Here is a 53,836-nt window from a genome sequence, read left to right on the forward strand (position 1 = left end):
TACTCGCAGAACACGACATGAGAGCCAGACCGAGGGGTTCTCGGTACCCGGCCGCCATCAAGATCTACCGGAGTACTGGTCGCCCCGCCGTCTGGCCCGCGTCACGCCGGGCGGCTGCTCGCCGCCCGGCGTACGGGATTGCCGGCTGATCCCACCGGTGGGGTCCTCGGTGGACCTCCGCGGCTACCGCGTCGGCCGCATGGCGCGGGGCGGGACGAACGTGGTGAACACCGGTGGCATGGCCGCGTCGGTGAAGGTCCGTCCGAGGTCCAGCACCAGTTGGTACGGCTCACCGAGAGCGCCCGCCGTCTCGTTCATCGTCCGTGGTCCGGTGTCCGGCCAGCGGCCGGTCTCGATCCGGGTGAACAGGGTGCGCAGCATGGTGATCTCCTCGGCCGCGCTGAACGAGCAGTGCCCACCCCGGTCGACGTAGAGCTGCCGCAGCTTGCCGGGGTCGCCGGCGCGCCGGACCTGGTCGGCGTACCAGCGTTCCTGGTGGGGCGGCGCGCCACCGTCGCCCATCGTGTGCATGGTGACCACCGGCACCGGGGTCCGCCCGGACGGCACGCCGACGCGGAGCAGGTAGTCGACCGCGGCCGGGTCGGCGGCGATCCGCGGGGCGCCGGCGAGCCGGTCCAGGTCGGACCGCAGGTCGAGCCCCGCCGCTTGGTAGGCCTGCCGCACCTGAGGGTGCTGTGCCGACCGGACGAGCTGCTGGCGGTAGTCCACCCCGACGTTCGAGGACGGATTGCCCGCGGCGCGGCGCTCGAGGTCCAGCCGTCCCGGCGGGCCGAACCCCAGGCTGTACGCGTACTGCAGCCACTCGGCCTGGTTGCCGATCCGCTCGGCGGGGTCGGTGGGGCGGGGCTCGTGTGCCGAGTACCAGCCGGTGACGTTGTTCAGCGCGGCGGCCAGCGCGATCCTGGCCCGGCCCTGCTCGGTGCCGAGCGCCTCCTGGATGGCGTCGGTGAGGGCCTGCGCGTCGGCCGCCGGGTCGTCGGGGCGTACCAGGTCGATGTCCTGGCCGGGCGCGAGCAGGGTACGGACCGCGAACAGCACGTCCAGCCCGGTGTTGAAGAGGGCCTGGGTGTCGTACGCGCCGCACATCGCCGCCACGCCGGCGAACCGCTGCGGGTGCCGCTCGGCGAGCTGGACGGCGATCCCCGCGCCCATCGACTGCCCGGTGGCGATCGTACGCCCGGGCACCCCGACGTGGTCCTCGAACCAGTCCAGCAACGCGATCTGGTCACGCAACCCGCGCTCCACCGCGTAGCCGAAGCCGCCGTCCGCGAACTGGGACGCGGCCATGGCGTAGCCGTGGTCGAGCAGCCAGGCCTCGGTCTCGGACCGGTCCGACGGCCGGTTGGTCAGGCCGATGCCGAAGGACGGGAAGCCCTCCGGAAGGTACCCGTGGCTGTACAGCAGCAGGGTGCCGTTCCAGCGGTGCGGCAGTTCGATCCGGAAGTCGGCGCCGCCGATGGTGCCGGTGATGGTGCGCCGGCCGGGTTCCGTGATGGCTGCCGCGGTGGCGACCGCCGGGGGCGCGGCCACGCCCACCGCAGCCACCAGGGCGGCGGTCAAAGTCAGTCGTCTCGTCACGCGGGTCATCGCACGCATGGCCTGCTCCACTCCCCTCGTCCTGGCTCAGCCGTAGAGCGGGGCGCCGGTCTCCAGCAGGGACTTCAGGTCGCTGAGGATCTCCGCCCAGCCACCGCCGGCACCCTCGACGTCGCCGTTGACCTGCGCCATGGTCTGCGGCGCGCCGGCGAGTTCGTGGATCACGGTGAGACAGGTGACCCCGTCGTGCCGCTCAGCGATCTCGTACGTCAACCGGGTGGCCGGCTCGTCGAGCCAGGTGGGCCGCCAGGTCTGCACCAGCCGGACCGGCGGGTCCACCTCGATCACCTCACCCTCGACCGGCACCTCGGGCATGCCGGCCTGCTGGTGCTCCTTGATGGCGAAGGCACGGTAGCGGCCGCCGGGCCGCAGGTCGTAGTCGGCGATGCCCTGGTAGCCGTACCGCCGGGTCCATTCGGGCTTGGTGATGGCGTCCCAGACGGCCTGCGGCGTGGCCTTGATGTACACCCGGTAGACCTTGGTGGTCCCGGTCGTCGTCGTGGTGGTCATGTCCTGTCCTCCGGTTCGTCGCGTTCGAGCTCGGCCTTGAGGTCCAGCAGCGCCCTGGTGTGGCCTTCCGTGTACTTGTCGATCCACCGGTCGTGGATCAGCCGGATCGGCACCGGGTTGAGGAAGTGCAGCTTCTCCCGGCCCTGCCGCCTGGTGACCACGAGGCCGGCGTCCTCCAGCAGGCGCAGGTGCTTCATGACCCCGAAGCGGGTCATCTCCAGCTCGGACTCCAACTGCGTCAGCGTCTGGCCGTCGCGTACGAAGAGGGAGTCGAGCAGGGCTCGTCGGGTCGGATCGGCGAGCGCCTTGAACACCAGGTCCTCGTCGTTCACGAGAATCAGGATAGGTGACCGAATGGTCACATGTCAACGCCCGCCACTTGAGACGATTGCCGCCCAGGCGGAACGGGGGATGATCATGACGCTCTTGCCGGACGGCTCGGACATGTCGTATGCCACCCGGATGGTCAGGTACGGCACGGTGTCGACCGCGCTCGCGCTACTGAGCGACCGGCGGCTGCGCCGGCTCGTGGACGAGGCCCCGGTCGTCGGCTCCGGCATCGGCGGCACCTCCGCGCTGCTGAACCTCGACGGCGTGCCGGTGTTCGTGAAGCGGATCCCGCTCACCGACCGGGAACGCCGGCCGGACGCTGTCATGTCCACGGCGAACCTGTTCGACCTCCCCGCCTTCTGCCAGTACGGGGTGGGCAGCCCCGGCTTCGGCGCGTGGCGGGAACTGGTCGCGAACACCATGACGACGAACTGGGTGCTCACCGGGCGGACCGAAGCCTTCCCGCTGATGTATCACTGGCGGGTGCTGCCCGGCGCGCCGCCGGTCGCCGAGGAGCACGCGGACGTCGACCGGGCGGTCGCCTACTGGGGTGGCTCGCCGGCCGTACGGCACCGACTCGACGCGCTCGCGCGCGCGTCGGCGAGCATCGTGCTCTTCCTCGAGCACGTACCGCAGAACCTGCAGGACTGGCTGGCCACGCAACCGGTCGGCGTCGAGGGGACCGACGCGTACTCGATGGTGGAACGGGGCCTGCGCGCCGGCACCGCCTTCATGCACGGCAACGGCGTGCTGCACTTCGACGCCCACTTCCGCAACATCCTCACCGACGGTCGGCGCCTCTACTTCGCCGACCTCGGCCTCGCGACCTCGCCCCGGTTCGACCTGTCCGCCGACGAGTCGGCGTTCCTCCGCCACCACCTGAGCCACGACGCGTGTTACGTGGTGACGCAACTGGTCAACTGGCTGGTGACGAACGTCTGCGGGGTCGCCGTCCCCGACACCGGCGGGCCGGCCGAACGCGACGAGTACGTCCGGCGGTGCGCCGCGGGCGGCACGCCGGCTGACGTGCCGCCCGCCGCGGCGGCGATCATCACCCGGTACGCCCCGGTCGCCGCGATCATGAACGCCTTCTACTGGGATCTGTTCGGCACGGACCGGGCCACCCCGTATCCCGCCGAACGGTTGCGTACGCCCTTCGCGTCCGTGCTGGCCGCCGGCCCCGAGGCGGGGTAAGGCCGGTCCGGCGCCGGCACCCGGAGACGCTCAGTGGGTGGACGCCGGCTGCCCGGAGTCGGCCACCCAGGTCGGGTGGGCCTGGACGAACGCCGCAACGGTGTCGTCCCGGAACGCGTGCAGCAGTTGCATGCTGGTCGGGCTGAGGATCTCGGCGCTGCCGACCCCCGGGACGGTACGGCTGTTGAAGGTGCCGTTGTTGGTCTTGATCGTGGTGATCGCGTCGGGGCGGACACTCCGCATGGCGAAGGCCCAGTCCTCCAGCGGGATGCCACCGTCATCGACGGTCATGGCCTTGCCGACCGCCGACAGCAGCCCGGGCAGCTTGGTCGGTGAGTTCAGGCCCTTGGTGATGACCTGCTGCAGCACCGCCTTGACGAACTGCTGCTGGTGGCGCTGCCGGCCGTAGTCGAAGTCGTGGTTGGCCAGCAGGTCCCGCTGCCGGACGAAGTCGAGCGCCTGGGACGGGTTCAGGCAGTGGTTGCCCTTCGGGTAGACGTTCGGGGTGACCCCGGGGATGCGGTGGTTGACCGTGCCGTCGGGATTGATCTTGTACGGCGCCGCCGTCTTCCCGGTCGCGTCGTCCTTCCCCAGGTGGATCGAGGTGGTGGTCTCGTCGACGTACATGCAGACCTGGCCGAGCGTCTGGACGATGTCCTTGAACCCCTGGAAGTCGATGATGGCGCCGGCGTCCGGGGTGATGCCGGTGACGTCACGCACGGTCAGCGCGAGCAGCTCGAAGCCGTGCGACAGCGCGGGCGCGCCGGTGAGTCCCCGGCCGCCGAACGCGAAGGCCGCGTTGATCTTGTTCTGCCCGCCGGCGTACGACGTCGCGCCGTTGTCGTAGGCGGGGATGGTCACCAGCGAGTCGCGCGGCAGCGAGACCATGTACGCCTGACTGTGATCGGCCGGGATGTGCATCAGGATGATCGAGTCGGCGCGGGTGAGCTGGCTGGGATCCTGGTTCGGGCGGGCGTCGACGCCCACGAGCAGGATGTTCTTCGCTCCGGTGATGTTCTGGTGCTGGCGCGGTGCCGCGGCGGCGCCGAGCAGGTTCTGCTGGGTGATCTTGCTGGTCGCGGTGTGCAGCAGGAAGAGGCTGCCGCCCAGCGCCACGCCGCTGAGCGTCATCAGGGTCGCGCCGACCGCCACGCACCAGCGGGCCCAGCGCGGCCAACACCGACGGGCCGGAGCCGCGGGCGGGACCGGCTCCACGGGTGTGCGATTGTCGGAACGCGCGGCGGCGTGCGGCACGAGTGCCTCCTCCGGACGGGGGCCAAACCGGACCAAATGTAGGCGCCCGATGAACGCAGCGTCACCCTCCGCGGCTGTGAATCGCCTGGGAAGTCCACGAGAAGGGCGGCCGACGGGCCGGCACCGGGGTAGTACGGCGTGGCCGACCGGTCACCCGGCCAGCCAGGCGCGGATCTCGGCGTCGTGCTCGCCGGGGCCGGGCGGCGGGAGGTCGTAGCGCGGCGGGGTCGCGGAGAAACCGATCGGATGGCGGACGCCGGGTACGCCGTCGACGGTGACCACCGGGTCGAGCCCGAGTTGCCGGGCCAGGGCGACGCCGCCATCGATCGTGTTGATCGGCGTGCACGGCACGCCCGCCGAGCGCAGGTCCTGGAACCACTCGTCGCTGGTCCGCTGGAGCAGCCGGGCGACCAGCAGGGGGCGCAGCACGGCGCGGTGGGCGGTGCGGTCCTGGTTACGCCGGAAGCGGGGGTCGTCGGGCAGGTCGGGCAGGTCGAGGACCTGGCACAGGGTCCGGAACTGGCCGTCGTTGCCGGCGATCACGACGAGTTCGCCGTCGGCGGTCGGCAGCGGCTCGTACGGGAAGATGCTCGGGTGGGCGTTTCCCATCCGGGACGGCACGACGCCGGCGGCGACCTGGGCGCTGGCGTGGTTGACCAGGCCGGACAGCGCGGAGGAGAGCAGGTTCACCTCGACGTGCTGCCCGGCCCCGGCCTGCTGCCGGTGGTGCAGGGCGGCGAGGATCCCGACGGCCGCGTGCAGGCCGGCGATCACGTCGAACACTGCCACCCCGGCCTTGTAGGGCGGACCGTCCGGCTCTCCGGTGAGGCTCATCAGCCCGGACGCCGCCTGCACCATCAGGTCGTACCCGGGCAGGTCGGCGCCGGCTCCCGCGCCGAAGCCGCTGATCGAGGCGTAGACGATCCGGTCGTTGGCGGCCGCGACGCTGTCGTAGTCGAGGTCGAAGCGGAGCAGCGCGCCGGGCCGGAAGTTCTGGATCATGACGTCGGCGCGGTGGGCCAGTCGCCGGGCGAGCGCCAGGTCCTCGGGGTCGGTGAAATCGAGGGTGATGGCGCGCTTGTTGCGGTTGACGCCGAGGTAGTAGGTGGAGATGCCCTCGCGGACCGGCGGCATCCAGGTCCGGGTGTCGTCACCGCCGGGTCCCTCGACCTTGACCACGTCGGCACCGAGGTCGGCGAGGAGCATGGTCGCGTACGGCCCGGCGAGGATCCGCGAAAAGTCCGCGACGAGTACGCCGCGTAGCGGCCCGGTCCGCTCCTCCCCCATCGCGTCCGCCTCTCCTCCGTCCCGACCCGTGTCGGGGCACCCGCACCAGGAGGACAACGATGGCACATGATCGACGAGCGTGCCCGAACCGGACCGGCCGTCGGGGCCCGAGCCGTCGGGGTGCTGGCCGTCGGCGGGCGGGCTACGCGGTCGCCGGGGGCTCGGGAACCAGGTGGGCACCGCCGACGACTATCTGTACATGGCGTGTGAGCAGTGGCGGGAGATCCTGTCGGCACAGCTGGACGGTGAGGCGTCGGCGGCCGAGACCGCAGCGGCCGAGGGGCACCTGGAGTCCTGCGCCGGCTGCCGGGGGTGGTTCGAGGCGGCGGTGGCGGTGACCCGGCGCGCGCGTACGCACGTGGTGCCGCAGGTCCCCGACCTGGTTGACGCGGTGCTCGCGGCCGCTCCCCCCGCGCCGGCCCGGTCCGGCTGGCCGGAGCGCGTGGCGCTCGGGCTGTGGGCCGTGCTGGGGCTGCTGGGGGCGGTGCAGCTGGTGCTCGGGATGGCGCAGGTCGGCCGGGACGCCGCGGTCAGCCACGTGCACACCTCCGGCCAGCACCTGTGGCACGAGTCCGCGGCGTGGAACGTGGCGGTGGGCGCCGGATTCCTCTATGTGGCGCTGCGCCGGTCCGCGCCGGCCGGGCTGCTGCCGATGCTCAGCGCCTTCGTCGCCACGCTGGTGCTGCTGTCGGTGAACGATCTGATCACCGGCCAGGTGGCGGTGCAGCGGCTGATCAGCCACGGGTTCCTGCTCGTCGGCTGGGTGGTCATGATGCTGCTGTCCCGGCCCCGTTGGCGCCCAGGCGGCACGCCGCCGCGGCAGGGCCGGTCGTCGGGCTCGCAGTGGTCGCTACGGCTGGAGGAACAGCCGGAGATGGCGCCGCTGCGGCTGCTGCCGCCGTACTCGGCGCAGGCCCGCGACCGCCGGGCGGCCTGACCGGCTGCGGTGGACCGGGGCGCTACGGCGCCGCGCCTGGGCCCGGCGGTGGCGCGCGCCCGGCCGGCAGATCTCGGCCGCTCAGACCACGCGGCTGCCCTGGGCGTCACCCCGCCAGGCGGCGACCAGGTCCTCGCGGGCCCGGGCGACCCGGGACCGGATGGTGCCGACCGGGCAGCCGCACACCTGGGCGGCTTCTGCGTAGGACAGGCCGACCAGCTGGGTGGCGACGAACGCCTCCCGCCGCTCGGGCGTCAGGGCGGCGATGAGCCGCCGCAGAGCCACGGCGTCGTCGCCGCCGGAGGTGACCGCCCCGGCCGCCTCGGCGGCCCGCTCCCAGTCGGTCATTGCGGACACCCGCGGGCGGGTCGCAGCGGCCCGTACGTGGTCCACGGCGACCCGGCGGGCGATGGTGAACAGCCAGGTCCGGGCCGAGGACCGGCCGGCGAAACCGGGCAGGCTGCGCAGCGCGCGCAGGAACGTCTCCTGAGCCAGGTCGTCGGCCTCGGCCGGGCCGGCCAGGTGCGCGAGGAACCGCCACACCGGGACCTGCAGGGCCCGGACGAACGCGGCGGCGGCCTGCTGGTCACCCCGGCCGGCCTGGTGCGCCCACCGGGTGACCTGCGCGTCGTCGGCGTCGGCGCTCATCCGTGGCCGGCCGGCCGGTCCGCCGTCGTCCTGATCGACGGTACGGGAGCTGGCCTCACTCGGTTCATACCTGCCATCCTCCTCCGACCGCACGGCCGACCGGTCACGGACCCGGCCGGGTCGCGCGCCCTGTATTGGTCGCTCCGTGGCGGCGAGAAGTTCCCGGGACGGCGCCGCTTCTTCGTCACGGCCCGGCCCCGGCCCACTCACGAGGCGGTAGCGGTGCACGGGCGAGGCCAGCAGTTGGCCGATCCGTGGCATGAGGACGAGTCCAGGAACCCGCAACTCTTCCAAATCAGCCCCTTCTAGGAAGAAAAGGACCGGCTACTCCCCGCCTCGTGTCCGTCACCTGCAGCAGCCGTTGTACGAGGTGTGACGGCGCAACGGTCAGTCATCGCCCCCAGGTCCGCCGCGAAACCGTCCCGCAGGCAGGTGCCGTGGGCGCAACGCGAGAAGGACCGGCGGCGGCGCGCGTACGACGCCGAGGTCGAGGCCTGGCGCCGACGCGAGGAGCAGCTGGTGCGGCTGGGCATCGAGGCCGCCGGCTTCCTCGGATGCACCCAGCCCCGTACCGGCCTTCCGGTGGAGCTCGACGACGACGAGGTCCTCTACCGTGTACTGCCGAACGCGGAGCTGGTCGAGGCGGAGGCGCGGCACATCGCCGGACTGCCGGCACCCGCCCTGACGGTCGGGGCAACCCCTGTCGGGGCGACCGCCGTGCAGCCGTCCGGCCCCGTGCTGCCGAAGGGGCTGCGCGTGGTGGACGCCGGGATGGCGGTCGTGACCGACCGCCGGATCGCCTTCGGCGGGCGTACCGGCCGGCGCGAGTGGACGTACCGCGACCTGCTGGGCCCCGGCCACCATCCGGAGGCCCCGGTCACCCTCCTGCACGTCGCGGACGGGCACCGGCCGGCCGGCCTGCAGGTGCCCACCGCCGCAGCGGTGAACTTCCGCTTCTACCTCACCCTCGCCTTCGCCGCCGCCACCGGGCAGCGGGCTGCCGTGGCCCCGCAGCTCGACGCCCTGCTGGCCGCCCACCGCGCCGCGCGCCCGCTGCCCCCGCCACCGGTGGCGCCCCAGGGCGCGCCCACGGCCCTGCTGCCGCCGGAACGGATGGCGGCCGCCGCCGCTGTCGTCGTCGCGATGGCGTTCGCGGCGCTGACCAACGGCACGGCAACCCCGGGCACGACCGACCTGCCGTACCGGGCGGCGCCGGGTGCGAGCGCCGGCACCGGCGACCAACCCGAGGGCATCGGTGACATCTTCCCGAGTCCGTCCGCCCGCCAGGGGGCGCCCGGGGGTCGCCCGGTGCCCTCGCCGGCGGCCGTGTCCGTGGCCCTGGCCACCGACGCGACGCCAGCGGCGAGCCGCCCCGGCCCGCAGGCCACCGTGGGGCGGCGGTCGAAGCCGCCCGCGGCCCCGGTCAGCAGAACCCCACCGGCCGGCCAACCGGCGCCGCCCACCGCCGCACCACCAGCCGAACCACCGGCCAGGCCCCCGGCCACGACGCCGCCGTCGAGCGCCGCCCCCGCGCCCGCCCGGAGCAGCGCGGCGCCGTCCGCCGACCCGGCGGTGGTGCGGGTCTGCCTGGATCCCCTCCGGCTGCCGGTGGTGGACTCGCTGCTGTGCCCACCGACCGGCGACTGAGCGACCGGCACGGCGCCATATCGCTCAGCGAGCGCCCCGGGTCGCGAGGTCAGGAACTCGGCGGGGTGAGCAGGTAGTCGTCCGCCTCCGGGCTCCACCGCAGCTCGACGACCCCGCTGGTGGCCGCCGCCTTGCCGAACTGCAGGAAGCTGCGGTAGCCGAGCTTCTTCTCGCTGAAGTCCGGCCGGGCCCGGCGGAGCTGGTTCTTCAGACCGGACAGCGCCACCGCCCCGTCGGCGCCGGCCAGGTCCGCGACGACCGAGCGCAGCAGCGCGAAGGCCGCCTCCCGGTCGCCACGCTCGGGCAGCGCCACCTCGGGATCACCCTTGGCGGGCCCCTCGGACAGCTCGATCACGTTGTGCTCGGCCAGGTAACGCAGGAGTTCGCCGAAGGTGCGGAAGCCGTAGTCGGACTCGCTGAACGTCGGATCCTTGCGCAGCAGGGTCCGCTTCAGCCCGGAGGCGGTCACCTCGCCGCTGGAGCTGCCCTGGAGCCCCGCCACGGTCTGGGCCACGAGGACCGCGAGCCGGTCGACGTCGCGCGCGGGTTCCTCCGCCGGCTGCGGCTCGGGCTGCGGCTCCACCGGCGGCCGTGCCTCCGGGCCGGGCGTCCGCCCGGGTCGGCCACGCCGCTCGGCGGGCGGGGGAAGGTCGACCCCTTCGAGGCGCTCGTAGTAGAGGAACTCGTCGCACGCGGGTGGCAGCAGCGCCGACGTGGAATTCTCCACCCCGACCCCGATCACCCGCTTGTTGAGCTCGCGCAGCTTGTGCACGAGCGGTGTGAAGTCGCTGTCCCCGGTGCAGATCACGAACGTGGAGATGTAGTCGCGTTCGAAGGCGAGCTCCACCGCGTCGACGGCCATCTTGATGTCGGCGGCATTCTTCCGCGAGGCGCCCATCCGCTGGGGTATCTCGATGAGTTCGACGTGGGAACGGGTGAGCATCCGGCGGTCCTCGTCGAAGTACGACCAGTCGGCGTACGCCCGGCGCACCACCACTCGGCCCCGTTCGGCGAGCGCGTCGGCGATGGGCCGGAAGTCGAACATCCGGCCGCGGTGATGGTCGCGTACGCCCAGCGCCAGGTTCTCGTAGTCGAGGAACAGCGCGATGCGGTCTTCCTGATCCACACCGGCCAGCGTACGCGCGGTGGGAGGCTGCCCCCGGTCGGCACGGCGAAGCCGCTCGGGTCGGTGCGCGGCCGCATCGGGGCCCACCGGACACGGGTCCGGCCGCTACGATCGCGGATGCATGCCGGGGAGCGCAGGAGGTCGCCATGGCGGACGTCAGGTCGGGAGTCAACCCCGCTTCGGAGGAGTCCGCAGCGTCGACGCGGATCGACCCGTCGGTGCCTCATCCCGCCCGCCGCTACGACTACTGGCTGGGCGGCAAGGACAACTTCGCGGCGGACCGGCAGTCCGGTGACGCCGTCGCGGCCGCCTACCCGGCGATCCGGACCACGGTCATCGAGAACCGGCGGTTCATGCAGCGGGCCACCCGCTACCTGGCCGACACCGCCGGGGTCCGGCAGTTCCTCGACATTGGCACGGGGATCCCGACCAGCCCGAACCTGCACGAGATCGCCCAAGGCGTCGCCCCGGAGTCGCGGGTGGTCTACGTGGACAACGACCCGATCGTGCTCACGCACGCGCGCGCCCTGCTGACCAGCGCGCCCGAGGGCGCCACCGCGTACGTGGACGCCGACCTGCGCGACCCGGAGCGGATCCTGGGCCACCCCGACGTGCGCGCCGCCCTCGACTTCGACCGGCCGCTGGCGCTGATGCTGGTGGCCATCCTGCACTTCCTCACCGACGCCGACGACCCGTACGCGATCACCCGGGGGCTGGTCGACGCGCTGCCCTCGGGCAGCTATCTGGTGGTCTCGCACGCCACCACCGATCTGGTGCCGCGGGACGTCGCCGCCACCGCGGCACCGGTCACTACGACCAGCATGATCGACATGGCGTTCCGGAGCCGGGACCAGTTCGCCTCGTTCTTCGCCGGCCTCGAACTCGTACCGCCGGGCATCACCCCGGTCACCGAGTGGCAGCCGGACGATCCGGCGGAGGTGCGCGCCGCGGCCGCCCAGGCGTCCATGTACGCGGCGGTGGCCCGCAAGCCCTGAGCCGGCGTGGGCCCCTACCCGGCCGCGACCGGGCGCCCGGAGAAGACCCGCCGGGTCGGTGGGGTCAGAACGTCCGGCGGCTGAAGATCGGAATCAGCACCGCGGCGACCGCGACGTGCATCGATCCAAAGACAACCTTGGTCGCGCCGCTCGCCCCGACGGCGAACAGCGGCAGGAACGACGCCAGCAACACGACGACGGCGAGCGCCGTCCAGACAGCGGCCGCATGGCGGGTCAACCGGTCCAGCACCGAACGGGTGGCCCAACCGAGCAACGCCGCCACGAGTGTGAAGACCGTGACGATCGGCAGGCCGATGACGCCGGGCGGTTGGCCGTTGCGGGGATCGATGTGCAACTCGACGTCGATGAGCTGGGCGACGGCCCAGACCAGTGCGGCGGCGACGAGGGAACCGCCGACGGCGAGGGCGCCGGCGCGCAGCCGAGTGGTTCTCGAGGACACGGAGGTGGCGGTCATTGCTGGCTCCTTCGTGGACTGAGGCTGATCCTTGCCGGCCCGGCCGCCGGCAGCGCCGAGCCCGAAAAGCACGGTACCGGTGAATTGTGAATTCACATGGCTGGCACAAATCGACATCTATGGCGACAGGCGAGGGTCGGACGCTGGTCAGTTACGGCGGGCGAAGGGATTCCGGCCCGTGGCCGTCAGGTAGAGCGGGAAGAACACCAGCCAGATGAGCAGACAACCCACGAACCACGCCTCCGGGCTTTCCAGCCGGGAGGGCCCCAGCGACACGGAGACCGGGTTCCCGCACCGCAGCCGTTCCTTCGCGTCCGCGTAGACCCACACGTCGGTGGCGAGCACCACGAGCAGGACGAGAATCGACACCAGTACGGCAGCGGGCAGCCCGTTCATTCCGGCCGATCTCCTGGTCACGCGGTTGCGCCGTCATCGTACCCGGGCCGGCCTGCCGGTCACCTCCGCCGGCCACGCCGGCCACGAAGCGCGCTTGCGGGCACGCCGTAGCGTCGACGGCATGAAGGCGCTGGTGGTTTCTCTCGTCGTGGTCGCGGTGGCTCTCATCGTGCTGTTCGTCTTCGTCGACTGGCGCGACCGGAAGCGCCTCTCGTCGCCGGAGGATGCGGAAGCGGCCCGTGACGCCAGGTCGACCCAGGAGCGGTACGCGGCGGAGCGCCACGGTGTCCAGGGCGAGGTCTGGCGGCGCGGCCAGGGTTCCTCCGGCATGTGAGCGGGCCCGGGCGGGACGTGTCGCCGGACGGGTCACCCTAGGCGCTGGCGCCGGAGTAGGAGTGCAGCGAGCGGCGCCAGGCGAGGGTGGCCACGACGACCGCGCCGACCGCCACCGCCGGCGCGATCACCAGCAGGTACGGGTCGAGCCGGCCCAGCAGGGCCGCCGCGGGGTACGTGGTGAGGAACGCCACCGGCACCACGGTGAGGACCGCCTGCACGGGATTGCGGTACAGCTCCACCGGAAAGCGGGACAGCTCGACGAAGGCGTACGAGACCCGGCCGAGCTCCTCGGCGGCCACCAGCACCACGGCGAGCGCCATGAGCAGCACGGTCAGGGCGTACAGCAGCAGCACGGCGCAGCCCAGCAGCAGCCCGAACGCGGCCAGCGCGACCACCGACACGCCGCGGCCGGACAGGACCACCCCGACGGTGGTCAGGGCCAGGCCCAGCACCGGGTCCAGCAGGTTGTTGACCCGCACTTGCCGCAGGCTCACCAGCAGTTGCGCGTCGAACGGCTTGGTGAGCAGGAAGTCGAGGGTGCCCAGGCGTACGTAGTCGGTCATCCGCTCCAGGTTGGGCTGCAACAGCGCCTGGCGCAGGCCGTTGAGGGTGAAGAACAGGCCGATCACGACGAGCACCTCGGCCTGCGTCCAACCGGCCACCGTCCCGGTGAAGCGGAAGTAGACCGACGCGCCGGCGGCCGCCCACACCATCCAGAAGGCGCTGAGCGCGACGTTCGAGAAGAAGTTGAGCCGGTACTCCACCTCGCCGGCCACCGCAGCCCGCCAGCAGATCGCGAGGACCCGGGCGTGCCGGGACCAGCCGCTCACCCGGCCACCGCCTGGTAGCGGCGGACGCCGTGCCGCCAGATGACCCGGTACAGCACGGCGAAGGCGGCGAGCCAGCCGAGCCCGACGGCGAAGCCGTACGCGGTCTCCCGCGCGTCGAGGCGGCCCATCAACAGCTCCACCGGGAAACCCATCGCGGTGCGGAACGGCAGCACCACCGCGACGCTGCGCAGCCAGTCCGGCATCAGCGCCAGAGGCGCGACCCAACCGGAGGCGAACGAGCCCAGCCCCCACCACAGCAGCCACGCGTTGGACGTCTGGGTGCTCCAGAACCCGATCAACGCGAACGTCGACGCCATGAGCAGGCTGACCGCGTACGCGAGCACGAGCGCGGCGGCGACGGCGGCGAGCCGGACGGGACCCACCGGGTAGTCCAGGCCCGGCACCAGCAGCGCGGCGAGCACCAGGGCCGGCACCAGCACCGTCAGGAAGATCAGGCGGTGGCCGAGGTCGTTGGTGGCGTACTGGTGGAAGGGGTGCACCGGGCGCAGCAGCCGCACGGACAGGTCACCGCTGCGCATGTCCGCGTCCCACTGCCAGACGACGTGGTCGCCGGAGAGGTTCCACAGCAGGGTCGCCGCCGCGTAGTAGGACAGGAAGTCGCCGGTGGTCCAGCCCTTCGGCGGGCCGCCCTCGGCGACGATGGTGAGCCACACCCCCATCAGCAGCAGCGGGAAGAAACCGGTGAGCAGCGACAGCGCGACGCGACCCCGGTAGGTCGCCGCCACCAGCGTCGCGCTGCGCACCAGCGGCGGGTACGCGGTGACGACGTCACGCATGGGCGAAGACCGCCCGGATGATGTCCTCCACCGGCGGGTCCTCGATCGCGACGTCCTCGACCGGCAGGGTGGTGAGCAGCCGGGCTGCGACCGCGGCGGTCTCGGCGCGCGGCACCGCCAGGGTGACCACGGCACCGTCCACCTCGGACACCTCGCCGAGACCGACCCAGGTCTGTGCCGGTACGGCCTCGCGCAGGGTGACCCGGACCAGCCGGTGCGGCGAGTGGGCCTCGACCAGCGCGGCGAGGTCGCCGTCGAAGCGCAGGGTGCCGTGGTCGATGACCAGCACCCGGCGGGCCAGCGCCGTGACGTCGCCCATGTAGTGGCTGGTGAGCAGGACCGTCGCGCCGTAGCGGGCGTTGTAGTCGCGCAGGAAGGTGCGCACCGCCGCCTGGCCGTTGACGTCCAGGCCGAGCGTGGGCTCGTCGAGGAAGAGCACGTCGGGCCGGTGCAGCAGGGCGCCGGCCAGTTCGCAACGCATCCGCTCGCCGAGGCTGAGCACCCGGACCTGCTTGGTCAGCAGCGGTTCGAGGTCCAGCAGGGTGACCAGTTCGTCGAGCGCCGACCGGTAGGGGGCCTCGGCGAGGCCGTAGATCGCGCGGTTGACCTCGAACGCGTCGGCGGCGGGCAGGTCCCAGAACAGGGCGTTGCGCTGGCCCATGACCAGCGAGATCCGGCGCAGGAACGCGGGCTCCCGGCGGTGCGGGGTGTGCCCGAGCACCCGCACGTCCCCGGCGGTGGGGTGCAGCAGGCCGGTCAGGCACTTCAGGGTGGTGGTCTTGCCGGCGCCGTTGGGGCCGAGGAAGCCGACGACCTGGCCCGCCGGGATCGTGAAGCTGACCTGCTCGACCGCGCGGACGGTGACGTGTTCGCGCCGGACGAGCGAGCGGAGCGAGGCGCGCAGGCCGGGTGGTCGCCGGTGCACCCGGAAATGCTTGGCCAGGTCGCGCACCTCGATCATGTGGACGACCCTAACGGGGCGCGGCGACGGATCGACATCGAATATTCCGGATCGGCCACGGCGCCGGGCCGGGCGTCGGCTCACCCGATCCGGTGAACGCCGTCGTCACCTAACGGCGGCACCCACTTACGGCCGCCCGGCGGGACGGGATACACCGGGGGTGACCGCTCGCCGGAGCGGTCGCTGCCTGCCCGGAAGGTGGTCGAGCACGGTGCGGACCGACCGCTCCAGCCCACGCCTCGCCAACGTCGAGGCGGTCGCAGACGCGATCCTCTACGAGGGCTACCTGCTCTACCCCTACCGGCGGTCATCGGGCAAGAACCGGGTCCGCTGGCAGTTCGGTGTGCTGGTGCCCCCGGCGTGGGGCGCGGCGCACGGCCTGGTCGACTGCGGCGTGGCGGGCTCCGCCGAGTCGCCATGGCAGCAGACCGAGTGCCTGATGGAGGCGCCGGACACGGCGACGGTCCGCGTCCGGTTGCGGTTCCTGCACCTGCAACGCAAGGTGACCGAGCGCCGGACGGCCGACGGCGGCTACCGGCCCGTCGACCGGATCGAGGTCGGTGACCGCACGGAGCTCAGTTTCGACGAGGCGGTGCCCCGGGAGTACGACGTCGAGGCGTCGGTCGGCGACCTGTGGCGGGGCCACCGCCTCGGCCTTCGGGTGCCGGGCGGGGAGGACGTCGAGCCGCTGGTCGACGACCGGGGTGAGCCGGTCGGCCGGGTGGTGCGCCGGCGCTGGCCGTTGTCCGCGTCGGTCACCGTCTCCGCCACCCCGGCCGAGGCGCCCTTCCCGTTGCTGCGGCTCGGGATCCGCGTCGAGAACACGGACGGGAGCACCCCGCCGGACAGTGCCCGGGACGACGCGTTGCGCTGCTGCCTGCTGGCGGCGCACACGCTGGCCACGGTCAGCCGGGGGCGGTTCCTGTCCCTGCTCGACCCGCCGGAATGGGCGGCGCCCGCGGCACGGGAGTGTCGCAACGTGCACACGTTCCCGGTGCTCGCCGGCGATCCCGGCACCGTCGACATGGTGCTCTCGTCACCCATCATCCTCTACGACCACCCGCAGATCGCGCCGGAGAGCCCGGGCGACCTGCACGACGCGACCGAGATCGACGAGATCCTCTCGCTGCGTACGCTCACCCTCTCGGATGCGGAGAGGCGGGAGGCGCGGGCCACCGATCCCCGGGCGGCCGCCATCCTCGACCGGGTCGAGGCCCTGCCGCCCGAGGTGCTCGAACGGTTGCACGGCGCCGTCCGCGCCCTGGCACCCGTACGCCGGGACGGCGATGCCGGCGCCGACCCGGAGCGGCCGTGGTGGGAGCCGGGCGCCGACGCGGGGATCGCGCCGGAGACCGACAGCGTGCTGGTCGCGGGCACCCTGCTGGCGCGGGGCAGCCGGGTCCGGTTGCGGCCCCGCCGGCGCGGCACGGACGCGCACGACATGTTCCTGAACGGCCGCACCGCCCGGGTGGAGCAGGTGCTGCTCGATGTGGACGGGTCACGGTTCCTGGCCGTGACGGTGGACGACGATCCGGGCGCGGAGCTGCACCAGTGGTACGGGCGGCTGCGCCACTTCCGGCCCGAGGAGGTCGAACCGTTGGCGGGCGAGGTGACGGCGCCGTGAGCGGCCCGGACCACGGGCGGATCCTGGTCGCCGGGATCGGCAACATCTTCCTCGGCGACGACGCGTTCGGGGTGGAGGTCGTCCGGCGCCTGCGGGACGAGATCCTCCCAGCGGGGGTGGATGTGTCCGATTACGGGATCCGGGGGATGCATCTGGCCTACGATCTGCTGGACGGCCGCCACGACGTGCTGGTTCTGGTGGACGCGTTGCCGTTGGACGAGCCGCCCGGGACGTTGGCCGTGCTCCGGGTGGACCTGGACGACCCGGGCTGGACGCTGCGGCCGGCCGACGTGCTGGACGCGCCGGCCGCCGATGCGCACGGCATGGATCCCGAGTCGGTGCTGCGGCTGCTGCGCGGCCTGGGTGGAAGCGTCGACCGCGTCCTCGTGGTGGGTTGCCAGCCGGCCGCCCTCGACGAGCGCATGGAGTTGTCGGCCCCGGTGGCCGCCGCGGTCGATGAGGCGGTTCGGACGGTGGCCGGGATCGTACGGGAGGAAGCCGCGCGGCTCGCCCGCGGCGAGGGGACGGCACGAGGCACGCCCGCGGAAGGCAGCGAACGGGGGGTGAGCACGCATGCATGAGACGGGTCTGTCCCAGGCAATCGTGGACGCGGTGGTACGCCGGGCCGCCGGCCGTCGGGTCACCGGACTGCGGGTGCGGATCGGTGGGCACCCGGTCGACCCCGATGTCGTCACGCAGGGCATCCAACTGGCCGCCGCCGGCACGGTCGCCGCGGACACCGCCGTCGACCTGGTGCTCGAACCGATGACGGTGGCGTGCCACGAGTGCGGTCGCAGTGGGCCGGTCGACGACCATCTCGCGATGGTGGCCTGTCCACGGTGCGGGGGCGTGGACATCGCCGTGACCGGCAGCGACGACGTGGTGCTGGAGTCGATCACGGTGGAGAACCTCGAAGTGGGTGCGCTCTGATGGACGCCAACGACGTTCTCCGGCACGACCACCGCGTGGTGGAGCAGCTGTTCCGGGACTATCAGGCAGCGGAGTCCGACGCGCAGCGGCGCGGCGTCGTGGAGATCCTGGTTCGCGAGCTGTCGAAGCACGCCGCGCTCGAGGAAGTGCCCTTCTACCCGTTCGCCGCGCAGGTGCTGGCCGACGGGCAGGTCGACCGGCACCTCGCCGGGCACCGACCGATCAAGGGGCTGCTCCTCGAACTCGACCGCTGCCGGGCCGGCGACAACGCGCAGGACGAGCTGATGCAGCGGCTGGCGTCCGCCGTCGCCCGGCACGTGCAGGACGACGAGAACGAGCTCATGCCGCAACTGTGCGCCCAGGCCGACGAGCAGGCCCTGCGCGAGCTGGGCCAGGAGATCGACCAGGGCAAGCAGCGGGCCCCGACGCGCCCGCACCCGCACGCGCCGGACAAGCCGCCGGCGCTCACTCTCGCGGCGCCGGTGGCGGCCATCTACGACCGGCTGCGGGATCGGATGCAAGGGAGGCCACGCACATGAGTCAGAGCAGGGGCGGCACCGCGGTGATCCCGAAGGAGAGCGGGTTCGACGAGGTCACCATTCTCTGGATCTCCGAGGGCATGAGTTGTGACGGCGATTCCGTGTCGATGACGGCCTCCGCTCAGCCGGCGATCGAGGACATCGCCCTCGGACTCATTCCCGGTCTGCCGAAGGTCAACCTGCACAACAAGGTGTTGTCACCGGCGGCCGGCGGCGAGGAGTTCCTGGCGCCGTACCGGAAAGCGGCCCGTGGGGAGATGACCGAGCCGTTCATCCTGGTCATCGAGGGCTCGATCCCGAACGAGAACATCAACGGCGACGGGTACTGGACGTCGTTCGGCAACGACGAGAAGACCGGCGAGCCGCTGACCTTGAACTGGTGGATCGACCAGCTGGCGCCGAAGGCGTGGGCGGTCGTCGCGGCCGGCACGTGCGCGACGTACGGCGGCATCCACGCCATGGCGGGCAACCCGACCGGGTGCATGGGCCTGGCCGACTATCTCGGGTGGGACTTCCGGTCCCAGGGCGGCCTGCCGATCGTCAACGTGCCCGGCTGCCCGATCCAGCCGGAGAACTTCATGGAGACCCTGACCTGGGTGCTCTACCACGCGGCCGGCTCGGCGCCGCCCCCGCCGCTGGACCACATGCTGCGACCGCAGTGGCTGTTCGGCAAGACCGTGCACGAGGGCTGCGACCGGGCCGCCTACTACGAGCAGGCGGACTTCGCCAAGGACTACAACTCGCCGAAGTGCCAGGTGAAGGTCGGCTGTTGGGGGCCGGTCATCAACTGCAACGTCCCGAAGCGCGGGTGGATGGGCGGGGTGGGTGGCTGTCCCAACGTCGGCGGCATCTGCATCGGCTGCACCATGCCGGGCTTCCCCGACAAGTTCATGCCGTTCATGGACATGCCGCCGGGCGGCAGCCTGTCCACCCTGCTCATCAAGCCGTACGGCGCCCTGATCCGCCGCCTGCGCGGCATCACCAACGTCACCGCCAACCGCGAACCGAAGTGGCACCACAACGGCCCCGAGCTCACCAGCGGCTACAACCCGCGGTGGCGCCCGTACGCGCCGGCGGACCCCCGCCGACAGGCGGCAGAGGAGAGGAACCGACCGTGACCGCGACGAAACCGAAGCCGGCCGCCGGCAAGAAACCCGGCGAACTGGTGGAGATGGCGTGGGATCCGATCACCCGGATCATCGGCAATCTCGGCGTCTACACGAAGATCGACTTCGCGAACCGGTTGGTCGCCGAGTGCCACACCACGTCGTCGCTGTTCCGCGGCTACTCCGTGTTCATGAAGGGCAAGGACCCGCGCGACGCCGGCTTCATCACCAGCCGGATCTGCGGCATCTGCGGCGACAACCACACGACCTGCTCGGTCTACGCGCAGAACATGGCGTACGGCATCAAGACGCCGCCGCTGGCCGAGTGGATCATCAACCTCGGTGAGGCCGCCGAGTACATGTTCGACCACACGCTCTTCCAGGACAATCTCGTCTTTGTCGACTTTTGCGAGGCGATGGTCAAGCAGACCAACCCCAGCGTGCTCGCCCGCGCGGAGGCCACCGCGGCGCCGGGCCGGGACATCCACGGCTACCGGACGATCGCCGACATCATGCGGGCCTACAACCCGTTCGAGGGCGAGGTCTACAAGGAGGCGCTGAAGGTCAGCCGGACGACGCGGGAGATGTTCTGCCTCATGGAGGGGCGGCACGTCCACCCGTCGACGGTCTATCCCGGCGGCGTCGGCACCATGCCGCAACCGACACTGTTCACCGACTACCTGAGCCGGCTGATCAGCATCCTGGACTTCATCAAGAAGGCCGTCGCCATGAACGACGACATCTTCGACTTCTGGTACGAGGCGCTGCCCGGCTACGAGGAGGTCGGCCGCCGCCGGGTCCTGCTCGGCTGCTGGGGCTCGTTCCAGAACCCCGACGTCGTCGACTACAAGTACGAGACCATGACGAACTGGGGGCGGGCGATGCACGTCACGCCCGGCATCGTCGTCGACGGCAAGCTGCTCACCACGGATCTGGTCGACATCAACCTCGGCATCCGGATCCTGCTCGGCAGCTCCTACTACAAGGACTGGGCCGGCCAGGAGGAACCGTTCGTCAAGTACGACCCGCTCGGGAATCCGGTCGACATCCGCCACCCCTGGAACCAGACCACCCTCCCGGATCCCGGCAAGCGCGACTTCAACGACAAGTACAGCTGGGTGATGAGCCCCCGCTGGTTCGACAAGAACAGCGGCGAGCATCTCGCGCTGGACACCGGCGGCGGCTGCTTCGCCCGGCTGTACACCACAGCACTGGCCAAGATGGTCGACACCCCGTACGTCAAGTCGACCGGGCACAGCGTGCAGATCTCGCTGCCGAAGAGCGCGCGGCTGCCCGAGATGACGCTGGAGTGGAAGATCCCGAAGTGGTCGAACGCGCTGGAGCGGGACCGCTCGCGGGCCTACTTCATCGCGTACGCCGCAGCGATGTCGCTGTACTTCCTGGAGCGGGCGATGGAGCGGATGCGCGGCGGCGACATGCGGGTCTTCGCCGAGTTCGACGTGCCGGACGAGGCCATCGGCTGCGGCTTCCACGAGGCGGTCCGGGGCATCCTGTCGCACCACGTCGTGATCCGCGACCGCAAGATCGCCAACTACCACCCGTACCCGCCGACGCCGTGGAACGGCAGTCCCCGCGACAGCTACGGCACCCCAGGGCCCTACGAGGACGCGATCCAGAACACGCCCATCTTCGAGGAGAACGGCCCGGACAACTTCAAGGGTGTGGACATCATGCGGGCGGTGCGCAGCTTCGATCCCTGCCTGCCGTGCGGGGTGCACATGTATGTCGGCGGCGGGCAGACCCTCAAGAAGATCCACTCGCCGATGTTCGGCGCGTCGCATGGCTGAGCAGCCGGACCACCCGCGGCTCGACGACGCGGTCGTCGAGCCACGGCTGGCCCGCCTGGACGCCGTGCTCGGCCAGCTCGAACAGACTCCCGGCCGCACCGCCGAGCTGGCGCTGGAGGCCGTCGAGCTGCTGACCGAGGTGTACGGTGAGGCGCTGGCCCGGGTCACCGACCTCGCCGCCGACAGCCCCCGCACGCTCGACCGGGTCACCGGCGACGAACTGCTGCGGCACCTGCTGCTGTTGCACCGCGTCCATCCAGATCCGCTGGACCGGCGGGTGGCCCGAGCGGTCGACGACCTCCGGCCGCAGCTACGCGCGCAGGGCGCCGAGATCACGCTGGTCGGCGTCCAGGACGAGGTGGCCCGGATCAGCCTGTCCGCGAGTTCGTGTGGTGGCGCGGCGCTGCGGGACCTCGTCCGGCAGCAGGTCCTGACGTTCGCGCCGGAGCTGTCCGCCGTCGACGTGGTGACGCCCGCGCCGGCTCCGGCGTTGATTCCGGTCGCCAACCTGTGGCAACGGCCGGACCGGACCGATGCGGCGGCGCTGGGCGACGCGGGGCCGGCCGCGGCGCCGCTGGCGTTGGGTGGCCCGACATGACGGCGGGCGCGCTGCAGCGGGCGATCCGCCGCGCGGGGCAGCGCGCGGCGGTCGAGCGCTGCGGGATGTGCGCCGGACGGGTCGCCCCCGAGCACCGGCACGTGTGGGACGAGCAGGACGGGGAACTGTTGTGCGCCTGCCCGCCGTGTTCCCTGCTGTTCGAGCGGGAGTCGGCCGGCGGCGGCCGGTACCAGCTCGTCCCCGCGCACGGCCGGCGGTTGACCGGCCTGTCCGCCGACGAGCTGGGGGTGCCGGTCGGTCTGGTGTTCTTCGTGAAGCAGCGCGACGGCCGGGTGCTCGGGCACTATCCGAGCCCCCTGGGCACGACCGAGTCGGAGATCGATGCCGACGCCTGGCGGGCGGTCGAGGCGCGATCGCCCGCACTGGCCGAGCTGGCGCCCCGGGTTGAGGCGTTCCTGGTCTGGACGGGCACGCAGTCTGGCGGGGGCCAGCAGTGGGTGGTGCCGGTCGACGACTGCTACCGGCTGGTCGCGCTCATCCGGCGGCACTGGACGGGCATGTCCGGGGGAAGCTCGGTGTGGCGGGCGATCCCCGGGTTCTTCGAGGAGCTCGACCGACGGCACGGTCGGCACTCCGGCGACGAGCGATGGAGGAGGCGGTAATGGGCGAGATCCGAGTGGGCGATCCCGACGTCGAACTCGACGCGCCAGCGCACACCAAGGGTGTCGAGGAGGGCAACTCGCGACGGCGCAAGCAGGCCGGCCATCACGACGACGGGACGGTGGACGAGCGCCGCTCGACCGGCATCCGGCCCAAGAAGCACGGCCCGATCCTGCCGATCATGCCGAACCTGCCGCCAGGCTGAAGCGGATCCGGGCCGGGCCCGAAGGAGGTGAGTCATGCGGAAGCTGCTGGCGCTGCTGGCCGGCGCCGCCGTCGTGGGGCTGTTCTGGAAGGAACTGCCCGCGCTGCGGCGCTACATCAAGATCGAGAAGATGTGAGCAGGAAGGGCCGAACAAGCCGATGTGTCTAGGTATCCCGGGCGAGATCGTCGAGATCAAGGCCGGTCACGACGATCTCGCCGTCGTCGACGTCGTGGGCGTCCGGCGGGCGGTCAACATCGGCCTGCTTGAGGCGGACCAGGTCGGCGTGGGCGACTGGGTGCTCGTCCACGTCGGGTTCGCCATGTCCAAGATCGACGAGGCCGAGGCGGCCGCCACGTTGGCGCTGCTGACTGGCCTCGGACAGGCGTACACCGACGAGTTGCAGGCGCTCGCCGAATCCGACATCAGCTAGGGGATCACCAGATGCGTTTCGTCGACGAGTACCGCGACGCGGACAAGGCCCAGGCGTTGGCCACCCAGATCGCCGCATTGTGCGAGCCGGGACGGCAGTACAAGTTCATGGAGGTGTGCGGCGGGCACACGCACACCATCTACAAGCACGGGATCGAGGACTACCTGCCGGAGAACGTCTCGCTCGTGCACGGACCGGGCTGCCCGGTCTGCGTCATCCCGATGGGCCGGGTGGACGACGCCATCGCCATCGCCCACGAGCCGGGCGTCATCATGACCGCGTTCGGCGACATGATGCGGGTCCCCGGCGGGAACGGCTCGTTCCTGGACGCCAAGGCGGCTGGCGCGGACATCCGGATGGTGTACTCGCCGCTGGACGCCCTGAAGATCGCCCGGACCAACCCGGACCGCAAGGTGGTCTTCATGGCGATCGGGTTCGAGACCACCTCCCCGTCCACGGCGATGACCGTGCTGCGGGCGGCCGCCGAGGGTGTCGACAACTTCTCGGTCTTCTGCAACCACGTCACCATCCTTCCGGCGATCAAGGCGATCCTCGACTCGCCGGACCTGCGCCTCGACGGCTTCCTCGGGCCCGGGCACGTCTCCACCGTCATCGGCTGCCGGCCGTACGAGTTCATCGCCCGCGACTACGGCAAGCCGCTGGTGTGCGCCGGGTTCGAACCACTGGATCTCCTGCAGTCGGTCTACCTGCTGCTCAAACAGCTCGCGGAGGGCCGCTGCGAGGTCGAGAACCAGTACACCCGGGTGGTGCCCTGGGACGGCAACCTGCGGGCGCTGGAGGCGATCGGCCGGGTCATGCAGCTGCGCCCGTACTTCGAGTGGCGCGGCCTCGGCTTCATCTCGCACTCGGCGCTGCGGATGCGGGACGAGTACGCGGCATACGACGCCGAGCGGATCTTCGAGGTGCCCGGGGTACGCGTCGCGGACCCGAAGGCCTGCCAGTGCGGCGAGGTGCTCAAGGGAGTGCTCAAGCCGTGGGAGTGCAAGGTGTTCGGCACCGCATGCACGCCGGAGACACCCATCGGCACGTGCATGGTCTCCTCCGAGGGCGCGTGCGCGGCCTACTACAACTTCGGCCGCTTCGCGCGGCAGCGGCTGACGGAGGCGAGCGCGGTATGACGACCGAACGCACCGCCGGCTGGGCCGAACGCGCGGTGGCCGAGGCCGAGGCGACGACCGGTCACCGGTCGGGGCGGCTGTCGCCGGAGCAGCAGGTGCTCCAGCGCATCGAGCGGGCCCGCCAACGCGCGCCGAGAATCCGGGAGAGCCGACTGACGCTCGCGCACGGCGCGGGTGGGAAGGCGACGCACAGCCTGGTCGAAGGGCTGTTCGTGGAGGCGTTCCGCAACCCGACGCTGGAGGCGCTCGACGATGCCGCCGTGCTCTCCGTGGGCACCGGCCGGCTGGCCTTCACCACCGACTCGTACGTGGTGTCGCCGCTGTTCTTCCCCGGCGGCGACATCGGCGATCTCGCCGTCAACGGCACGGTGAACGACCTCGCGGTCAGCGGCGCCCGGCCGCTGTACCTGTCGGCCGGGTTCATCCTGGAGGAGGGCTTTCCCGTCGCCGACCTGCGGCGGATCGTCGCCTCCATGGCTGCCGCGGCGGAGCGCGCCGGGGTCCAGGTGGTCACCGGCGACACGAAGGTGGTGCAGCGGGGCAAGGCCGACGGCTGTTACGTCAACACCGCCGGCGTGGGTGTGCTGGAGCGGCCGGTGACGCTCGGCACCGCGCAGGTCCGCCCCGGTGACGCGGTCGTCGTCTCCGGGCCGATCGGCGACCACGGGGTGACCATCATGCTCGCCCGCGGCGAGTTGGACATCGCCGCCGACCTGACCTCGGACACCGCGGCGCTACCCGGTCTGGTGGCCGCGCTGCTGGACGCGGCGCCCGGGGTGCGGCTGCTGCGCGACGCCACTCGGGGCGGCGTCGCGACCATCCTCAACGAGGTGGCGCAGGCGGCCCGGGTCGCCGTCGTCGTCGACGAGGCCGCGGTGCCGGTACGTCCCGCCGTGACCGGCGCCTGCGAACTGCTCGGCATCGACCCGCTCTACGTGGCCTGCGAGGGGCGCCTGGTGGCCGTGGTGGACGGCGCGCAGGTGGAGGCCGCGGTGGCGGCGCTGCGCGGCCACCCGCTCGGCGACGGCGCGGCGGTCATCGGCCGGATCACCGCCGACCCACCCGGGATGGTGCTGCTCCACACGGCGTTCGGCGGCACCCGGGTGGTCGACATGCTGGTCGGGGATCCGCTCCCGCGGATCTGCTGACCGCGGTCGCCGGCGGCACGATCCACGCCGCGTGCGCCTGTGCCCGCGGCTCAGGGCCGGCCGCGGGCACAGGTGGCTGCGGCGTGAGGTCAGGTGGCCGGCACGGCCCGGGCCGCGGCCACCGCGGCCTGTCCGAGCGAGATCCCACCGTCGTTGGGCGGCACCCGGGAGTGCACGAGCACCCGGAATCCGTCGCGCTCCAGCCCGCCCACCACGCGGTCGAGCAGCAGCACGTTCTGGAAGACCCCACCGGAGAGCGCGACCGTGGCCAGGCCGGTGCGCTCCCGGACGGCTCCGGCCGCCGCGACCACGGCGTCGGCCAGGCCGTGGTGGAAACGGGCGGCGATCCGGCCGGGGTCCACCCCGGCGAGCAGGTCGTCGACCACGTACCGGACCAGATCGCGGCCGGCATCGAGAAGCGGCACCGGGCCGGTCGCCGCGACCGGGTAGCCGCCCCGCTCGTCGGGATCGGCCCGCTGCTCCAGGGCGATCGCCGCCTGCCCCTCGTACGTGACCCGGTCGTGCAGGCCGAGGATCGCCGCGACGGCGTCGAACAGCCGGCCGGCGCTGGAGGTGCGCGGCGAGTTCGTCCCGGTGCGCCCCAACGTGACCACGGTGGGCCAGTGCCGCTCGTGCCGGCGCCGCACGGCCAGGTCGGGCACGGCGTCGCCGTAGATCTCGTGGAGATGGGCCGCGGCCATCCGCCATGGCTCGTGCACCGCAGCGGTGCCTCCGGGCATGGGGACCGTGGCCAGGTGGCCGACCCGGTCGAAGCCGGTCAGGTCCGCGACGAGCAGCTCCCCGCCCCAGAGGGTGCCGTCCGGGCCGTAGCCAAGACCGTCGAAGGCAACGCCGATCACTGGTCCGGGTTCTCCGTTGTCGGCCAGGCAGGACGCGATGTGGGCGTGGTGGTGCTGGACGCCGAGCAGCTCGACGTCGTTGCGCTGCAGCGCGTACTTGGTGGACAGGTACTCGGGATGCAGGTCGTGGGCGACGACCTCCGGCCGGACGTCGAAGAGCCGGGTGAAGTGCGCGATCCCGTCGGTGAACGCCCGCAACGTCTCGTAGTTCGCCAGGTCGCCGATGTGGTGCGACACGAACGCGCGCCGCCCCTTGGCCACGCAGAAGGTGTTCTTGAGCTCCGCGCCACAGGCCAGCACCGGCCGGTCGAACCGCCAGGGCAGGGTGATCGGCGCGGGCACGTAACCACGGGACCGCCGCACCGCCAGCTCGCGGCCCCGGAACACGCGTACCACCGAGTCGTCGGCGCGGACGTGGATCCGCCGGTCGTGGGTGAGGAAGGCGTCGACGATCGGGGCCAGCCGCCGGCGGGCGTCGTCGTCGCGGTGCGCGATCGGCTCGTCGGAGACGTTGCCGCTGGTCAGCACGATCGGCATGCCGAGCCGGCCGAGCAGCAGCTGGTGCAGCGGCGTGTACGGCAGCATCACGCCCAGGTCGCGGTTGCCCGGCGCCACCGACGCGGCGACCGGGGCGTCGGCGCGGCGGGGCAGCAGCACCACGGGACGGCGGGCCCCGGTGAGCACCGGCACGGCCGCCGGCGCCACGTCGACCAGGGCGCGCGCCGCCCGCAGGTCGGCGGCCATCACCGCGAACGGTTTCTCCTCGCGGTGCTTGCGGGCGCGCAGCGTCGAGACGACCCGCTCGTCGTCGGCCCTTGCGGCCAGGTGGTAGCCGCCGAGGCCCTTGACGGCGACGATCCGGCCGTCCCCCAGCCACCGGACGACGGTGTCCACGGGGTCGCCGGAGACCGGGGCGCCGTCGGCGTCGACGAGCCGGAGGGCTGGACCGCAGGCGGGGCAGCACACCGGCTCGGCGTGGAAGCGGCGGTTGCCGGGGTCCGCGTACTCGACGGCGCAGTCGGCGCAGAGCGGGAACTCGGCCATCGTGGTGGTGCGGCGGTCGTACGGGACGTCCTCGACGATGGTGAACCGCGGGCCGCAGTTGGTGCAGTTCGTGAACGGGTAGCGGTGGCGCCGGTCCGCCGGGTCGGACAGCTCGGCGAGGCAGTCCGGGCAGGTGGCGGTGTCGGGGGAGATCAGGGCTTCCCGGCCGGTGCCGGTGACACTGGTGACGATGGTGAAGCCGGGCTGGCCGGTCGGCGGGACCGGCTCGGTGGTGAGCCGTTCGACCTGGGCGAGGGTCGGCGCGCGGCGGCTGAGGTCGGCCACGAAGTCGGCCAGCCGGTCCCCGTCGCCTTCGACCTCGACGAAGACGCCGGCGGTGTCGTTGCCGACGAACCCGGCCAGGTCGTACTCGGTGGCCAGCGCGTGCACGAACGGCCGGAAGCCGACGCCCTGCACGATGCCCTCGACGCGGACGTGCACCCGCCGCACACTGGTCAGTTCCATGGTTCCGGATCAGCGGTCGTCGGCCAACGCCTGCTGGGTGAGTTCCCAGAGCACGTGGTAGACCGTCGTCTGCGCCTCCTGGACCCGGTGCACCGAAGGCGACGGCACCACGAACAGGTGGTCGACGAATTCGGATTCCGCCATCCGGCCGCCGTCGTACCCGGCGATGCCGATGGTGAGCATGCCGCGCCGGGCCGCCTCCTCGAACGCCCGCAGGACGTTGGTCGACCCGCCGCTCGTGGACAGCCCCACCACGATGTCCCCGGCGCGGCCGAACGCCGCCACCTGGCGGGCGAAGACCACCTCGAACCCGACGTCGTTGGAGAGTGCGGTGATCAGTGCGACGTCGTGGGTCAGCGAGATCGCCGGCAACGGGCGGGCGGCCGTCGGCGGGTGCAGGAACAACTGCGCGAGGTCCTGCGCGTCGGTGCTGCTGCCGCCGTTGCCCAACGCGAACAGCGTGCCGCCGGCACGGAAGGCGTCGGCGCACCGGCCGGCGCAGTCGACCAGCCGCTGCCCGTGCTCGGCGACCAGGGAGTCGCGGAGGGCGACGATCTCCGCCGCCTTCTCGGCGGTGGACCTCGCCACCGCGGCCAGCACCGCGTCCACGTCGGTCGGCCGGGTGTCGAGGAACGGATAGAGCGACCCGATCGCACCCTCCACCCCCGCGCTCATGACGGCACTCCACTGCGCTCCATGCCGCCATGAGGCACCACCGCACTGTGCTGACGACTCGCTCGCTGACGCTCGCTCATGACGGCACTCCGCTGCGCTCCGTGCCGCCATGAGGCACCACCGCACTGTGCCGATGATTCGCTCGCTGACGCTCGCTCATGGGCGCCTCTCCACCACGGCGATGGCCTCCTTGGCATGTACGAGCACCACGTCGCCCGGTCCCGCCTCGACCAGGGCCACACTGACCTCCTCCGGGCCGGCGTCCGTGTCGACCACGGCCAGGCCGTCGGCCAGCAGTTCCCGTACCCGGACGGCAACGGCCACGTCGGAACAGGTGATGCACACGTCGCCGTGGCACGCCGGTACGGCTGGCGCCGGCGGTGGGTGCGCGGTCACCGGACCAGCTCCGGTGCCAGCAGTCCGGGCTGCTCGAAGAACACGTGCACCAGCTCCCACAGGATGTGGTAGGTCGTCACGTGCACCTCCTTCACGATGCACGGGTCGTCGGAGCGGGCGACCACGACGTGGTCGGCGACGGCGTCCCGGGCGAGGTCGCCGCCGTCGCCGCCGACCAGCCCGACGGTGAGCAGGCCGAGGTCGCGGGCCGTCACCAGGCCGCGCCGCACGTTGGCGCAGCGACCGTCGACGGACAGGCCGAGCGCGATGTCCTGCGGGGCGGCGAGCAGGCGCAGCTGGGCCGCGAACACCTCGTCGAAGCCCTCGGCGCGGGCGATCCCGGTGAGGGTGGCGGCGTCGTTGGTCAGCGAGATCGCCGGCAGTGCCCGCTTGCCCACGATGACCGGGTGGACGAACTCCACCACGACATGCTGGGCGTCGGTCGCCGGCCCGCCGTTGCCGAAGACGATCAGCTTCCCGCCCCGGTGGAAGCGTAGGGCCATGTCGTAGCAGGCCCGCGCGATCCGCCCCGCGTCATCGGCGAGCGCCTGCCCGGGCGCCACCCGGCGGGCGAACGCGCGGTCAACTGCCGGTATCACGGGCGACTCCATGCTCCTCCGTTCAGTGGCGGGCGGCGGCGTACCGCTCAGGGTGGCCGGCCCGCGTCCCCTCGAAGGCACCCGCCGCGCGTCGCAGGCAGGCACCGATGACCTGGTCGAGCTGCGCCAGTCGGACCGTCCAAGACCGGAGATCGTGGCGGCCCTTCGCGGTGAGTTCGTAGCACCGGCGCGCCGGTCCGGCCCCGGTCGTCTCCCACACGGAGATCACCGACCGGTCGCGCTCCAGGCCGCGCAGCACCCGGTAGACGTGGCCGGGTTCCACATCGGGCATCCCCATGGCACGGAGCCGGTCGATCAGGTCGTACCCGTGACCGGGCCGTTCGAGGATCAGGAGCAGGAGGAACGGATGCAGCAGACCGCGCAGCTCACGTCCGTGCATGCCAAACCCTCCCCGACGCAGGGCATCCCTTCTGTGGCAGCTAAACACACTTACTGCAGAAATACGGAGGATTGCCCGGTTCTCGGCGACCCACAGCAAGCGCCGCGACCCGCGGCCGGATGCTCCGGCCGCGGGTCGCGGTGCCATCGTGCGAAAGGTGTACGCCCCGATCAGCCGCCGCTGTTGGAGCGGGCGGGGGCGGGCGCCGACCCGCCGGCCACCACGCCCGGATGCGGCGTGGCACTGACCGTCGGCTTCAACCCGGCCGGTACGGGCAGCGCGCTGCCCTTGGCGAACTCGTCCCAGCCGACGTTCCAGGCGGTCCAGCCGTTGCCCTGATCCAGCGTCACCTCGGTGCCCTTGACCGTCACCAGGTCACCGACCTGCGTGATCCGCATCAGCCAGTCGGCGTTGGCGTTGGAGACGTTGGTGCAGCCGTGCGAGACGTTGGTATAGCCCTGGTCCCCCTCCGACCATGGCGCGGCGTGGATGAACTCGCCGCCGTTGGTGAGCCGCTGCGCGTCCTCGACGTCGACGATGTAACCGCCGTTCGGGTCACCCATCGTGTTGAACGTCGTGTACTCGAACTTCTCCATGATCACCATGTTGCCGCTCGAGGTGGGCGTGCTGGACTTGCCGAGACTGACCGGGACCTTCCGCAGCAGTTTGCCGTCCTCGTAGACCGACATCTGCTTGCTGGCGTTGTCGATGTCGAGCGAGACCTGCCGGCCGATCTTCGAACTCCCCGAACGGTCCGCGTCCCCGATGGCGTCCTTGCCGATCGGCAGGCCCTCCAGCGCACTCCGCACGCTGATCTTGGTGCCCGGCTTCCAGAAGTCCGGCGCCCGGTACTCGACCTGCTTGCCGTCGGCCAGCCACGACCAGGTACCCGGCTGCGGCGGATCCGTCTTCACGAACAATCGCCGCTGCACGTCCGCCCTGGCCTCTTTCGGAATTGCCGGGTCGAACGTGACGACTACCGGCATGGCCGTCCCGTACGTCTGATCCCCGGTGAAATTCAGGACACTTGTGACTGCCGTTCTGGTCGATTTGGCCATCGTCGTGAACGTCGTCTTCTGCGTGGTCGTCCGCCCCTTTTCACCGGTCGCGGTCACCTCCGCCGTGTACGTCCGCGAATTCTGCAACGGCCGCGTCGGCACCCAGCTCGACCCGTCCTCCCGCGGCTCGGCCGGCACCTGCGCGCCCTTGTCATCGGTCAACCGCACGCCGGTGATCTTCCCGTCCTTGACGGCGGTCCCCACCTCGGCGCTGACCGGCACGTCCCGCGCCTGGTCGCCGGGCGTCACCGTCAGCTGCGGTGGTGCCGCCTGCTTGGCACCCGGCAAGCGGTCGGCGGTGCACCCGACGAGGACCAGCGGTGTGGCCGCGATGGTCACCGACAGCAGCCTCAATCGCCGCCTCAGCTCCATATTGTCCCCCCGTTCATGGCTTTCCCTCCGCCCACATTCTCACTGGGACGCGAAGCCATATGCGCGATTTCGGCAGACTGCTTGGATCAGGCTCACGGAAACATCTCCCGTGGTTTCACCAACCGGCAGAAATGGGCCGGACACTTTCGGTTCGCGACGCATTCCGACAGAAAGAGCGAAACGCTGCTCGCCCATCCCGTCCCGACCCGCTACGCCCGGCGTTTCCGCTTGCGCGACCTCGGTCCGGAAGCCGCACCCGATTCCCGGTGATCCGGATCGGCTCCGACTCGGTCGCCGTGCGCCGGTTTCGTCAGGAACACACCGATCATCGGGCGGCTCGGCGCATCCACCCCCGACGCCACTGTGCTTTAGACTGCCACGAAACCGGACCTTCAGGAGAAAGCTTCACGAATGTGGACAAGATAACCCGAAGGTGGGCGGCCACCCCGATGCCCGGATTCTCGCCGCTCCCGGGACCAGTTTCGGCAACCCGACCGGGCCCGCCTGGTCGGCGATTACGGTGCATTGACGTGACCATCTTTCGCATTGCCGCCGTCGCGTTCAGCGCCTTCCTGGCCGCGCCCACCGTGGTGGTCGGGTCACCGGGGCGGGCCGAAGCCGCACCGTACGTGCCCTGCCCGGCGGTGAAGCCGCCGGTGCCGCCGCCCGCCGCACCGGCTCCGCCACCGGTCGGTCCCGACGATCAGTCGATCGGTGGAGATTCGCTGGCCACGACGGGTCTAGCCATTCCCGCAGGTGCTCCGATGGCACCGGCGGTGACCGCCACCTCGTGGCTCGTGGCCGACCTGAACACCGGCGCGGTGCTGGGTGGCTGCGGCCCGCACGAGCGCCGCACGCCGGCCAGCGTGCAGAAGATGCTGCTGGCCGCGGCCCTGATGCCGCGCCTGGACCCGACCCAGATCGTGGAGGTGACCCGGGCGGATCTGCAGGATCTCGATCCGGCCAGTTCCCTGATGGGGGTGGTCCCGGGCGGCCGTTACTCGGTCGAGAGTCTGTGGCTCGGACTGCTCCTCAGGTCGGGAAACGACGCGGCCAACGTGCTGGCCCGCGTGGGCGGCGGCCCCGCCGGCCGGCCGGGCGGCGTACAGGCGATGAACGACGAGGCGCACCGGCTGCAAGCGAACCAGACCCACGCGGCGACCCCCTCCGGCCTGGACGGCCCCGGTCAGTACACCAGCGCGTACGACCTGGCGCTGATCGCGCGGGCCACCTACGCCCGTGAGGACTTCCGCCGGTACATCGCCACCCGGGTGGCGCAGATTCCGGCCGAGGCGGGAACCGAGGGCTTCGCCATCACCCACGACAACACCCTGCTGGACCACTACCCCGGGACGCTCGGCGGGAAGACGGGCTTCACCGACCTGGCCCGGCAGACGTACGTGGGTGTGGCCGAACGCAACGGCCGGCGGCTCGCGGTGACCCTGCTCGGCGCGGAGACCGCACCGCTGGGGAGTCTGGGCGAAGCGGCGGCGCTGCTCGACTGGGGCTTCGCCCTCTCCCCCGACGCGTCCGTCGGCCGCCTGGTCACCCCAGACGAGAAGAAGGACGACCATCCGCTGGTCGCCGGCAAGAGCGAGCGGCAGGGCCGCACCGGGATCCTGTCGGCGTTCTCGCTGCCGGTCGTCCTGGGCCTCAGCGCCGCCGTCGTACTGATCGTCCTGGCCCTGGCGGCCGGGCGGTGGCGCAAGGCTGTGCGCCGGTCAGCCGGTCAGCCCGCCGGACGATCGGGGCGTGACCGGGTCGGTTCCGAACCGTAGGCGAACCACACCGCCGCGCCGGCCGATGTCGCCGAATCTGGCTACGCTCGCGGGCATGGGAGATCCGTTCCGGGTACGCATCACCGCCCGCGGTTACGAGCTCGACACCCAGGGCCACCTGAACCAGGCCGTCTACCTGCAGTACGCCGAGCACGCCCGGTGGGAGTGCCTACGGGCCGCCGGCATCTCGCAGGACCGGCTCCTCGCCAGCGGGGTGGGACCGGTCGCCCTGGAGGTCACCGTGCGCTACCTGCGGGAGCTGCGGGGCGGGGACGAGGTCGACGTGTCCTGCGGTTTCCGTTGGGGCGAGGGGAAGACCTTCCACCTCGACCAGGACTACACCCGCGTCGACGGCACCCCGGTGGCGAGACTGACCGGGGTGGGTGGGCTGATCGACCTGTCCGCCCGGCGACTGGTACCCGACCCCCGGAAGCGGTTCCGGGAGCTGGCCACCGACCCGAGGCCGCTCAACCTGTGACGCCGCGGGTCTCCCGTCGACGGCGACCCGGCCGCCCGCTGGCCGGCTTCTTCCCGCGACCGCGCCGTTCACGCCACCAGCCGCGGCGGGCACGGGTCGTCCAGGGTCGCTCGGTCTTACCGCCACCGGAGGAGATGCCCGTTGCCTACGCTTCGGGAAAGGACTCTGCCGGACGGGACCGCGGCGCACCTGCCGCCGGATGACCGGAGACCAGGAGCTGGTCCGCACAGGGAGATTCGCGAATGAGACTGCGGGAGGTACGCCACCAGACCGGACGGGTGCTGGTGGTGGTCTGCGACAAGGAGGAGGAGGCGGTCACCACCATCGGCGCGGCGCTGCGGGAGCACGGGCTGCTCGCCGCGCGGGTGTCCGCGGTGGGCGGGTTCGCCGACGCCGAGGTCGGCTGGTTCGACCGCAACGCCGGTGACTACCGCCGCATCCCGGTCGCGGAGCAGGTCGAGGTGCTCTCGCTGCTCGGCGACGTCGCCGCCAAGGACGGCGAGCCCGCGCTGCACGTGCACGCGGTGCTGGGACGGGCCGACGGCAGTACGGTCGGTGGGCACCTGCTGCGCGGCCGGGTGTGGCCGACGCTCGAGGTCATCATCTCGGAGGTGGCGCCGGAGTTGGCGAAACGGGTGGATCCGGAGACCGGTCTGGCCCTGATCTCCGCGGCCCGTTGAGCCACGGGGTCACCGCGTCCGCAGCCGGGTGACCAGGTCGCGTACCGCGTGCTGGTAATCCTCGTCGTTCGGGTCGAACGTGTGTCCGTGCACCGGTGGCGGCACGGTGTCCCCCGGTGGGGTCAGCAGGCCGTGCGGGTCGCGCACCCGCTGATCCACGAGGCGGGCCGCGGCTTCCCGTGCCGCCGGTTCACCCGCCGCCGGTGCGGCCGGTTCCGGGGAGAAGACCCAGCCGCCGATCCAGTCGGTGTCCCGCCACAGGTTCCGCCAGCGCCACCGCACCCGGTCGCCGATGTCGTGCAGCGTCCCGGGGCCGAGGTACGCGGGGAACACCACGCTGTAGAGGCGGCGCAACGGATTGGCGTCGGTCAGCAACGCGACCCGGTCGAGGCACGCCGGCTCCAGTTGCAGCACCACGGCGGCGGCCAGCAGCGCGCCGTGGCTGTGCCCGGACAGCACCACAGCGTCGTGGTGCCGGGTGAGGTACCGGATCCGTCGGGTGAACTCCGGCACCGCCCGTTCGCTGTAGCAGGGCGGGGCCAGCGGGTGCGTGGTGCGGGGCCAGAACGTGGCCAGATCCCACAACACCCCCACGATGCGAACCGCCCTCAACCGGTGGGTGTACGGCGCGGCGACCGCCATGGCGACGGCGAAGAGCCCGGTCAGGTTGGTGCCGAGGTGGCTGAGGTACACCGCAGACCGGGCCAGCGACTCACCACCGATGCGCAGGCCCAGCTCTCTGGGCTCGATGCTCGCCAGGGAGAGCCCGGCGGAGCCGAGGATCAGCACGAAGATCACGGCGTACGCGGCGGGCAGCGGCCAACTCCGGTCGGTCTGCTGCGCTCGGGCGATGACGTCGCGCACCGCGCGGACCCGTGGCTGCGGCTCCGGCGGGGCGTCCGGGAAATCACGGCGCAGGATCTCCATCGCGCCCTGGCGCCGTCGACGCAGCGTCAGCCGGCTGCGCAGGAGGGCGGCGAAGGCGGTCACCAGGACGGCCACGAAGAAGCCCAGCGCGGCCCAGCGATACACCACCGGCGGCAGCAGTGGCGGGACGCCGCCGGGCAACAGTCGGCGGGGGGTGGGGTTCAGGTTCCGGTCGAGGGAGTACGAGGCCGCGTAGAGGACGGCGGACGAGTAGGCCACCCCGAGACCGATGGCGAAGGCGGCGACGACGGGGGCGCCCAGCCCGCCCAGGTAGGCGGGAACACGCTTCCGGCTCCGCTGGCCCAGGACCACCGCGGCGAGGATCAGCATCAGGGCCGCCTGAGCCACGTAGAGCCAGCCGACCAGAGCGGCGTAGCCGGGCAGTTCGGTCCCGGTGGCCCACCCGGACCGGGGCACGGCGGCGTAGCCGACCGCCAGCGCGGTGACCACCAGCATCGCTGCGCGTACGCCTGGATGAGCCTGCCGATCGGTCCGTCCGTGGGGTGGCCGGGCCGGGCCGCAGAGCAGCGCCGCCGCGGCGACGAGCACCATGGTGGCCAGGGCGAGCAGGGCGTAGCCGACGATCCGGTTGTCGTGCGGGGCGATCGCCCCCAGTAGGACGACGTCGATGGTGCCGAACGCGATCGTCACGTGCAGCGCCCGCAGCCGGCGCAGGAGGGCCCAGTTGTCCCAGAAGTCGGGGACGTCGAGGCGCAGGGCGCCGCACCCGCCCGGCACCGTGGTCGCCGAGGCGTCCTCGGGCAGCCGCCACGATCGCGCCCCGAGCCACGAGACGGATCGCCACGGCGGCGATCGGCACCAGGGCGGACAGCGCGAGCCGCTGCGCGGGCTGCAGGTCGGACAGCCACGAGATCGTCCGGCGGTCCGCGGCGCAGTGCTGGTAGGTGGCGCACTGCCAGGCGACGAGGTCGAGCGCCACGCCGACGACCGCCAGCACGTACATCGCGGTCAGCGTGGCGGCGAGCAGCCGGCAGATCGGCGACGGACCCGGCCGGTGCGGGTGGGAGCATCCAGATCGCGATGTTGCTCAGCATGAACGGCAGCAGCAGCACCAGGGAGATGGAGCGGGCGACCCGCCCGCCGGTCAGGCCGCCCCAGCGGTACGCCTCGATGAGCGCCCCGCCCGGTCCGCTCGGATCGCCGTAGCCCGCCTTCGGACGGAAGAAACCGGCGTTCTCGTCGCCGGCGACCCGGGTCACGATCGGCCGGTCGAGGATCCCCTCCGCGCTGGGTCCCCCGACGCCCGGTACCCGCACCTCGGTCGTCCCCACCGGCACCCGCCGTCCCGTCGCCCGCTCGCGGGTACCCGCTTACCCGTTGCGCACCGCCCCACGCCCACCGGACCGGCCCAGGGCTTTCGCGAACTTCGGCACGGGCGCGCCGCCGCGCTGCCAGATTTGACGGATGGGTGATCGCCGGGGTGTCCGAAGCCGGGGTGGCCGGGCGCGCCGGGCGGCGGCGACCGCCGCCGGGTCCAGGTTGCGGTCGCTGGGCCCGGGCCTGGTGTCGGGGGCCGCGGACACGGATCCGACCACGGTGGCGGCGTTGGTCGTGGTCGGGGCGACCACCATGTTCGGGCTGGCCTGGCTGACCCTGCTGATGATGCCGGCGCTGGTGGTGGTGCAGGTGCTCGCCACCCGGGTGGGCGTGCTATCGGGGCGGGATCTGCAACGGGCGGTCCGCGACGGCTACGGCCGGGTGCTGAGCATCCTGTTGTTGGTCTCGATCCTGGGGGTCAACGTCGTGACGATTGCCGCCGACGTCGCCGCCGGGGCGGCGGCGATCGGCCTGCTGGTCGGGGTGGAGTCCCGCTGGCTGGCGCCGGCCTTCGCCGCAGGGGTCCTCGCCCTGCTGCTGCTCGGCAAGTACGACGAGGTCGAGCGGGTCCTCAAGGTGGTGATGCTGGGCCTGCTCGCGTACGGCGCGGCGGCGGTGCTGGCTCACCCGGACTGGCTCGCGGTGGCCCGGGGCAGTCTGGTCCCGTCCATCCCCTTCACCGAGGCCCATCTCGCGGGGGCGCTGGCGATCCTCGGCACCACCCTGACGAGCTACATGTACGTGTGGCAGACGGTGGAACAGATCGAGGAACCGCGGGCCCGAGAACAGCTCCGGTTCCGCGAGTTCGACGCGCAGGTCGGCGGCGGCCTGGCCGCGGTGATCTTCTGGTGCATCCTGGTCGCCAGCGGCGCCACGCTCGGCGCGCACCACCAGCAGGTCGAGACCGCCGAGCAGGCCGCCCAGGCGCTGCGTCCCCTGGCGGGGCCGCTGGCCGGCGTCCTGTTCTCGTTGGGGTTGCTCGCCTCGGCGATCATCGCGGTACCGGTGATCATGGCCAGCGGCGGGTACGTCACCGCCAGCGCCTTCGGCTGGCCGCGAGGGTTGAGCCGCACTCCCCGCCAGGCGCCCCGGTTCTACGCGGTGGTCGTCGCCCAGACCTTGGCCGGCGTCGCCCTGGCCAGCACCGGGATAGGTCCGATCCGGCTGCTGTTCCTGGCGAGCCTGATCGGCGGCATCGCCACCCCGTTGGGGCTGGTCCTGCTCGTCCTGGCCGCCGGAAACCCCAGGCTGATCGGCGCCACCCCGATCCACCTGAGCCTGCGGGTCGCGGGGTGGGCGGTCGCCGCGTTGGTGGCCGCCGTCAGCCTGCTCTTCCTCGCCCAGCAACTCCATCTCGTGCCGGGGGCGTGACGGGTGCCGGGCCGGATTCCTGCGGTGCGCCGCGGTAGCCGCGCCGTGCGCGCGGACGTTGAACCCCACAGGAGGCTGCGCCGGTGGAGGGAACGGTGGTGTGACGTGGGCTCGGTGGCAGCCTGGCGGACGTGCGCCGCCGCGCCTGCGCCCGGACGGGGGCACGGATGGACCTGATGCGGTGGTTCGCGGGGATCGCCGGGCTGGCCGTCCTGGTCCTCGTCGCGAGCAGCATCCTGGGCAGTCTGGTGGTGCCCCGCGGGTTGGGGTCCGCGTTGGTGCGGGTGCTGTGGCGGTCGATGCGATGGGTGCTGCGCCGCACGTCGGCCCCCTTCCACAGCTACGAGGTGCGCGACCGGTTCCTCGCCTGGCTCGCACCGGCGGTGCTGATCGCGATGCTGTGGTCCTGGCTGGCCGGGCTGCTGGTCGCGTACGGGCTGCTCATGCACGCGGTGTCCGGGATCTCGTGGCCGGACTCGTTCCGGGAGGCCGGATCCAGTCTGTTCACCCTCGGCTTCGCGTCCGGCAAACGGTCCACGCTCAACCCGCTGGACTTCATCGCCGCGGCGAGCGGACCGGTGGTCATCGCGCTGCAGATCGCCTACCTGCCGACGTTGTACGGCGCGTTCAACCGCCGGGAGCAGGAGGTCACCCTACTCCAGTCCCGCGCCTCGCAGCCCGCCTGGGGACCCGAGCTGCTGGCCCGGCAGGCCCTCGTCGGCACCGTCGACGAGCTGCGCGGCCTGTACGAGGACTGGGAGCGGCTGGCCGCCGACATCGGCGAGACACACAGCAACTACCCGGTGCTGCTGTCGTTCCGTTCGCCGCGCCCGTACCGCGGCTGGGTGGTCGCCCTGATCGCGGTGATGGACGCCGCCGCCATGCACATCTCCCTTGCCCCGTCCGCGGCGGTCGTCCCCGCCGCGCGGCTGATGCTGCGGTCGGGGTTCACCGCGCTGCGCGAGATCGCTCGGGTGGTCCGCATCCCGTTCGACCCCGACCCCGACCCCGACGGTCCGCTCCGGCTGACGTTCGAGGAGTACGCCGAGGCCGTGGCGCACGTGCAGAAGGCGGGCTTCGTCACGGAACGTTCGGCGGAGGAGTCCTGGCCGCACTTTCGCGGTTGGCGGGTCAACTACGAGAGCATCGGCTACGCGTTGGCCCGCAACCTCGACGCCGTGCCGGCCCTGTGGAGCGGCGGGCGGGACTTCCCGCACGAACCGGTAGCGCCCCAGAGGCCCGTCGATCGGCGGCCGCAGCCGTCCCGGGACCATCCCTCCTGACTCGTGCCCGGTGGGCGTACCGGGCCGGCGACTTGATAGGCAAGTGACTGCTTGCATATACTCGGCACGGTGAAAGACGGTGACGTGTTCAGAGCGATCGCCGACCCGACCCGCCGCAAGATCCTCGACGAGCTGACCGAACGCGACGACCAGACCCTGTTCGAGATCTGCTCCCGGCTGACCATGCGGCACCAGATCACCTCCTCGCGGCAGGCGATCTCGCAGCACCTCGAGCTGCTGGAGGCCGCCGGGCTGGTGGTGTCACGCCGCGACGGGCGTTACAAGTTCCATTCCATCAATCCCGCCCCGCTCGAACAGATCGTCGAGCGGTGGCTCAACCGCCGGACGAAGGAGTCCTCGTGAGGATCAACCTGACCAGCGTGCTCGTCGACGACCAGCGGAAGGCGCTGCGGTTCTACACCGAGGTGCTGGGGTTCGTGAAGAAGACCGAAATCCCGATGGGCGCGGTCAGCTGGCTCACCGTCGTCTCGCCCGACCAGCCGGACGGCACCGAGCTGGTGCTCGAGCCGGACGCCCACCCGGCGGCGAAGCCGTTCAAGGCGGCGCTGGTCGCCGACGGCATCCCGTACACGTCGTTCGCCGTGGACGACGTGCACAAGGAGTATGACCGGCTGCGGGAGAAGGGCGTCGTCTTCACCCAGGAGCCGACGGCCATGGGCCCGGTGACCACCGCCGTGTTCGACGACACCTGCGGCAACCTGATCCAGATCGCCTCGCAACAGTAGGCGTCGGGCCGCGGGCCGGAGGTGGCTATCCGGCCCGCACCGCAAGCTGGTCGAGCTGCGGCAACCCGACGCCGAGTTCCCGCAGCCGGGCGCTCGCCACCTCGACGGCATGCAGCTGGCCGACCGTGTCGGCGACGAACAGCCACTGGCTGTCCGGCGACCAGACCATTCCCTGCGGGAGGAACCCAGCATCCACCGCCAGCTCCACCGGGACGTTCCCGCCGGAGCGCAGGTCGAGCAGATGGACCCGGGGCAATGCGCCCGACGAGGTCACCCAGATGGCGGCCCTTGTCCCGTCCGGCGAGATCAGCCCACGGCTGACCTCGTTCTCCGGCAGCCGCAGCGGCACCGCACGTCGGGCCCCGGTGCGCTGCTCGATCAGGACGGCGGCGCAGCGCAGGCGCTCGTCGCACTCCCGGGCCAGCCAGTGTCTCGGGCCGACGGCGAGCACCTCGCCGGTGGTGATCCGCCGGACACCGGCGGGGCGCAGCGAGTAGACCCCGCCGGTCGCGCCGACGAGCGGGTACCCGGCACCGTCCGGCTCGGCGAAGCCCTGCATGCTCCGAGGGAGCACGAGCGCCTGCCCGGTGCGCCGGCCGTCGAAGCGGACCAGGAGCATCCGCCCGGCCTCTTCCTCGCTCACCCACACCGAGGTCGGATCCGGACCGGGCAGCGCCGCGCCACTGCGGCTGAACTCGTCTTTCGCTTCGGCCGCGGGTCCCCCGTCCGGCACCACGTAGCCGGGCACCGCGTCCAACGGCCGGACGACCACCCGGTCGGGGCCGACCAGGAAGTTGACCGGGCCGGTGCTGCGCAGCATCGGCACGGGGGTGGTGGTCACCCGGCCGCGGGCGAACTCGACGCGGACCACCGATTCCGGCCCCCGTCCGTACAGCTGCCAGCCGGCGTCGATCCCGAGCAGGGGGTGGCCGAGCTCGGTGACCGCTGGGGCGGCCGGCCTGGGGGTGGCCCCGCTCGGCGATGCGGCGGCGCTGGTCGCGGACGGTGACGGGGTCGCCGGTGGCCGATCCGCCCGGCTGTCGGCGCCGGTGCGCGCATAGACGGCCAGCCCGACGCCGGCGACGAGCACCAGCGGCAGCCACTTCCGCCAGGGGCGCCGGGGGCGGTCGTCGCGGACCGGCCCGCCGATCTCGATGATGTCACCCGGGGGGTCGTTGGCCGTCACCCTGCCATCATCTCCCGCGGCGTCGCCTGGCGCTGACCCCCGGCCCACGGTTGGCCGCCCGTCCACGCCGTGTGAGGATGCGGCGCATGCGTGCGGTGATCTTCGACGAGTTCGGTGTCCGACCCGAGGTCCGCGACGTCCCGGATCCGGTGCCGCCGCCCGGTGGCGCGGTGATCCGGGTCGAGGCGACCGGGCTGTGCCGCAGCGACTGGCACGGGTGGCAGGGGCATGATCCCGACATCCGCCTGCCCCACGTCCCAGGCCACGAGTACGCCGGGGTCGTCACGGCGGTCGGCGCCGGCGTACCCGGCTGGCGACCCGGCGACCGGGTCACCGTGCCCTTCGTCTGCGCGTGCGGGCAGTGCCCGGCCTGCCTCGCCGGGGACCAGCAGGTGTGCGAGCGGCAGACGCAGCCCGGCTTCACCCACTGGGGCTCGTTTGCCGAGTACGTGGCGGTGCGGAACGCCGATACGTCAACCTGGTCCGGCTCCCCGACGAGCTGGGCTACCCGGCTGCGGCGGCCCTCGGCTGCCGGTTCGCCACGGCGTTCCGGGCGGTGGTCGGCCAGGGGCGAGTCGCCGCGGGCGAGTGGGTGGCGGTGCACGGCTGCGGCGGCGTGGGACTGTCCGCGGTGATGATCGCGGCGGCGTGCGGTGCGCAGGTGGTGGCCGTCGACATCGCCCCCGGCGCGCTGGAACTCGCCCGACGCTGCGGTGCCACCGTCTGTCTGGACGCGCGTGCCCTCGCCGGCCCCGGTGCGGTGGCCGCGGCCGTTCGCGACGCGACCGACGGCGGGGCCCACCTGTCGCTCGACACCCTGGGCAGCCACGCCACCTGCGCCGCCTCGATCGAGAGCCTGCGGCGGCGCGGACGGCACGTGCAGGTGGGGCTCCTCCCCGCCGCCCAGGGCCGCCCGGCCCTGCCGATGGACCTCGTGATCGCGTACGAGCTGGAGCTGCGCGGCAGTCACGGCATGGCCGCGCACGCCTACCCGGAGCTGCTCCGGCTGGTCACCGCGGGCGTGCTGCGCCCCGCCGAGCTGGTCACCCGCACCATCGACCTCGCCGAGGTGCCGGACGCGTTGGCCGCCATGGACGGTCCCGCGCCGGGCGGAATGTGCCTCATCCGACCGGCGTGAGTGGGCGGGCCGCAGGCGGTGGCACACCGGTGGGTGCCGCCGCGCCGGATCCGCTCAACCGGCTCGGGTGCCCGCCGCCGCGGCGGGCCCGGCGTCCGCCGGGTCCGCGACGGGCCGACGGGCCGGCGAATGACCGACCTCGGCGGCGGGCGGTGCCTCCGGCGCCCGTGGCGGCCACCGGGTCAGGCCGACGCCGAGCAGGACGACGACCATGCCGACGGTCATCCGGATGGTGACCGGCTCGTCGAGCAGGAGCGCGCCCAACGTCACCGAGACGACCGGCAGCAGATAGCCGACGCTGGCGGCGTTGGTGGCGCCCTCGTGAGTGATGATCTTGTAGGTGAGGTGAAAGGTGACCGCCGTGCAGCCGAGGGCGAGGACGACGAGGGCGCCGACCGACGCCATGGTCACCCGCGGCGCGTCGAGGCCACCGACGGGCAGGAACAGCGCGCTCCAGCCGGTCGCGGCGAGCAGTTGGGCGCTGGACAGCACGATCGTCGGTACGCCTCGGCCGACCAGGGTCCGTCCCAGGTAGGCGAAGGCGGCGGCGTAGCTGACGGCCGCGCCGAGGATGGCCAGGGCGTTCCAGCTGACCAGACCCCCGTGGCGCCACGGAGCGAAGATGGTCACGACTCCGGCGAAGCCGAGCAGGAGACCGCCGAGGCGGATCGGGCGCAGGTCGCGCTCCGCGCCGATCGCGAGGCCCAGCAGCAGAGACCAGAGCGGTGTGGTGGCGTTCAGCACCCCCGCGGTCCCCGAGTCGACGGTCCGCTGACCGAGGCTGAACAGCGCGAACGGCAGGGCGTTGCAGAGGAACGCCGCTACGGCCAGGTGCCGCCAGATCGACGGGTCCGTGGGCAGGCGATGGCCGGCCAGCCGGCACGCCAGCAGGAGTGCCGCGGCGCCCAGGGCGCACCGGACGAAGGTCACCTGGGCTGGGGTGAACCCGTCCAGGGCCACGGTGATCCACAGGAAGGTGGAGCCCCACAACAGGGCCAGTACGCCCATCCGGAGCAGGTTCCGTGCGCCGCCGCTGATCATGGCTCTCCCGTCGAGGCGTGTTGTCGCGTCGTGCCGGCTCCACGGTGCCCCGACCGGATCTGCAGGACAAGTGAACGTTTCTACCTGACCGTTAAGCTCTGCTACATGCTTGACGTGCGTCGCCTCCAGGTCCTCCGCGCGGTCGTGACCAGCGGCTCGGTCACCGCGGCCGCGACCCATCTCGGTTACACCCCGTCGGCGGTCAGCCAGCAGATCGCCGCGCTGGAGCGGCAGACCGGGGTCCGGCTGCTGGAGCGGATCGGCCGGGGCGTCCGCCCCACCGCGGCAGGCCGGCTGCTCACCGAGCATGCCGGCATCATCGGCCGGAGCATCGCCGACGCGGAGACCGCGCTGGCCGAGCTCCGGGCCGGCCGCACCGGGCTGCTGACGGTGCGCTACTTCGCCACCGCCGGAGCCGCCCTGATCCCGCCCGCGCTGGCCCGGTTCCGCCAGCAGCATCCGGACGTACGCGTCGAGTTGAAGCTGATCGACCCGGACGACCCGCTGCCGGAGGTGGCGCAGGGCCACGCGGACCTGGCCATCCTCGTCCGCACGGGCCCGCCGGTCCGCGACGGCGTCCACCTCGTCCACCTGCTCGACGATCCGTACCTGGCCGTCCTGCCCCGCCATCACCGCCTCGCCGCGAAGGAGGCGGTCGACCTGGCCGATCTCGCCGCGGAGCCCTGGGTCAGCAGCGAGCCGGCCGGGCCGTGCCGGGAGGTGGTGCTGGCCGCCTGCGCGGCGGCGGGTTTCCATCCGCGGACCGCGGTGGAGTGCGACGACTACCCCACCGCGCAAGGTTTCGTCGCCGCCGGGCTCGGCGTCAGCGTGATCCCGCGGACCGCCCTCGACAGCCGCCACCCTGAGGTGGCCGTACGGGAGATCCGGAACCCGCGGCCGGTCCGGCGGATCCACGCGGCGGTCCGGGAGACCTCGCTGGAGCAGCCGGCGCTGCGCGCCCTGCTCACCGCGCTGCGCGGCGCGGCATGCGGGCGCGACTGACCGCGGCGGCAGACCCAGCCGCCGCCACCGACCCGGCGGTTCACGTCGGGTCGCCGCCGCCCGAGATGGCGTCTGCCTGCTCGGGCGGCGGAGGTTCGTCCTCACCGTCCCGCCGCCGGCGGCGTTCCCGCCTGCGCCCGAGCAGCGCCGCGACGAGCAGCGACCCGGCGGCGGTCGCGCGTCCCCAGCGGCGCAGGGCCACCCGGAGCGCCCGGGCCGGCGGCGGGGGCGGCCCCGGTACCACGACCCGGTCCACGCCCGGGTAGGCCAGCCGCGCGGTCTCGACCGCCTCCTCCTCCGACGTGACGGCCCGGTTGTTGGTGAGGGTCAGCTGTCCGGCCTCGTTCCGGTAGCGCCACCGCCACACCTCACCCTGCGGCCACAGCTCGATCCGCTCCCCCGGGCGGTGGCGGACGGGTACCTCGGGTTCGTCCTCGCCGGTCGGGCGCCGCGGCGCGGGGCGGGCCCCACGGCGCAGGTCGGCCCGGGTGAGTTCCCCGAGGGAGGCGGCCTCGCCCCGGCACAGCGCCCGCGCGATGAGGAACGCGAGCACGCCGGTCACGATCGGCAGGACCAGCACCAGGACGCGGAACAGCGCCAACAGGTCGTAGACCGGGACCCGGAGCAGCCGGGCGAGGATGTCGTCGCCCGCGGCCACCACGAGGACCACGTAGAAGGTCAGTGCGCCCACGCCGATGCCGACCCGGACCGGATGGTTCCGGGGCCGGTCGAGCAGCTGATGCGGGCGGCGGTCGCGGGTGCACCATCGTTCGATGAACGGCCACAGGTAGAGGGCGACGAAGCTCAGCCCGCCGAGCACGACGCCGGGGAAGAACGGGGCCGGCACCAGGTACCCGCCGATCCGGAACTCCCATGGCGGGAACAGGCGCAGCGCGCCGTCGCCCCAGGCGACATACCAGTCCGGCTGCGCCGGCGAGCTGGACTCGGCCGGCGCGAAGGGACCGTACAGCCAGACCGGGTTGATCTGGACCAGCCCGCCGAGGGCGAACAACACCGCCAGCACCCAGGCGAAGAGGGCGAGCGTGCGCAGGGTGTAACCCGGCCAGAACCGGGAGCCGACCACGTTGTGCTCGGTTCGCCCCGGGCCCGGGAACTGGCTGTGCTTCTGCCGCACCAGGATGCCCAGATGCAGCGAGATGAGGGCGACGAGGATCGCCGGTACGAGCAGCACGTGGGTGATGAATATCCGCGGGATCATCTCGTCGGAGGGGAACTCGCCGCCGAGGGCCAGCGCGGCCAGCCAGGTCCCCACCAGCGGGATGGACTCCACCACCGAGGTGATGATCCGCAGACCCAACCCGGACAGGAGATCGTCGGGCATCGAGTAGCCGGTGAAGCCGTTGGCCAGGGCGAGGGCGAGCATGGTCACGCCGATCAGCCAGTTGAGCTCGCGCGGCTTGCGGAAGGCCCCGGTGAAGTAGATCCGGGACAGGTGCAGCACGATCGCCGCGACGAAGGCCAACGCCGCCCAGTGGTGGGTCTGCCGGATCAGCAGTCCGGCCCGGACGTCCCAGCTCAGCCGCACCGTCGAGGCGTACGCGGCGGAGGTGGTGGCGCCGTCCAGCGGGGCGTAGGAGCCCTGGTAGACCCGGTCGGCGGAGCTGGCGTCGAAGAAGAAGGTGAGATAGACGCCGGTGAGGATCAGCGCGATGAACGAGTAGAGTGCGATCTCCCCGAGCATGAACGACCAGTGGTCGGGGAAGATCTTCGCCAGCGCCCGGCGGGTGATCGGGGAGAGCCGGAGCCGGTCGTCCAGCGCCCGGGCCAGCGGACCCATGATCATGGTCGGCTCCAGAATCCGGCGCCGGGCGGCGCGGTGAAGTCGCCGGTGGCCCGCAGGAAGCCGTCCGGGCCAACCTCGATCGGCAACCCCGGCAGGGGCCGTGCCGCGGGGCCGGCGATCGGCCGGGCGCCGGCCAGCAGGTCGAAAGAGGACTGGTGGCAGGGGCAGAGCACGCGGCCGGCGCCCTTGAGGTAGAGCCGCACCGGGCAGCCGGCGTGGGTGCAGAGCAGCGACCAGACGACCAGGCCGCCCAGGTGCCCGCCGGCGGGCTGGCGGATGAAGCGCTCCGGGTTGAGGCGGACCGCGAACGCGGGCGCGTCCCCGACGTCGATACTGCCCTCGGGAAAGACCGCGACCATCGTGTCGGCGGGGACGTCGTCCGGCCGTAACGGTCGTCCCTGGTCGTCGACCAGCCGGATACCCGGTCCCCACGGGGTGTCCTTCAGCGACCGCGTCGGGCGTTGCCGGTCCCACGGAAGCAGGGAGCGCAGCGGGAACAGCGCGGCGACGCCGAGGGCGGTCAGCGCGAAGCCGAGCGCCGCGAGCAGCCCCCACCGACGCGTCGGGCTCTCCGGCGCGCGGAACACCGCCGCGGTCATTGCCTGCTCGGCGGGGGGCGGAACGAAGCCCTCGTGCTCCTCGACATAGCCGCCGACCGGCACCAACCGGCGGGACCAGACCGCGAGCCCCACCGCCAGGCCGGCGAAGGCGACCGCCAGGCACACCCCTTCCCACTGGGTACCGCCGTTCAACCCGTACGTGACCGCGAAGCCGACCGCCCCGGCGGCGCTCACCAGGAACGCGACGGCGATCCGGCGGCTCGCGGCCCGCTCGCTCTTCGACGGAGTCTGGCCGCTCACTCCCCCGCCCTCCGGCCCAGCCATCGCACGGCGCCCACCAGCAGGGCGAGCACCACCACCCAGCCGACCAGCCCCTCGGCCAGCGGCCCCAGCCGGCCGATCGGGTTGCCGCCCCGGTCCAGTCGCTCGGAGCGCAGCCGCTGCACGTAGCTGGTCAGGTCGTTCACCTGCCGGTCGGTGAGCACCTGGCTGGGGAAGGCCGGCATCAGCCCGGGGCCCACCCGGACCGCCTCGGCGACCTGGGTAGCCGTGGACTCGTAGAGCGGCGGAGCGATCCAGCCGTTGGTGAGGACCGCACCGGAGCCGCCCGCCCCGTGGCAGGGCGCGCAGTTTGCGGCGAAGAGTGCGCGGCCCGAGACCACGTCGCCGGGCGCGACCCGGGGGATCTGCGGGCCCCCGCCGCCGAAGCTGGCCACGTGGCCGACCAGCGCGGAGATGTCGTCGGCGGAGAAGACCGGTGCGCGGCGGGTGGCCTGCGGCACCTCCTGCGAGAGCGGCATCCGCCCGGTGGAGAGTTGGAAGTCCACCGAGGCCGGTCCGACGCCGATCAGGGACGGGCCCCGCTGCGATCCCTGTCCCTGCGGCCCGTGGCAGCTCGCGCACTGCTCCAGGTAGAGCTGGGTGCCCCGGTCGGCGGCGGGGGTGGTGGCGGTTGGGGTCGGGGTGGGTGCGGGCGCGAGTGCCACCGGCCCCGCGGCCAGCACCAGGACGGACCCGACCGCGAGGGCCCGGCGGGGGTGCGGGGTGGGCAGCGTCACCGCTCGTGGTCGCCGCATCGGTCAGTCCAGGGTGTAGAGGTACGCGGCGATGTCCTTTGCGTCGATCGCGCTGACGCCCAGGTTCGGCATGGCGGTGCCCGGTTCGACGGCCTGCGGATCGGTGATCCACCGTTGCAGGTTGTCGGCGTTGTTGGGCAGCTCACCGGCGATGTAGGAACGGGCGCCGAAGCGGGTCAGCGGCGGGCCGACCAGCCCACCGGCCTGGTCGATGCCGGGAATGGTGTGGCACGAGCCGCAGCCGTACTGGGCGATGAGCTTCGCACCCCGGTCGGGTCGGCCGACGCGGGACTCGGGCGGCGGTGGGGGCGGCGCCGAGGCGCAGCCGGTCACGGTGACGACCGGCAGCGCCGCCAGCACGGCGCCCAGCATCCAGAGACGACGGCTCATCGCACCATCCCTTCCGTTGCGGCGCCCGTCGCCGCCGGCTTCGGGTGCCGGCCCGGCCGGCCGGCAACCAGGTGGTCGGGCCGGTCCCGGTCCATCCGCAGTAGCCAGGCGAGGAAGACCGCCAACGCCGCCACCAGCACCGCCACGTCCATCGGCGCCCACATCAGCAGCCCGGCGAGCTGCTGGTCGGCGACCGGGTCGGGGCCGAGGACGCGCGTCGGGTAGACCGGTTCGGGAGCGAAGGTGAGGACCGCGCCGAGGGCGGACGCGGGCAGCATGGTGCCGACCAGCAGCAGCAGCGACACCGGAGCGGGCGCACGGTGGCGCACCGGGCCGAGCACCGGCGCCCACAGCAGCCAGGCCGCCGCCACCAGGCTCACGTGCTCGGCGGCGTGCAGGACCGGGCGGTCCACGGCGGCGACGTACGGGCCCGGCAGGTGCCAGAACCACAGGACGAGGGTCTGCGCCGCGGCGGCCAGCAGGGCGTACCTGGCCGGTCGGCGCAGCCGCCGCACCGGGGCCGCGGCCCGCCAGCGGGCCAGCAGCTGGCGCAGCGGCCGGGGCGCGGCGACGGTCAGCGGCAGCCCGGCCGCGCCCGCCGCGAGCAGCGGGCCAGCCACCAGCAGGAGCAGCATGTGCTGGGCCATGTGGCCGGCGAAGGAGGACTCCGCCAGCCGGTGCACCGGCCCCTGGTCGGCTGCCAGCACCACCAGCAGCCCACCGCCGAACGCGGCCACCCGCCAGCCCGGCACGACCCGGCCGGGGCCACGGCGCGCCCACAGCTCCTGCACGCCCCGGCCGTAGCCGGCGGCGAGCAGGCAGAGCCCCGCGACGACCAGCATGGTCAGCAGGCCGTCGGTCACGTCGCCCGGGCCGGGCCCGTGGGCCCGGTAGCCGCTCAGCCCTGACATGGCGGGAACACCAGCACGGCGACGCCGCCGAGCGCGATGATCGTCAGGAACAGCAGGTTCGCCCAGACACCCACCACGGCGAGCATCCGGGACCGGTCGAGGGCCCGGTCGTGGGCGCCGGCCGCCCGCGCCTGCCCGGTACGCCTCAGCACCAGGGTGGCGACCAGCAACGATCCCAGGGTGGCCACGCCCGGGACGAACACGGCGATGCTGAGTGCTTGCCAGAGCGGTACGCCCGCGATGCGTTCGGACTTGGCGGCACAGGCGAGTTCGTCCAGGCTCCACGCGGCGATCAGGTGCACCGCCCAGGCGACCGCGCCGCCGAGCACGCCGTACCAGAGCAGCAGCCCGCCGGTCAGGCGGGCGTGTGGGCCGGGCCGCGTGGTCATCACAGCCGCGGGGAGAGGTAGATGGTGAACAGGATGGCGACCCACACCGTGTCGACGAAGTGCCAGTAGATCGCGGCGTTGCGGACCCGTTCGTGGCGGTGGGACCCGAAGCTGCCGCCGCGCAGGGAGGCGGCGAGCAGCCACCCGATCATCATCAACCCGACGGACACGTGCAGCCCGTGGAACCCGGTGATCACGTAGAACAGCGACCCGTAGACGTTGGTGGTCATGGTGAAGTGCTGGAGGTCGTCCTGGTACTCGATGACCAGCAGGGCCATGAAGGACAGCCCCATCACCAGGGTCGCGGCGAGGCCGGCACGCAGGCGCCAGGGCTGGCCCCGCCGGATGCCGTGTTCGGCCCAGACCACGGGCAGGCTGCTGGGCACCAGCACCCCGGTCATCACCAGCGGGATGAGCAGCTTCGGCTTGTCGATGCCCTCGGGCGGCCAGCTGGGGCCGTGCTGGAAGCGGAGGTAGAAGTAGCTGCCGAGCAGGCAGGCGAAGAGGGTCGCCTCGGTGGCCACGAACATCACCATGCCCCACCAGCCGGTCGGCCGGCCGACCGGCTCCTCCGTGGTCAGCGCCTCGACACCGGTGGCCGCGGCCACCACCCCGCCCCGGTCCGTCATGACGCGATCCCGATTTCCTCGTCGGGCCGCCGAGGCGGCCAGAGCCACGCCGCGATCGTCGCCGCCACCGCCAGCACGGCGGCCACCGCGACCGGGTACGCGCCCAGCAGCAGGGCGGTGAAGAAGACCAGCAGCACGCCGGCGAGCACGAGCGGCTTGAACGAGGGCTCCGGCATCGGCGCCGCGCGCTCGGGGCGCGCGTCCAGTTCGCTGGTGAACAGGGTGCGCTTGCCCTCGCTGAGGATGCGGTCCTTGGTGGCGCCCGTGGTGGTCGACTCCACGGTCCGTTCGTCCCAGGTGGGGTGCAGGCTGTGCACGCAGGGAATGACCGGGAAGTTGTATGCCTCGGGTGGTGAGGCGGCGGACCATTCCAGGCTGTCGCCCTCCCACGGGTCCGGCCCGGCCGGCCGGCCCCGCCGGATCGCGTGCACCACGCCGATGAGCACCAGCAGCAGCCCGAGTGCCAGCACGTACGACCCGATGCTGCTGATCAGGTTCCCCACGTCCCAGCCCAGGTCGCTGCGGTAGGTGTAGACGCGCCGAGGCATGCCGAACAGGCCGTAGAGGTGCATGGGGAAGAACGTGACGTGCATGCCGGTGAAGACCAGCCAGAACGCCCACCGCCCGAGCCCCTCGTGGTACATCCGGCCGGTGATCTTGGGGAGCCAGAAGTAGATGCCGGCGAGTATCGGGAAGAGCGCCCCGCCGAGCAGCACGTAGTGGAAGTGGGCCACCACGAAGTAGGAGTCGGTGACCTGTTGGTCGAAGGCGGTCAGCGCGAACATGGCGCCGGTGAAGCCGCCGAGCACGAAGGTCACGATGAACCCGATGACGAACAGCAGCGGGGCGCGCAGCACCAGCCGGCCGAGCATCATGGTGGCCAGCCAGGCGAAGATCTGGATCCCGGACGGGATGGTGATGATGGTGCTGGCCGCGCTGAAGAAGCTGTACGACAGTTGCGGCAGCCCGGTGGCGAACATGTGGTGTACCCAGACGCCGAACGAGACGATGGAGATCGCGACGATCGCCAGCACGATCAGCGGGTAGCCGACGACGCCGCGGCGGGTGAACGCGGGGAGCACGGCGGAGACGATGCCCAGCCCCGGCATCACGATGATGTAGACGTCGGGGTGCCCGAAGATCCAGAACAGGTGCTGCCAGAGCAGCACGTTCCCGCCGCCGCCGGGGTCGAAGAAGTGGGTGTCGAACCGGCGGTCGAGGAAGAGCAGCGCGTTGTCCGTGTTCAGCGCGGGCAGGGCGAAGACCACCATGAAGGCGGTGGCCACGATCGCCCAGACGAACAACGGCACCCGGTTGAGCGACATCCCCGGCGCGCGCAGCTTGAGCGCGGTGACGATGAAGTTGATCGCGCCCGAGGTGGTGGAGATGCCGAGGAAGAGCAGACCCAGCGCGTAGACGTCCATGTGCAGGCCGGGGTTGTGCTGATCCTGGTTGAGCGGCGCGTAGGCGAACCAGCCGTTGTTCGGCGCCGCCCCGAACGGCAGGCTCGCCCACATGAACAGCCCGGCGAAGAGGAACACCCAGTAGCCGAAGGCGTTCAACCTGGGGAACGCCATGTCCCGCGAGCCGATCATCAGCGGGACGAGGAAGTTGCCGAAGCCGAACAGCATCGGCGTGGCGAACAGGAAGATCATCGCCGTGCCGTGCATGGTGAAGAGCTGGTTGTACTCCTGCGGCGACAGCACGCCGGACTCGGGCCGGGCGAGTTGGGTGCGCATCACCAGGGCGCTGAGCCCGGCGAGGACGAAGAAGAACGCGGCGGTGACCAGGTACCGTCGGCCGATCTTCTTGTGGTCCACGGTGGTGAACCAGGCGCGCAGCGAGCGGGGTTCGTCCCAGTGCTCGGCCAGCCGGGCCAGGTCTTCGCGGCCGATGCCGGGTGGTGTGCTGAGGGTTGTGGACATGGTGGCCCTTACTCCAGCGACCGAAGGTAGGCGATGAGGTCGGGCAGTCGGGCGGCGTCGACCGGTTGCGGGGGCATGGCGTTGCCGGGCTTCACGGTCTGCGAGTTGGCGATCCAGCCGCCGAGGTGGCCGGCGTCGTTGGGTACGGCGCCGGCGCCGATGCTCCACCGCGACCCCACGTTCGACAGGTCGGGCCCGACCCGCCCCTGCGCGCCGGTGCCCCGGATCGAGTGGCAGGCGGCGCAGGTGCCCTGCACGAACGTCTGCTGGCCACGCCGTTCGGCATCCGTCTGCGGCGCCCGGGCCGGGGCGTCGAGCCGGTCCAGGAAGGCGTCGAAGTCGGCGCGGGGTTGCGCCACCACGAGGAACGCCATGTGGGCGTGCTGGGTGCCGCAGTACTCGGCGCACTGGCCGCGGTAGCTGCCGGCCTGCCGCGCCTCCAACCAGGTCTCGCGGGTCTCGCCGGAGATCAGGTCGGTCTTCGGCATCAGCTGCGGCACCCAGAAGCTGTGCAGCACGTCGTCGGTGCGCAGGCGCACCTTGACCCGCTCCCCCACCGGGATGTGGATCTCGTTGGCGGTGGCGCCGGATCGGCCCGCGTAGCGCACCTCCCACCACCACTGGTGGCCGATGACCTCCACGGTCAGCGCGTCCCGGCCCGGTCCGGCGCCGAGCGCGGCGAGGTCCCGCAGGCCGACGCCGTACACGGCCACGAGGATGATGAACGGCAGCCCGGCGCCGGCGATCGTCACGAAGCGCAGTGGCTGGCCGTGGCGCACCCGGGCGGTGCCCCGCCGGAACACCAGCGCCCACGCGAGCAGCGCCATGACCTCGGCGAACACCGCCACGGAGATCCAGAACAGCAGCCACCAGAGGCCGTTGACCCGGGCCGCTCCGGTCCCCTGCGGATTCAACGCCGACGGTGACCCGCCGGAGCAGCCGGCGAGCAGCAGCAGGCCGGCCAGCAGCAGCATCGGCCCGGGTCGGCGCTGCCGCCGGGCCGGGCGCGGGGCGGTCTCCGCTGTCCTCCTCATCGGCAAGGACCTTAGTCCCGGTTGACCACCTTCACGCCTTTTATTCCCAACAGAGGGATATAGAGCAGTAAGCGCCTTATGGTGAACCCCATCCCCACCTTCGGTCAAGCGCCCCTGGGACGCGGACAGGGAGATCATGCAAGCCTCCACGGTGGACCTCGTCGCGGACACGGCCAGCGCGGCCGCCGCGCGTCGGACGATGGCCTGGATCGCCGGCGGGCTCGCCGCGGCGGCCACGGCGGCCGGCGCGTGGCTCGCGCCCCCCGACGAACTGCAGGGCGACGCGCAACGGCTGATGTACGTGCACGTCCCCGCCGCCTGGGTGGCGTACGCCGCGTTCGCGGTCGTGCTCATGGCCAGCGGGGCGTACCTGATCGGCGGTGACCTGCGCTGGGACCGGTTCGCCCGGGCGGCGGCCGAGCTCGGCGTGGTGCTCACCGCCGCCGCCATCGCCACCGGATCCGTCTGGGGGCACCTGGTCTGGGGCACCTGGTGGGCGTGGGATCCCCGCCTGGTCAGCACGGCCCTGCTGCTGCTCGCCTACGCCGGCTACCTCGCCCTACGACGGGCGCTCGCCGAGCGGACCGGGGCACGCGACGGCGGCGACCACCGGGTGGCGAAGCCCGCCGCCGTCGTCGGGGTGGCCGGGTTCCTCCTCGTGCCCGTGGTGCACTTCTCGGTCGTCTGGTGGCGCTCGCTGCACCAGCAGGCGACGATGCTGGCCCCGCACCGGCCGCCGATCGACGCCCGGATGGCCACCGCGCTGCTGCTCGCCGTGGCCGCCGCAACCCT

60 protein-coding genes (2 of these 60 running past the window's edge) are annotated in these 53,836 nt (G+C 72.4%); 30 read left to right on the forward strand and 30 right to left on the reverse strand.

Going from position 1 to position 53,836, the window contains the following annotated elements:
* A protein-coding gene (locus A6A27_RS14645; RefSeq protein ID WP_073835150.1) for a TetR/AcrR family transcriptional regulator crosses the window boundary here: on the forward strand, nt 1-21 show its end. The gene continues 615 nt to the left of window position 1, outside the view; 21 of the gene's 636 nt are visible here — the last part of the coding sequence; the start codon falls outside the window, past its left edge; its stop codon occupies nt 19-21.
* 162 nt (nt 22-183) lie between these two features.
* Here A6A27_RS14645 and A6A27_RS14650 read toward each other — a convergent pair whose 3' ends face one another.
* Genes A6A27_RS14650 through A6A27_RS14660 form a run of 3 tightly spaced genes read right to left on the reverse strand, consistent with a single transcriptional unit; the run spans nt 184 to nt 2,459 of the window.
* Nucleotides 184-1,599, reverse strand: a complete 1,416-nt coding sequence (locus A6A27_RS14650; protein WP_198940305.1) for an alpha/beta fold hydrolase — start codon at nt 1,597-1,599, stop codon at nt 184-186.
* 45 nt (nt 1,600-1,644) lie between these two features.
* On the reverse strand, nt 1,645-2,127 hold the full coding sequence (locus tag A6A27_RS14655) for an SRPBCC family protein (RefSeq protein WP_073835151.1): 483 nt from the start codon (nt 2,125-2,127) through the stop codon (nt 1,645-1,647).
* Complete coding sequence (locus tag A6A27_RS14660) at nt 2,124-2,459, reverse strand: ArsR/SmtB family transcription factor (protein ID WP_073835152.1); 336 nt, start codon at nt 2,457-2,459, stop codon at nt 2,124-2,126. The genes A6A27_RS14655 and A6A27_RS14660 overlap by 4 nt, the downstream gene beginning before the upstream one ends.
* A gap of 85 nt (nt 2,460-2,544) precedes the next feature.
* On the opposite strand from A6A27_RS14660, the gene A6A27_RS14665 reads away from it, so the two are divergent.
* Nucleotides 2,545-3,651 (forward strand): serine/threonine protein phosphatase, encoded by a 1,107-nt coding sequence (locus A6A27_RS14665; RefSeq protein WP_198940306.1) that lies wholly within the window; start codon nt 2,545-2,547, stop codon nt 3,649-3,651.
* Between the two features lie 30 nt (nt 3,652-3,681).
* Here A6A27_RS14665 and A6A27_RS14670 read toward each other — a convergent pair whose 3' ends face one another.
* Both A6A27_RS14670 and A6A27_RS14675 read right to left on the reverse strand, forming a co-directional pair.
* Nucleotides 3,682-4,782 (reverse strand): LCP family protein, encoded by a 1,101-nt coding sequence (locus tag A6A27_RS14670; protein ID WP_083672619.1) that lies wholly within the window; start codon nt 4,780-4,782, stop codon nt 3,682-3,684.
* Between the two features lie 273 nt (nt 4,783-5,055).
* Nucleotides 5,056-6,192, reverse strand: coding sequence for a CaiB/BaiF CoA transferase family protein (locus tag A6A27_RS14675; RefSeq protein ID WP_073835153.1), 1,137 nt, complete (start codon nt 6,190-6,192; stop codon nt 5,056-5,058).
* 199 nt (nt 6,193-6,391) lie between these two features.
* Here A6A27_RS14675 and A6A27_RS14680 point away from each other — a divergent pair, with 199 nt between their 5' ends.
* Nucleotides 6,392-7,129, forward strand: coding sequence for a zf-HC2 domain-containing protein (locus A6A27_RS14680; protein ID WP_073835230.1), 738 nt, complete (start codon nt 6,392-6,394; stop codon nt 7,127-7,129).
* 81 nt (nt 7,130-7,210) lie between these two features.
* Here the strand turns inward: A6A27_RS14680 and A6A27_RS14685 are convergent, their stop codons facing one another.
* Nucleotides 7,211-7,777, reverse strand: coding sequence for a sigma-70 family RNA polymerase sigma factor (locus A6A27_RS14685; RefSeq protein ID WP_073835231.1), 567 nt, complete (start codon nt 7,775-7,777; stop codon nt 7,211-7,213).
* A gap of 432 nt (nt 7,778-8,209) precedes the next feature.
* On the opposite strand from A6A27_RS14685, the gene A6A27_RS43140 reads away from it, so the two are divergent.
* A complete protein-coding gene (locus A6A27_RS43140; protein WP_073835154.1) occupies nt 8,210-9,424 on the forward strand; it encodes a hypothetical protein in 1,215 nt (404 codons plus the stop codon).
* Nucleotides 9,425-9,473: 49 nt separating this feature from the next.
* Here A6A27_RS43140 and A6A27_RS14695 read toward each other — a convergent pair whose 3' ends face one another.
* A complete protein-coding gene (locus A6A27_RS14695; RefSeq protein ID WP_073835232.1) occupies nt 9,474-10,550 on the reverse strand; it encodes a PIN domain-containing protein in 1,077 nt (358 codons plus the stop codon).
* A gap of 146 nt (nt 10,551-10,696) precedes the next feature.
* On the opposite strand from A6A27_RS14695, the gene A6A27_RS14700 reads away from it, so the two are divergent.
* Complete coding sequence (locus tag A6A27_RS14700; RefSeq protein ID WP_073835155.1) at nt 10,697-11,545, forward strand: SAM-dependent methyltransferase; 849 nt, start codon at nt 10,697-10,699, stop codon at nt 11,543-11,545.
* 64 nt (nt 11,546-11,609) lie between these two features.
* On the opposite strand, the gene A6A27_RS14705 is transcribed toward A6A27_RS14700, so the two are convergent.
* Both A6A27_RS14705 and A6A27_RS14710 read right to left on the reverse strand, forming a co-directional pair.
* Nucleotides 11,610-12,020 carry a DUF6069 family protein gene (locus A6A27_RS14705; protein WP_073835156.1) on the reverse strand — a complete coding sequence of 137 codons (411 nt, stop codon included), beginning with the start codon at nt 12,018-12,020 and terminating at the stop codon, nt 11,610-11,612.
* Between the two features lie 147 nt (nt 12,021-12,167).
* On the reverse strand, nt 12,168-12,437 hold the full coding sequence (locus tag A6A27_RS14710) for a hypothetical protein (RefSeq protein WP_143193997.1): 270 nt from the start codon (nt 12,435-12,437) through the stop codon (nt 12,168-12,170).
* Nucleotides 12,438-12,537: 100 nt separating this feature from the next.
* Here A6A27_RS14710 and A6A27_RS14715 point away from each other — a divergent pair, with 100 nt between their 5' ends.
* Nucleotides 12,538-12,750, forward strand: coding sequence for a hypothetical protein (locus tag A6A27_RS14715; RefSeq protein ID WP_073835158.1), 213 nt, complete (start codon nt 12,538-12,540; stop codon nt 12,748-12,750).
* Nucleotides 12,751-12,787: 37 nt separating this feature from the next.
* Here A6A27_RS14715 and A6A27_RS14720 read toward each other — a convergent pair whose 3' ends face one another.
* From A6A27_RS14720 to A6A27_RS14730, 3 genes are read right to left on the reverse strand one after another with little or no spacing between them, the layout of a single operon-like run.
* Nucleotides 12,788-13,582 carry an ABC transporter permease gene (locus A6A27_RS14720; RefSeq protein ID WP_073835159.1) on the reverse strand — a complete coding sequence of 265 codons (795 nt, stop codon included), beginning with the start codon at nt 13,580-13,582 and terminating at the stop codon, nt 12,788-12,790.
* Nucleotides 13,579-14,379 carry an ABC transporter permease gene (locus A6A27_RS14725; RefSeq protein ID WP_073835160.1) on the reverse strand — a complete coding sequence of 267 codons (801 nt, stop codon included), beginning with the start codon at nt 14,377-14,379 and terminating at the stop codon, nt 13,579-13,581. The genes A6A27_RS14720 and A6A27_RS14725 overlap by 4 nt, the downstream gene beginning before the upstream one ends.
* On the reverse strand, nt 14,372-15,340 hold the full coding sequence (locus tag A6A27_RS14730; RefSeq protein ID WP_073835161.1) for an ABC transporter ATP-binding protein: 969 nt from the start codon (nt 15,338-15,340) through the stop codon (nt 14,372-14,374). Before A6A27_RS14730 ends, A6A27_RS14725 begins: the two co-directional genes overlap by 8 nt.
* Nucleotides 15,341-15,551: 211 nt before the next feature.
* On the opposite strand from A6A27_RS14730, the gene A6A27_RS45000 reads away from it, so the two are divergent.
* From A6A27_RS45000 to hypE, 13 genes are read left to right on the forward strand one after another with little or no spacing between them, the layout of a single operon-like run.
* A complete protein-coding gene (locus A6A27_RS45000) occupies nt 15,552-16,964 on the forward strand; it encodes a hypothetical protein (RefSeq protein WP_073835162.1) in 1,413 nt (470 codons plus the stop codon).
* Entirely contained in the window at nt 16,961-17,545 is a 585-nt protein-coding gene (locus tag A6A27_RS45005; protein ID WP_073835163.1) for a hydrogenase maturation protease, read from the forward strand. Before A6A27_RS45000 ends, A6A27_RS45005 begins: the two co-directional genes overlap by 4 nt.
* The gene (locus A6A27_RS14745) at nt 17,538-17,894 is read left to right on the forward strand and encodes a hydrogenase maturation nickel metallochaperone HypA/HybF (protein WP_073835164.1); all 357 of its coding nucleotides are present in this window, start codon (nt 17,538-17,540) and stop codon (nt 17,892-17,894) included. Before A6A27_RS45005 ends, A6A27_RS14745 begins: the two co-directional genes overlap by 8 nt.
* Nucleotides 17,894-18,433 (forward strand): hemerythrin domain-containing protein, encoded by a 540-nt coding sequence (locus A6A27_RS14750; protein ID WP_073835165.1) that lies wholly within the window; start codon nt 17,894-17,896, stop codon nt 18,431-18,433. Before A6A27_RS14745 ends, A6A27_RS14750 begins: the two co-directional genes overlap by 1 nt.
* Nucleotides 18,430-19,551, forward strand: coding sequence for a hydrogenase expression protein HypE (locus A6A27_RS14755; RefSeq protein WP_073835166.1), 1,122 nt, complete (start codon nt 18,430-18,432; stop codon nt 19,549-19,551). Before A6A27_RS14750 ends, A6A27_RS14755 begins: the two co-directional genes overlap by 4 nt.
* Nucleotides 19,548-21,347: a nickel-dependent hydrogenase large subunit gene (locus tag A6A27_RS14760; RefSeq protein ID WP_073835167.1), complete on the forward strand. Its 1,800-nt coding sequence runs from the start codon at nt 19,548-19,550 to the stop codon at nt 21,345-21,347. The genes A6A27_RS14755 and A6A27_RS14760 overlap by 4 nt, the downstream gene beginning before the upstream one ends.
* Nucleotides 21,340-21,945, forward strand: coding sequence for a NifU family protein (locus A6A27_RS14765; RefSeq protein WP_073835168.1), 606 nt, complete (start codon nt 21,340-21,342; stop codon nt 21,943-21,945). Before A6A27_RS14760 ends, A6A27_RS14765 begins: the two co-directional genes overlap by 8 nt.
* Nucleotides 21,942-22,568, forward strand: coding sequence for a DUF5947 family protein (locus tag A6A27_RS14770; RefSeq protein WP_073835169.1), 627 nt, complete (start codon nt 21,942-21,944; stop codon nt 22,566-22,568). The genes A6A27_RS14765 and A6A27_RS14770 overlap by 4 nt, the downstream gene beginning before the upstream one ends.
* The gene (locus A6A27_RS14775; protein WP_073835170.1) at nt 22,568-22,771 is read left to right on the forward strand and encodes a hypothetical protein; all 204 of its coding nucleotides are present in this window, start codon (nt 22,568-22,570) and stop codon (nt 22,769-22,771) included. Before A6A27_RS14770 ends, A6A27_RS14775 begins: the two co-directional genes overlap by 1 nt.
* A gap of 34 nt (nt 22,772-22,805) precedes the next feature.
* Nucleotides 22,806-22,907, forward strand: coding sequence for a DUF6893 family small protein (locus tag A6A27_RS47445; protein ID WP_387423763.1), 102 nt, complete (start codon nt 22,806-22,808; stop codon nt 22,905-22,907).
* Between the two features lie 22 nt (nt 22,908-22,929).
* Nucleotides 22,930-23,202 carry a HypC/HybG/HupF family hydrogenase formation chaperone gene (locus A6A27_RS14780; protein ID WP_073835171.1) on the forward strand — a complete coding sequence of 91 codons (273 nt, stop codon included), beginning with the start codon at nt 22,930-22,932 and terminating at the stop codon, nt 23,200-23,202.
* A gap of 11 nt (nt 23,203-23,213) precedes the next feature.
* Nucleotides 23,214-24,341, forward strand: a complete 1,128-nt coding sequence (hypD, locus tag A6A27_RS14785; RefSeq protein ID WP_073835172.1) for a hydrogenase formation protein HypD — start codon at nt 23,214-23,216, stop codon at nt 24,339-24,341.
* Nucleotides 24,338-25,489 (forward strand): hydrogenase expression/formation protein HypE, encoded by a 1,152-nt coding sequence (gene hypE, locus A6A27_RS14790; protein WP_083672604.1) that lies wholly within the window; start codon nt 24,338-24,340, stop codon nt 25,487-25,489. The genes hypD and hypE overlap by 4 nt, the downstream gene beginning before the upstream one ends.
* Before the next feature lie 89 nt (nt 25,490-25,578).
* On the opposite strand, the gene hypF is transcribed toward hypE, so the two are convergent.
* From hypF to A6A27_RS14820, 6 genes are all read right to left on the reverse strand, one after another.
* Nucleotides 25,579-27,858 carry a carbamoyltransferase HypF gene (gene hypF / locus A6A27_RS14795; RefSeq protein WP_198940307.1) on the reverse strand — a complete coding sequence of 760 codons (2,280 nt, stop codon included), beginning with the start codon at nt 27,856-27,858 and terminating at the stop codon, nt 25,579-25,581.
* A gap of 9 nt (nt 27,859-27,867) precedes the next feature.
* Nucleotides 27,868-28,533, reverse strand: a complete 666-nt coding sequence (locus A6A27_RS14800; RefSeq protein ID WP_073835173.1) for a D-sedoheptulose-7-phosphate isomerase — start codon at nt 28,531-28,533, stop codon at nt 27,868-27,870.
* 156 nt (nt 28,534-28,689) lie between these two features.
* Entirely contained in the window at nt 28,690-28,929 is a 240-nt protein-coding gene (locus A6A27_RS14805; protein ID WP_198940308.1) for a HypC/HybG/HupF family hydrogenase formation chaperone, read from the reverse strand.
* Nucleotides 28,926-29,540, reverse strand: coding sequence for a D-sedoheptulose-7-phosphate isomerase (locus A6A27_RS14810; RefSeq protein WP_073835174.1), 615 nt, complete (start codon nt 29,538-29,540; stop codon nt 28,926-28,928). The genes A6A27_RS14805 and A6A27_RS14810 overlap by 4 nt, the downstream gene beginning before the upstream one ends.
* 10 nt (nt 29,541-29,550) lie before the next feature.
* A complete protein-coding gene (locus tag A6A27_RS14815) occupies nt 29,551-29,928 on the reverse strand; it encodes a helix-turn-helix transcriptional regulator (RefSeq protein WP_073835175.1) in 378 nt (125 codons plus the stop codon).
* A 170-nt stretch (nt 29,929-30,098) separates the two neighbouring features.
* Nucleotides 30,099-31,358 (reverse strand): L,D-transpeptidase, encoded by a 1,260-nt coding sequence (locus tag A6A27_RS14820; protein ID WP_073835176.1) that lies wholly within the window; start codon nt 31,356-31,358, stop codon nt 30,099-30,101.
* A 530-nt stretch (nt 31,359-31,888) separates the two neighbouring features.
* Between A6A27_RS14820 and A6A27_RS14825 the strand changes: the two genes are divergently transcribed.
* The 3 genes from A6A27_RS14825 (at nt 31,889) to A6A27_RS14835 (ending at nt 34,294) form a co-directional block, all read left to right on the forward strand.
* Entirely contained in the window at nt 31,889-33,136 is a 1,248-nt protein-coding gene (locus A6A27_RS14825; RefSeq protein ID WP_073835177.1) for a D-alanyl-D-alanine carboxypeptidase family protein, read from the forward strand.
* A 55-nt stretch (nt 33,137-33,191) separates the two neighbouring features.
* Entirely contained in the window at nt 33,192-33,614 is a 423-nt protein-coding gene (locus A6A27_RS14830) for an acyl-CoA thioesterase (RefSeq protein WP_073835178.1), read from the forward strand.
* A 242-nt stretch (nt 33,615-33,856) separates the two neighbouring features.
* Nucleotides 33,857-34,294, forward strand: a complete 438-nt coding sequence (locus tag A6A27_RS14835; protein ID WP_073835179.1) for a PPC domain-containing DNA-binding protein — start codon at nt 33,857-33,859, stop codon at nt 34,292-34,294.
* Between the two features lie 9 nt (nt 34,295-34,303).
* Here A6A27_RS14835 and A6A27_RS14840 read toward each other — a convergent pair whose 3' ends face one another.
* Nucleotides 34,304-35,959, reverse strand: coding sequence for a hypothetical protein (locus tag A6A27_RS14840; RefSeq protein WP_083672607.1), 1,656 nt, complete (start codon nt 35,957-35,959; stop codon nt 34,304-34,306).
* 687 nt (nt 35,960-36,646) lie between these two features.
* Between A6A27_RS14840 and A6A27_RS14845 the strand changes: the two genes are divergently transcribed.
* The 4 genes from A6A27_RS14845 to A6A27_RS14860 all read left to right on the forward strand — a co-directional run bounded on the left by A6A27_RS14845 (nt 36,647) and on the right by A6A27_RS14860 (nt 39,959).
* Nucleotides 36,647-37,930 (forward strand): NRAMP family divalent metal transporter, encoded by a 1,284-nt coding sequence (locus tag A6A27_RS14845; RefSeq protein WP_083672608.1) that lies wholly within the window; start codon nt 36,647-36,649, stop codon nt 37,928-37,930.
* 167 nt (nt 37,931-38,097) lie between these two features.
* Entirely contained in the window at nt 38,098-39,213 is a 1,116-nt protein-coding gene (locus tag A6A27_RS14850) for a hypothetical protein (RefSeq protein WP_158073983.1), read from the forward strand.
* A gap of 69 nt (nt 39,214-39,282) precedes the next feature.
* Nucleotides 39,283-39,576, forward strand: coding sequence for an ArsR/SmtB family transcription factor (locus A6A27_RS14855; RefSeq protein WP_073835181.1), 294 nt, complete (start codon nt 39,283-39,285; stop codon nt 39,574-39,576).
* Entirely contained in the window at nt 39,573-39,959 is a 387-nt protein-coding gene (locus A6A27_RS14860; protein ID WP_073835182.1) for a VOC family protein, read from the forward strand. The genes A6A27_RS14855 and A6A27_RS14860 overlap by 4 nt, the downstream gene beginning before the upstream one ends.
* 25 nt (nt 39,960-39,984) lie before the next feature.
* Here the strand turns inward: A6A27_RS14860 and A6A27_RS14865 are convergent, their stop codons facing one another.
* Nucleotides 39,985-41,145: a hypothetical protein gene (locus A6A27_RS14865; RefSeq protein WP_073835183.1), complete on the reverse strand. Its 1,161-nt coding sequence runs from the start codon at nt 41,143-41,145 to the stop codon at nt 39,985-39,987.
* Between the two features lie 86 nt (nt 41,146-41,231).
* Between A6A27_RS14865 and A6A27_RS45880 the strand changes: the two genes are divergently transcribed.
* The gene (locus A6A27_RS45880) at nt 41,232-41,780 is read left to right on the forward strand and encodes an alcohol dehydrogenase catalytic domain-containing protein (RefSeq protein ID WP_241825260.1); all 549 of its coding nucleotides are present in this window, start codon (nt 41,232-41,234) and stop codon (nt 41,778-41,780) included.
* Nucleotides 41,762-42,283 carry a zinc-binding dehydrogenase gene (locus tag A6A27_RS45885; RefSeq protein ID WP_241825261.1) on the forward strand — a complete coding sequence of 174 codons (522 nt, stop codon included), beginning with the start codon at nt 41,762-41,764 and terminating at the stop codon, nt 42,281-42,283. The genes A6A27_RS45880 and A6A27_RS45885 overlap by 19 nt, the downstream gene beginning before the upstream one ends.
* Nucleotides 42,284-42,337: 54 nt before the next feature.
* Here A6A27_RS45885 and A6A27_RS14875 read toward each other — a convergent pair whose 3' ends face one another.
* On the reverse strand, nt 42,338-43,324 hold the full coding sequence (locus tag A6A27_RS14875) for a DMT family transporter (protein WP_073835184.1): 987 nt from the start codon (nt 43,322-43,324) through the stop codon (nt 42,338-42,340).
* A gap of 105 nt (nt 43,325-43,429) precedes the next feature.
* On the opposite strand from A6A27_RS14875, the gene A6A27_RS14880 reads away from it, so the two are divergent.
* On the forward strand, nt 43,430-44,326 hold the full coding sequence (locus A6A27_RS14880) for a LysR family transcriptional regulator (protein WP_073835185.1): 897 nt from the start codon (nt 43,430-43,432) through the stop codon (nt 44,324-44,326).
* A 40-nt stretch (nt 44,327-44,366) separates the two neighbouring features.
* On the opposite strand, the gene qcrB is transcribed toward A6A27_RS14880, so the two are convergent.
* Genes qcrB through coxB form a run of 9 tightly spaced genes read right to left on the reverse strand, consistent with a single transcriptional unit; the run spans nt 44,367 to nt 53,044 of the window.
* Entirely contained in the window at nt 44,367-46,130 is a 1,764-nt protein-coding gene (qcrB, locus tag A6A27_RS14885; RefSeq protein ID WP_083672609.1) for a cytochrome bc1 complex cytochrome b subunit, read from the reverse strand.
* A complete protein-coding gene (locus tag A6A27_RS14890) occupies nt 46,127-46,990 on the reverse strand; it encodes a ubiquinol-cytochrome c reductase iron-sulfur subunit (protein WP_073835187.1) in 864 nt (287 codons plus the stop codon). The genes qcrB and A6A27_RS14890 overlap by 4 nt, the downstream gene beginning before the upstream one ends.
* A complete protein-coding gene (gene qcrC / locus A6A27_RS14895; protein ID WP_083672611.1) occupies nt 46,987-47,766 on the reverse strand; it encodes a cytochrome bc1 complex diheme cytochrome c subunit in 780 nt (259 codons plus the stop codon). Before qcrC ends, A6A27_RS14890 begins: the two co-directional genes overlap by 4 nt.
* A gap of 3 nt (nt 47,767-47,769) precedes the next feature.
* Nucleotides 47,770-48,156, reverse strand: coding sequence for a c-type cytochrome (locus A6A27_RS14900; protein WP_073835189.1), 387 nt, complete (start codon nt 48,154-48,156; stop codon nt 47,770-47,772).
* The gene (locus tag A6A27_RS14905; protein WP_073835190.1) at nt 48,153-49,067 is read right to left on the reverse strand and encodes a cytochrome c oxidase assembly protein; all 915 of its coding nucleotides are present in this window, start codon (nt 49,065-49,067) and stop codon (nt 48,153-48,155) included. Before A6A27_RS14905 ends, A6A27_RS14900 begins: the two co-directional genes overlap by 4 nt.
* The gene (locus A6A27_RS14910) at nt 49,055-49,456 is read right to left on the reverse strand and encodes a hypothetical protein (protein ID WP_073835191.1); all 402 of its coding nucleotides are present in this window, start codon (nt 49,454-49,456) and stop codon (nt 49,055-49,057) included. Before A6A27_RS14910 ends, A6A27_RS14905 begins: the two co-directional genes overlap by 13 nt.
* Nucleotides 49,456-50,085: a cytochrome c oxidase subunit 3 gene (locus tag A6A27_RS14915; protein WP_073835192.1), complete on the reverse strand. Its 630-nt coding sequence runs from the start codon at nt 50,083-50,085 to the stop codon at nt 49,456-49,458. Before A6A27_RS14915 ends, A6A27_RS14910 begins: the two co-directional genes overlap by 1 nt.
* Complete coding sequence (gene ctaD / locus A6A27_RS14920; RefSeq protein ID WP_073835193.1) at nt 50,082-52,010, reverse strand: cytochrome c oxidase subunit I; 1,929 nt, start codon at nt 52,008-52,010, stop codon at nt 50,082-50,084. The genes A6A27_RS14915 and ctaD overlap by 4 nt, the downstream gene beginning before the upstream one ends.
* Before the next feature lie 8 nt (nt 52,011-52,018).
* The gene (coxB, locus tag A6A27_RS14925) at nt 52,019-53,044 is read right to left on the reverse strand and encodes a cytochrome c oxidase subunit II (protein ID WP_158073984.1); all 1,026 of its coding nucleotides are present in this window, start codon (nt 53,042-53,044) and stop codon (nt 52,019-52,021) included.
* Nucleotides 53,045-53,180: 136 nt separating this feature from the next.
* Here coxB and ccsA point away from each other — a divergent pair, with 136 nt between their 5' ends.
* Nucleotides 53,181-53,836 carry the 5' portion of a cytochrome c biogenesis protein CcsA gene (ccsA, locus tag A6A27_RS14930; RefSeq protein WP_073835195.1) on the forward strand. The gene runs 103 nt beyond the window's last position, so 656 of the gene's 759 nt are visible here — the first part of the coding sequence; the start codon lies at nt 53,181-53,183; its stop codon lies beyond the right edge, outside the window.

The sequence above is a fragment of the Micromonospora sp. CB01531 genome (assembly GCF_001905095.1).
Classification (GTDB): domain Bacteria; phylum Actinomycetota; class Actinomycetes; order Mycobacteriales; family Micromonosporaceae; genus Micromonospora.

What these genes read in the sequence shown, in the direction of transcription:
- A6A27_RS14775 (WP_073835170.1), top strand. Translation starts at nt 22,568, where the DNA reads ATGGGCGAGATCCGAGTGGGCGATCCCGACGTCGAACTCGACGCGCCA.
- A6A27_RS14670 (WP_083672619.1), bottom strand. Translation starts at nt 4,782, where the DNA reads ATGACGCTCAGCGGCGTGGCGCTGGGCGGCAGCCTCTTCCTGCTGCAC.
- A6A27_RS45880 (WP_241825260.1), top strand. Translation starts at nt 41,232, where the DNA reads ATGCGTGCGGTGATCTTCGACGAGTTCGGTGTCCGACCCGAGGTCCGC.
- A6A27_RS14770 (WP_073835169.1), top strand. Translation starts at nt 21,942, where the DNA reads ATGACGGCGGGCGCGCTGCAGCGGGCGATCCGCCGCGCGGGGCAGCGC.
- A6A27_RS14715 (WP_073835158.1), top strand. Translation starts at nt 12,538, where the DNA reads ATGAAGGCGCTGGTGGTTTCTCTCGTCGTGGTCGCGGTGGCTCTCATC.
- A6A27_RS14815 (WP_073835175.1), bottom strand. Translation starts at nt 29,928, where the DNA reads ATGCACGGACGTGAGCTGCGCGGTCTGCTGCATCCGTTCCTCCTGCTC.
- A6A27_RS14725 (WP_073835160.1), bottom strand. Translation starts at nt 14,379, where the DNA reads ATGCGTGACGTCGTCACCGCGTACCCGCCGCTGGTGCGCAGCGCGACG.
- A6A27_RS14780 (WP_073835171.1), top strand. Translation starts at nt 22,930, where the DNA reads ATGTGTCTAGGTATCCCGGGCGAGATCGTCGAGATCAAGGCCGGTCAC.
- hypF (WP_198940307.1), bottom strand. Translation starts at nt 27,858, where the DNA reads ATGGAACTGACCAGTGTGCGGCGGGTGCACGTCCGCGTCGAGGGCATC.
- A6A27_RS14750 (WP_073835165.1), top strand. Translation starts at nt 17,894, where the DNA reads ATGGACGCCAACGACGTTCTCCGGCACGACCACCGCGTGGTGGAGCAG.
- A6A27_RS14915 (WP_073835192.1), bottom strand. Translation starts at nt 50,085, where the DNA reads ATGACGGACCGGGGCGGGGTGGTGGCCGCGGCCACCGGTGTCGAGGCG.
- A6A27_RS14680 (WP_073835230.1), top strand. Translation starts at nt 6,392, where the DNA reads ATGGCGTGTGAGCAGTGGCGGGAGATCCTGTCGGCACAGCTGGACGGT.
- ctaD (WP_073835193.1), bottom strand. Translation starts at nt 52,010, where the DNA reads ATGTCCACAACCCTCAGCACACCACCCGGCATCGGCCGCGAAGACCTG.
- A6A27_RS14830 (WP_073835178.1), top strand. Translation starts at nt 33,192, where the DNA reads ATGGGAGATCCGTTCCGGGTACGCATCACCGCCCGCGGTTACGAGCTC.
- qcrC (WP_083672611.1), bottom strand. Translation starts at nt 47,766, where the DNA reads ATGCGGCGACCACGAGCGGTGACGCTGCCCACCCCGCACCCCCGCCGG.
- A6A27_RS14900 (WP_073835189.1), bottom strand. Translation starts at nt 48,156, where the DNA reads ATGAGCCGTCGTCTCTGGATGCTGGGCGCCGTGCTGGCGGCGCTGCCG.
- hypD (WP_073835172.1), top strand. Translation starts at nt 23,214, where the DNA reads ATGCGTTTCGTCGACGAGTACCGCGACGCGGACAAGGCCCAGGCGTTG.
- qcrB (WP_083672609.1), bottom strand. Translation starts at nt 46,130, where the DNA reads ATGATCATGGGTCCGCTGGCCCGGGCGCTGGACGACCGGCTCCGGCTC.
- A6A27_RS14875 (WP_073835184.1), bottom strand. Translation starts at nt 43,324, where the DNA reads ATGATCAGCGGCGGCGCACGGAACCTGCTCCGGATGGGCGTACTGGCC.
- A6A27_RS14675 (WP_073835153.1), bottom strand. Translation starts at nt 6,192, where the DNA reads ATGGGGGAGGAGCGGACCGGGCCGCTACGCGGCGTACTCGTCGCGGAC.
- A6A27_RS14655 (WP_073835151.1), bottom strand. Translation starts at nt 2,127, where the DNA reads ATGACCACCACGACGACGACCGGGACCACCAAGGTCTACCGGGTGTAC.
- A6A27_RS14730 (WP_073835161.1), bottom strand. Translation starts at nt 15,340, where the DNA reads ATGATCGAGGTGCGCGACCTGGCCAAGCATTTCCGGGTGCACCGGCGA.
- A6A27_RS14685 (WP_073835231.1), bottom strand. Translation starts at nt 7,777, where the DNA reads ATGAGCGCCGACGCCGACGACGCGCAGGTCACCCGGTGGGCGCACCAG.
- A6A27_RS14700 (WP_073835155.1), top strand. Translation starts at nt 10,697, where the DNA reads ATGGCGGACGTCAGGTCGGGAGTCAACCCCGCTTCGGAGGAGTCCGCA.
- coxB (WP_158073984.1), bottom strand. Translation starts at nt 53,044, where the DNA reads ATGAGGAGGACAGCGGAGACCGCCCCGCGCCCGGCCCGGCGGCAGCGC.
- A6A27_RS14765 (WP_073835168.1), top strand. Translation starts at nt 21,340, where the DNA reads ATGGCTGAGCAGCCGGACCACCCGCGGCTCGACGACGCGGTCGTCGAG.
- A6A27_RS14745 (WP_073835164.1), top strand. Translation starts at nt 17,538, where the DNA reads ATGCATGAGACGGGTCTGTCCCAGGCAATCGTGGACGCGGTGGTACGC.
- A6A27_RS14905 (WP_073835190.1), bottom strand. Translation starts at nt 49,067, where the DNA reads ATGTCAGGGCTGAGCGGCTACCGGGCCCACGGGCCCGGCCCGGGCGAC.
- A6A27_RS47445 (WP_387423763.1), top strand. Translation starts at nt 22,806, where the DNA reads ATGCGGAAGCTGCTGGCGCTGCTGGCCGGCGCCGCCGTCGTGGGGCTG.
- A6A27_RS14705 (WP_073835156.1), bottom strand. Translation starts at nt 12,020, where the DNA reads ATGACCGCCACCTCCGTGTCCTCGAGAACCACTCGGCTGCGCGCCGGC.
- A6A27_RS14665 (WP_198940306.1), top strand. Translation starts at nt 2,545, where the DNA reads ATGACGCTCTTGCCGGACGGCTCGGACATGTCGTATGCCACCCGGATG.
- A6A27_RS14880 (WP_073835185.1), top strand. Translation starts at nt 43,430, where the DNA reads ATGCTTGACGTGCGTCGCCTCCAGGTCCTCCGCGCGGTCGTGACCAGC.
- A6A27_RS14800 (WP_073835173.1), bottom strand. Translation starts at nt 28,533, where the DNA reads ATGAGCGCGGGGGTGGAGGGTGCGATCGGGTCGCTCTATCCGTTCCTC.
- A6A27_RS14910 (WP_073835191.1), bottom strand. Translation starts at nt 49,456, where the DNA reads ATGACCACGCGGCCCGGCCCACACGCCCGCCTGACCGGCGGGCTGCTG.
- A6A27_RS14755 (WP_073835166.1), top strand. Translation starts at nt 18,430, where the DNA reads ATGAGTCAGAGCAGGGGCGGCACCGCGGTGATCCCGAAGGAGAGCGGG.
- hypE (WP_083672604.1), top strand. Translation starts at nt 24,338, where the DNA reads ATGACGACCGAACGCACCGCCGGCTGGGCCGAACGCGCGGTGGCCGAG.
- A6A27_RS14835 (WP_073835179.1), top strand. Translation starts at nt 33,857, where the DNA reads ATGAGACTGCGGGAGGTACGCCACCAGACCGGACGGGTGCTGGTGGTG.
- A6A27_RS14820 (WP_073835176.1), bottom strand. Translation starts at nt 31,358, where the DNA reads ATGGAGCTGAGGCGGCGATTGAGGCTGCTGTCGGTGACCATCGCGGCC.
- A6A27_RS14810 (WP_073835174.1), bottom strand. Translation starts at nt 29,540, where the DNA reads ATGGAGTCGCCCGTGATACCGGCAGTTGACCGCGCGTTCGCCCGCCGG.
- A6A27_RS14850 (WP_158073983.1), top strand. Translation starts at nt 38,098, where the DNA reads ATGGACCTGATGCGGTGGTTCGCGGGGATCGCCGGGCTGGCCGTCCTG.
- A6A27_RS14845 (WP_083672608.1), top strand. Translation starts at nt 36,647, where the DNA reads ATGGGTGATCGCCGGGGTGTCCGAAGCCGGGGTGGCCGGGCGCGCCGG.